The organism is Flavobacterium rarum (SeqCode) (assembly GCF_965234445.1).
Lineage (GTDB): Bacteria > Bacteroidota > Bacteroidia > Flavobacteriales > Flavobacteriaceae > Flavobacterium > Flavobacterium rarum.
Genome location: NZ_OZ248490.1, coordinates 288358 through 346028, shown reverse-complemented (window position 1 = coordinate 346028; position 57671 = coordinate 288358). Strand labels below are relative to the sequence as shown.

Annotated in this window: 44 protein-coding genes and 1 other RNA gene (1 of these 45 running past the window's edge); 17 read left to right on the top strand and 28 right to left on the bottom strand. The window is 33.0% G+C overall.

Annotation, left to right across the window (positions count from 1 at the left end):
* A protein-coding gene (locus AC8GF4_RS09670; RefSeq protein ID WP_506594263.1) for a chemotaxis protein CheB crosses the window boundary here: on the top strand, positions 1-885 show its 3' portion. 507 nt of this gene lie to the left of the window's left edge; only the last 885 of its 1392 coding nucleotides appear in the window; its start codon lies off the left edge, out of view; it ends in the stop codon at positions 883-885.
* Here AC8GF4_RS09670 and AC8GF4_RS09665 read toward each other — a convergent pair.
* Together AC8GF4_RS09665 and AC8GF4_RS09660 are read right to left on the bottom strand one after the other, a co-directional pair.
* Entirely contained in the window at positions 882-1799 is a 918-nt protein-coding gene (locus AC8GF4_RS09665) for an ISAon1 family transposase (RefSeq protein WP_506594262.1), read from the bottom strand. The genes AC8GF4_RS09670 and AC8GF4_RS09665 overlap by 4 nt on opposite strands.
* A 34-nt stretch (positions 1800-1833) precedes the next feature.
* Positions 1834-2220, bottom strand: coding sequence for an ISAon1 family transposase N-terminal region protein (locus AC8GF4_RS09660; RefSeq protein WP_506594260.1), 387 nt, complete (start codon positions 2218-2220; stop codon positions 1834-1836).
* A gap of 55 nt (positions 2221-2275) precedes the next feature.
* Between AC8GF4_RS09660 and AC8GF4_RS09655 the strand changes: the two genes are divergently transcribed.
* Both AC8GF4_RS09655 and AC8GF4_RS09650 read left to right on the top strand, forming a co-directional pair.
* Positions 2276-4222: a PAS domain-containing protein gene (locus tag AC8GF4_RS09655; protein WP_506594259.1), complete on the top strand. Its 1947-nt coding sequence runs from the start codon at positions 2276-2278 to the stop codon at positions 4220-4222.
* Positions 4223-4317: 95 nt separating this feature from the next.
* Positions 4318-6447 carry a response regulator gene (locus tag AC8GF4_RS09650; RefSeq protein ID WP_506594257.1) on the top strand — a complete coding sequence of 710 codons (2130 nt, stop codon included), beginning with the start codon at positions 4318-4320 and terminating at the stop codon, positions 6445-6447.
* A 108-nt stretch (positions 6448-6555) separates the two neighbouring features.
* Here the strand turns inward: AC8GF4_RS09650 and AC8GF4_RS09645 are convergent, their stop codons facing one another.
* The 18 genes from AC8GF4_RS09645 to AC8GF4_RS09560 form a co-directional block, all read right to left on the bottom strand.
* Entirely contained in the window at positions 6556-8799 is a 2244-nt protein-coding gene (locus AC8GF4_RS09645; protein ID WP_506594255.1) for an ammonia-forming cytochrome c nitrite reductase subunit c552, read from the bottom strand.
* A 152-nt stretch (positions 8800-8951) separates the two neighbouring features.
* Entirely contained in the window at positions 8952-9173 is a 222-nt protein-coding gene (locus AC8GF4_RS09640; protein WP_506594254.1) for a hypothetical protein, read from the bottom strand.
* Between the two features lie 108 nt (positions 9174-9281).
* Positions 9282-10436: an NAD(P)H:quinone oxidoreductase gene (gene wrbA / locus AC8GF4_RS09635; RefSeq protein WP_506594253.1), complete on the bottom strand. Its 1155-nt coding sequence runs from the start codon at positions 10434-10436 to the stop codon at positions 9282-9284.
* A gap of 40 nt (positions 10437-10476) precedes the next feature.
* Positions 10477-11601 (bottom strand): ABC transporter permease, encoded by a 1125-nt coding sequence (locus AC8GF4_RS09630; protein ID WP_506594251.1) that lies wholly within the window; start codon positions 11599-11601, stop codon positions 10477-10479.
* Between the two features lie 126 nt (positions 11602-11727).
* Positions 11728-12834 (bottom strand): ABC transporter permease, encoded by a 1107-nt coding sequence (locus AC8GF4_RS09625; protein WP_506594250.1) that lies wholly within the window; start codon positions 12832-12834, stop codon positions 11728-11730.
* Positions 12835-12939: 105 nt separating this feature from the next.
* Positions 12940-13674: an ABC transporter ATP-binding protein gene (locus AC8GF4_RS09620; RefSeq protein ID WP_506594249.1), complete on the bottom strand. Its 735-nt coding sequence runs from the start codon at positions 13672-13674 to the stop codon at positions 12940-12942.
* 154 nt (positions 13675-13828) lie between these two features.
* Entirely contained in the window at positions 13829-14725 is an 897-nt protein-coding gene (locus tag AC8GF4_RS09615) for an ABC transporter ATP-binding protein (protein WP_506594247.1), read from the bottom strand.
* A 143-nt stretch (positions 14726-14868) separates the two neighbouring features.
* Entirely contained in the window at positions 14869-15747 is an 879-nt protein-coding gene (locus tag AC8GF4_RS09610; protein WP_506594246.1) for an HlyD family secretion protein, read from the bottom strand.
* Between the two features lie 80 nt (positions 15748-15827).
* A complete protein-coding gene (locus tag AC8GF4_RS09605; RefSeq protein ID WP_506594245.1) occupies positions 15828-17084 on the bottom strand; it encodes a TolC family protein in 1257 nt (418 codons plus the stop codon).
* Entirely contained in the window at positions 17081-17674 is a 594-nt protein-coding gene (locus tag AC8GF4_RS09600; protein ID WP_506594243.1) for a TetR/AcrR family transcriptional regulator, read from the bottom strand. Before AC8GF4_RS09600 ends, AC8GF4_RS09605 begins: the two co-directional genes overlap by 4 nt.
* Positions 17675-18040: 366 nt before the next feature.
* Positions 18041-18235: a DUF6132 family protein gene (locus tag AC8GF4_RS09595; RefSeq protein WP_506594241.1), complete on the bottom strand. Its 195-nt coding sequence runs from the start codon at positions 18233-18235 to the stop codon at positions 18041-18043.
* Positions 18232-18534 (bottom strand): thioredoxin, encoded by a 303-nt coding sequence (gene trxA / locus AC8GF4_RS09590; protein WP_506594239.1) that lies wholly within the window; start codon positions 18532-18534, stop codon positions 18232-18234. Before trxA ends, AC8GF4_RS09595 begins: the two co-directional genes overlap by 4 nt.
* A 12-nt stretch (positions 18535-18546) precedes the next feature.
* On the bottom strand, positions 18547-18738 hold the full coding sequence (locus AC8GF4_RS09585) for a hypothetical protein (RefSeq protein ID WP_506594237.1): 192 nt from the start codon (positions 18736-18738) through the stop codon (positions 18547-18549).
* A 165-nt stretch (positions 18739-18903) separates the two neighbouring features.
* On the bottom strand, positions 18904-19737 hold the full coding sequence (locus AC8GF4_RS09580) for a methyltransferase domain-containing protein (RefSeq protein WP_506594235.1): 834 nt from the start codon (positions 19735-19737) through the stop codon (positions 18904-18906).
* Between the two features lie 2 nt (positions 19738-19739).
* The gene (locus tag AC8GF4_RS09575; protein ID WP_506594233.1) at positions 19740-19943 is read right to left on the bottom strand and encodes a YgaP family membrane protein; all 204 of its coding nucleotides are present in this window, start codon (positions 19941-19943) and stop codon (positions 19740-19742) included.
* A 283-nt stretch (positions 19944-20226) separates the two neighbouring features.
* Positions 20227-21639: an MBL fold metallo-hydrolase gene (locus AC8GF4_RS09570; RefSeq protein ID WP_506594231.1), complete on the bottom strand. Its 1413-nt coding sequence runs from the start codon at positions 21637-21639 to the stop codon at positions 20227-20229.
* A 247-nt stretch (positions 21640-21886) separates the two neighbouring features.
* Positions 21887-22675, bottom strand: a complete 789-nt coding sequence (locus tag AC8GF4_RS09565) for a sulfite exporter TauE/SafE family protein (protein ID WP_506594229.1) — start codon at positions 22673-22675, stop codon at positions 21887-21889.
* A 379-nt stretch (positions 22676-23054) separates the two neighbouring features.
* Positions 23055-23681, bottom strand: a complete 627-nt coding sequence (locus AC8GF4_RS09560; protein ID WP_506594227.1) for a Crp/Fnr family transcriptional regulator — start codon at positions 23679-23681, stop codon at positions 23055-23057.
* A 380-nt stretch (positions 23682-24061) separates the two neighbouring features.
* On the opposite strand from AC8GF4_RS09560, the gene AC8GF4_RS09555 reads away from it, so the two are divergent.
* From AC8GF4_RS09555 to AC8GF4_RS09535, 5 genes are all read left to right on the top strand, one after another.
* Positions 24062-24367 carry a rhodanese-like domain-containing protein gene (locus AC8GF4_RS09555; RefSeq protein ID WP_506594225.1) on the top strand — a complete coding sequence of 102 codons (306 nt, stop codon included), beginning with the start codon at positions 24062-24064 and terminating at the stop codon, positions 24365-24367.
* 153 nt (positions 24368-24520) lie between these two features.
* The gene (locus AC8GF4_RS09550) at positions 24521-26101 is read left to right on the top strand and encodes an NADP-dependent glyceraldehyde-3-phosphate dehydrogenase (protein WP_506594223.1); all 1581 of its coding nucleotides are present in this window, start codon (positions 24521-24523) and stop codon (positions 26099-26101) included.
* A gap of 779 nt (positions 26102-26880) precedes the next feature.
* Complete coding sequence (locus AC8GF4_RS09545; RefSeq protein WP_506594221.1) at positions 26881-28770, top strand: M1 family metallopeptidase; 1890 nt, start codon at positions 26881-26883, stop codon at positions 28768-28770.
* 137 nt (positions 28771-28907) lie between these two features.
* Complete coding sequence (locus AC8GF4_RS09540) at positions 28908-29309, top strand: c-type cytochrome (protein ID WP_506594219.1); 402 nt, start codon at positions 28908-28910, stop codon at positions 29307-29309.
* A gap of 615 nt (positions 29310-29924) precedes the next feature.
* Positions 29925-30803 carry a YjiK family protein gene (locus tag AC8GF4_RS09535; protein ID WP_506594217.1) on the top strand — a complete coding sequence of 293 codons (879 nt, stop codon included), beginning with the start codon at positions 29925-29927 and terminating at the stop codon, positions 30801-30803.
* Here the strand turns inward: AC8GF4_RS09535 and AC8GF4_RS09530 are convergent.
* On the bottom strand, positions 30786-34520 hold the full coding sequence (locus tag AC8GF4_RS09530; RefSeq protein ID WP_506594215.1) for a metallophosphoesterase: 3735 nt from the start codon (positions 34518-34520) through the stop codon (positions 30786-30788). The genes AC8GF4_RS09535 and AC8GF4_RS09530 overlap by 18 nt on opposite strands.
* Before the next feature lie 340 nt (positions 34521-34860).
* On the opposite strand from AC8GF4_RS09530, the gene AC8GF4_RS09525 reads away from it, so the two are divergent.
* On the top strand, positions 34861-36033 hold the full coding sequence (locus AC8GF4_RS09525; protein ID WP_506594213.1) for a Pycsar system effector family protein: 1173 nt from the start codon (positions 34861-34863) through the stop codon (positions 36031-36033).
* Here the strand turns inward: AC8GF4_RS09525 and AC8GF4_RS09520 are convergent.
* Complete coding sequence (locus tag AC8GF4_RS09520; protein WP_506594212.1) at positions 36030-38399, bottom strand: GAF domain-containing protein; 2370 nt, start codon at positions 38397-38399, stop codon at positions 36030-36032. The two genes, AC8GF4_RS09525 and AC8GF4_RS09520, sit on opposite strands and share 4 nt — an antisense overlap.
* Positions 38400-38712: 313 nt before the next feature.
* Positions 38713-39109, bottom strand: a transfer-messenger RNA (tmRNA) gene (gene ssrA / locus AC8GF4_RS09515).
* 475 nt (positions 39110-39584) lie between these two features.
* On the opposite strand from ssrA, the gene AC8GF4_RS09510 reads away from it, so the two are divergent.
* A complete protein-coding gene (locus tag AC8GF4_RS09510) occupies positions 39585-41663 on the top strand; it encodes a GEVED domain-containing protein (RefSeq protein ID WP_506594210.1) in 2079 nt (692 codons plus the stop codon).
* A gap of 325 nt (positions 41664-41988) precedes the next feature.
* Here AC8GF4_RS09510 and AC8GF4_RS09505 read toward each other — a convergent pair whose 3' ends face one another.
* On the bottom strand, positions 41989-43197 hold the full coding sequence (locus AC8GF4_RS09505) for a serine hydrolase domain-containing protein (RefSeq protein WP_506594208.1): 1209 nt from the start codon (positions 43195-43197) through the stop codon (positions 41989-41991).
* Between the two features lie 242 nt (positions 43198-43439).
* On the opposite strand from AC8GF4_RS09505, the gene AC8GF4_RS09500 reads away from it, so the two are divergent.
* Complete coding sequence (locus AC8GF4_RS09500; protein WP_506594206.1) at positions 43440-44642, top strand: NAD(P)-dependent oxidoreductase; 1203 nt, start codon at positions 43440-43442, stop codon at positions 44640-44642.
* Between the two features lie 238 nt (positions 44643-44880).
* Here AC8GF4_RS09500 and AC8GF4_RS09495 read toward each other — a convergent pair whose 3' ends face one another.
* From AC8GF4_RS09495 to AC8GF4_RS09480, 4 genes are all read right to left on the bottom strand, one after another.
* Positions 44881-45993 carry a pyridoxal phosphate-dependent aminotransferase gene (locus AC8GF4_RS09495; protein ID WP_506594204.1) on the bottom strand — a complete coding sequence of 371 codons (1113 nt, stop codon included), beginning with the start codon at positions 45991-45993 and terminating at the stop codon, positions 44881-44883.
* Positions 45994-46240: 247 nt separating this feature from the next.
* Positions 46241-46564, bottom strand: coding sequence for a nucleotidyltransferase family protein (locus tag AC8GF4_RS09490; protein ID WP_506594202.1), 324 nt, complete (start codon positions 46562-46564; stop codon positions 46241-46243).
* A 256-nt stretch (positions 46565-46820) separates the two neighbouring features.
* A complete protein-coding gene (gene fumC, locus AC8GF4_RS09485) occupies positions 46821-48206 on the bottom strand; it encodes a class II fumarate hydratase (RefSeq protein WP_506594200.1) in 1386 nt (461 codons plus the stop codon).
* Between the two features lie 267 nt (positions 48207-48473).
* Positions 48474-51185: a M16 family metallopeptidase gene (locus tag AC8GF4_RS09480; RefSeq protein ID WP_506594198.1), complete on the bottom strand. Its 2712-nt coding sequence runs from the start codon at positions 51183-51185 to the stop codon at positions 48474-48476.
* A 202-nt stretch (positions 51186-51387) separates the two neighbouring features.
* Between AC8GF4_RS09480 and AC8GF4_RS09475 the strand changes: the two genes are divergently transcribed.
* The 6 genes from AC8GF4_RS09475 to AC8GF4_RS09450 all read left to right on the top strand — a co-directional run bounded on the left by AC8GF4_RS09475 (position 51388) and on the right by AC8GF4_RS09450 (position 57569).
* Complete coding sequence (locus tag AC8GF4_RS09475) at positions 51388-54039, top strand: patatin-like phospholipase family protein (protein WP_506594196.1); 2652 nt, start codon at positions 51388-51390, stop codon at positions 54037-54039.
* 231 nt (positions 54040-54270) lie between these two features.
* Positions 54271-55164 carry a DnaJ C-terminal domain-containing protein gene (locus AC8GF4_RS09470; RefSeq protein WP_506594194.1) on the top strand — a complete coding sequence of 298 codons (894 nt, stop codon included), beginning with the start codon at positions 54271-54273 and terminating at the stop codon, positions 55162-55164.
* On the top strand, positions 55161-55454 hold the full coding sequence (locus AC8GF4_RS09465) for a chaperone modulator CbpM (RefSeq protein WP_506594192.1): 294 nt from the start codon (positions 55161-55163) through the stop codon (positions 55452-55454). The genes AC8GF4_RS09470 and AC8GF4_RS09465 overlap by 4 nt, the downstream gene beginning before the upstream one ends.
* Before the next feature lie 40 nt (positions 55455-55494).
* The gene (locus tag AC8GF4_RS09460) at positions 55495-55917 is read left to right on the top strand and encodes a hypothetical protein (RefSeq protein WP_506594190.1); all 423 of its coding nucleotides are present in this window, start codon (positions 55495-55497) and stop codon (positions 55915-55917) included.
* 222 nt (positions 55918-56139) lie between these two features.
* Entirely contained in the window at positions 56140-56934 is a 795-nt protein-coding gene (locus AC8GF4_RS09455; RefSeq protein ID WP_506594188.1) for a copper resistance protein NlpE N-terminal domain-containing protein, read from the top strand.
* A 125-nt stretch (positions 56935-57059) separates the two neighbouring features.
* Positions 57060-57569, top strand: a complete 510-nt coding sequence (locus AC8GF4_RS09450; RefSeq protein WP_506594186.1) for a lactoylglutathione lyase family protein — start codon at positions 57060-57062, stop codon at positions 57567-57569.
* Positions 57570-57671 lie beyond the last annotated feature (102 nt).

Here is a 57671-nt window from a genome sequence, read left to right as displayed (position 1 = left end):
GAAAAAAATGGATTGGTATTGATTCAAGAGCCTGCATCCGCAAAATTTGATGCAATGCCCAGAAATGCAATAGAAGCAGTTTTACCAGATATTATAGCTCCTGTAGAAGAGTTGGGAGAGAAATTAATTACACTTTATAAATATATTCCTCCCGTTGCAAAGTTTACGGATATAGATACTAAAAGTAAAAGTTATCTAGATAAAATTATCATATTGCTTCGTGAAGGAACGGGGCATGATTTTTCTTTGTATAAAAAGAATACTTTAATGCGTCGCATCGAAAGGAGGAAAGGAATTCATCAAATTCAACAAATGCAAAACTATGTTCGTTTTTTGCAAGAAAACCCAAAAGAGATTGAATTGCTTTTCAAAGAACTCTTAATTGGTGTGACAAGCTTTTTTCGAGACACCTCAGTCTGGGAAAAGCTAAAAGCGACAATTCTTCCCAATTTGATAAAAGAGTTGCCAGATCGATATGCGCTAAGGGCTTGGATTCCTGCATGCTCAACTGGCGAAGAGGCGTATTCATTAGCCATTGTGTTCAAAGAAGTTCTAGAAGAAATTGGGAATCCAAAGAATATCTCCTTACAAATATTCGCTACAGATTTAGACGTTGATGCAATAGAAAAAGCGCGAAGAGGTGTTTTTAGTTCTAGTATCGCCATTGACGTATCGTCCCAAAGACTAGGAAAATTTTTCTCGGTAGTAGGAGATGGATTTCGCGTAAATGCTTCGATACGGGAAATGCTAGTTTTTGCTCCCCATAATATTATTAAAGACCCTCCTTTTACCAAACTCAATATATTAATGTGCCGCAATATGTTGATATACATGGAACCTCCCTTACAAAGAAAGTTGGGGTCACATAAATTTTATGGGGATTAAGCAAAAAGTTTTTCCATTCTAAAGAGAAAGAATTTCACATCTACTACGCCTCTTTGATTTGCTCTAAAGAGTTTTATTTTGGAATTAAATGATTCTGCATTTGCATTAGTATGTCTGTTTTTAAAGAAGTTTAAAATGGTTTCTAAATGATAGTTCAAACTATTTGCAGCGGTATTAAAAACAGTTATTTTGAGTTGCTTAGTTTTCTGTACCCAATTAGTCATTTTTTCTCTTGCTTGTTCTTTACCTGTCTCTTCATAAATATTTCTAAATTCGAGCGTATGCTTATATGCTTGGTGTAAAAGCGGATAATTCCTAAACAATAATTCTGCTCTTACCTTTTGATTTTCTGTCCATTGATTTGGTTTTTTAGCGATAATATATCGGCTTCTTGCCAATAACTGTTTAGGAGAATCGTCATTATCAAAAGTAAATGGAATATATTTTAGATTCTGTTCTCTGGCTATTTTAATGGCTTGATTTTCTTTTTCTATTTCTTCCCATCGATATTTAATTCTTAAATGTTGCAAGGCTTCCATCACTAATTTTACAACGTGAAAACGGTCTGTAACCAGAGAACTCTCAGGAAAACACATTCTTGCAGCTAATTGCATATTGTTTGCCATATCAAGCGTTATTTCCTTAACCAGTTTTCTTTTTTCTAGCGGAATTAGATTCAAAACATCAATTATATCCTGACTTTTAGTGCCTTTTATAGATGCTACAAGTGTCTTTTTCTTTCCTCTTCCTTGTTTGTTGGTAACAAAGGTATAGAGTTCTCCCTTTGACAAACTGACTTCGTCTATGCTCAAATTCTCCCCTATATTTTCAGGGTAAATCAAATAATCTTCGGCGTGATTTAACTGTTTCCAGTCTTTAAAACCACTAATCTTTTTCTTGTAATGGCGTTGCAATAAATTGGCTTTAATCCCATAATAACTTGCAATATTACTTATCGTATCTTCTCGGGTCTCTACCTGTATCTTTTAAAAAATCTGAAAGTTCAACTGTTAATTTTGAACCCTCAGCTATAAAGGAATAATCACTTTTTATTTCGAAGGTTTTATTGTTCTTATTACGCCACCTTCGCCTTCTTATACCTAAATAAACAGCTTTGCCTCGTATAGGGAAGTCTTGTATTATGGTTCGTTCATAAAATCCTTTTGATTCAAATTCATTAGAATTATATTCTTTTGGAAGAATATTTTTTTCGTCTAAATAAATATAAAAACAATCTTTTTTTGTTTGTAAATCCCCTAATTCTTTGAAATCAACAATGTCAAAATGAGATAATAATCCCTCAGGTAAAAAGGAAGAAAATATTGAAAAATCCATTTGTTTTTTATTCAAATTTAAGACTTCTCCCCATATTTTTTACGTGAGCCGAAAGTTGTTTGACCTGTTTAATTACAGTCTAATGCCAGGTGGAGTTTTGTTGTTGGGTTCCGCCGAAACCCTCGGGCGAAATAATCAAGGATTTGAAACACTTGATTCCAAATTGAAATTTTTTAAACGTACTCATTCTCCAATAATGGCTGAACTAACCGATTTTCCAAGTTCCTTTTCTTATAGTAAGAAAGAAATTAAAGAAGCAAATATTGCCCCAAAAGAAGTGGAGAATATCCAGACTCTTACGGATCAAATTTTATTAAAAAACTTTGCTCCAGCAAGTGTTATTGTCAATGACAAAGGGGACATTTTGTATATTACCGGTAGAACAGGAAAGTATCTTGAACCAGTTGCTGGCAAAGCCAATTGGAATATTCATGTTATGGCTCGTGAAGGTTTACGAAATGAATTGCTAGGAGCTTTTCGTAAGGCGATGCTAAATTATGACCCAGTTATTCTTCGAAATATAAAGATTGGAACAAATGGGGATTCCGATTTCATAAATGTTACAATTCAACGTATTGATGGCCCCAATTTGATAAAAAATCTGGTAATGGTCGTTTTTACGGATGTTTCGGTAATGATGGAACAAGGAGGTGAAGTCTTAAAAAAAGGAAGACAAAACATTCAAGGAAGACAAAAAGAATTAGAAGCAGAACTCAAACAAAGTAACGAAGATTTGCAAAATTCTCGAGAAGAGATGCAGACCTCTCAGGAAGAATTAAAATCAATCAACGAAGAACTGCAATCAACCAATGAGGAATTACAATCTACTAATGAAGAACTAACTACTTCAAAAGAAGAAATGCAAAGCCTTAATGAGGAATTGCAAACTGTGAATGCCGAACTTCAAAGTAAACTAAGCGATTTTGAGCAAGCAAATAACGACATGAAAAATTTGCTGAACAGTACCGAAATTGCCACACTATTTTTGGATAAGGAATTAAACATACGCCGTTTCACAGATTCAGTTACCGAAATATTTAAACTTCGCCAAACAGATACAGGAAGGCCTTTTACCGATTTAGTAACCAATTTGCAATACCCAGATATGGGAGATCATGCAAGAGAAGTAATTAAAAAATTATCTCCTATTCAAAATACAATTTCAGCAAATAACGGAAAATGGTATTCTGTTCGAATTATGCCTTATCGTACCTTAGATGATCGAATTGATGGACTTGTAATCACATTTACCGATATTACTTCTGCTAAGCAAGCAGAAGAGACATTGCTTTTTGAAAATAGATACAGACGCCTTTTTGAATCTGCTAAAGACGGAATCCTTATTGTTGATGTTGAAAGTGGTAAAATTATTGACGTAAATCCATTTTTAATAAAGATGCTAGGATATTCCTATGAGCAATTTGTAGAAAAGGCAATCTGGGAAATAGGATCATTAAAAGATATAGTTGCCAATAAAGAAAAGTTTTTGGAGCTGCAACTTAAAGAGTTTGTTCGTTACGAAGACCTGCCGCTTGAAACAGCAGACGGAAGAAATATTAATGTTGAGTTTGTGAGTACTTTGTATTTGGTAAATGAAAGTAAATTAATTCAGTGTATCATTCGGGATATTTCGGACCGTAAGGCGGTGGAAGAAGCATTGGCTCTTTATGAAATTCGATATCACAACCTTTTTGAATCTGCCAAAGATGGCATCTTTTTCTTAGATCAAGAAACGGGTATAATTACTGATTTGAATCTGTCATTAATTAATTTACTTGGATGTCCGAAAGAAGCGTGTACTGAGAAGCCCATTTGGGAAATTAATTTCTTTAAAAATATAATAAATACTAAAGATCAATTTATTGCATTGCAACAGAAAGAATTGGTCACTTATAAAGATATACAGGTTGAAATTGACAATGGACAAAAATTAAATGTCGAGTTTACAGCAAATTGCTATTCAATAAATGGGAAGAAAATTATTCAATGTATCATAAGGTAGGTTGTTGATTTTATGAATTTAATGCAATAAATGTAAAAAGAAAAGAAATATTAATTTATATCGAGAATAAATGTAGCATAAAAAAGGCATTGGTCATGAAAGAAGCAGAAAACAGTTCAGGAAAAATGGTTACTATTCGGCAAAAAGCAGAAGAATTGCAAAAGCAAAAGCAATTGAAACCTAGCTGTACGTTTTCTGAAGCGGAGACTTTAAAACTTATTCATGAACTTGAAGTGCATCAAATTGAGCTTGAAATGCAAAATGATGAGCTTTTGTTAGCAAAAGAACTGGCTGATACTGCTATAGAAAAATATACGGAGTTATATGATTTTGCACCAACGGGATATATCAGTATTTCCAAAGAGGGGAAACTTACGAATATTAATCTCACTGCCTGCAGAATGCTGGCAAAAGAGCGGTCAAGATTAATTAATAGTCAGTTTGGTTTTTTTATTTCTGATGACACAAAATCAATTTTTAATCATTTTCTGGATGAAATATTTAAAAGCGAAATTAGTCAATGCTGCGAAGTTAATCTTTCTGTTAATGATCAAATTTTCCATGTATATCTTACCGGAATAATTGCAGAAGATGGAAATAAATGCAACACAACCATTGTTGATATTACTCAACTTAAGGAAGTAGAGGAGGCCTTAAAACAAAGTAAAGAAAGATATCAAAAATTATTAAGTATTCTTGATTCTGGTGTTGTAGTTCATGCTCCGGATGCTTCTATTATTATTACTAATCCAAAGGCTTGTGAGTTATTGGGTTTGAGAGAAGATCAAATTAAAGGAAAAATGGTAGTGGATTCTGATTGGAGATTTTTGGATGAAAATAAAACTGTTTTATCCTTTGAACAGTATCCTGTAAATCAAATTTTATTCACAAAACACTGCATTAAAAATTTTGTTATGGGTGTTCAAAGACCAAAATTTGATGATGTAGTATGGCTTTTGATCAATGGTTTTCCAGTTATGGATACCAATGGTGAAATCGAGGAAATTGTTATTAGTTTTAATGATATTACCGAAATGATCCTTTTGAAAAATGAATTGACAAAAGCAAAGGAGCAAGCAGAAGCTGCAAATAAAGCAAAATCAGCATTCTTGGCTAATATGAGTCATGAAATCAGGACACCTTTGAATGGTATTATCGGGTTTACGGATTTAATAATGAAAACCAATTATGATGAAGATCAATTAAAATATATCGAAATAATTAATCAATCAGGGATTAATTTGATGGAGATAATTAATGATATTTTAGATTTTTCAAAAATTGAAGCAGGAAAATTAGAATTGAATATTGAGGAAATAGATCTATTTGGATTAGTAAATCAAATAGTGGCTCTTTTTAAGCATCAAGCCAATTTAAAAAAAATAGATTTGATTCTAAATGTAGATTCGAATGTACCTCAATATATTTTTGCAGATTCATTACGTTTAAAACAAATAATAATGAATCTGATAGGGAATGCTTTAAAATTTACTAGCAAAGGACAAATAAAATTAGATATTAGAGAAATAGCTTCAAGTGATTCTTTTTCAATTCTAAATTTTTCAATAAAAGATACAGGAATTGGAATTAAAAAGAGCAATCAGGAAAAAATATTTAATTCATTTGTTCAAGAGGATACCAGCACAACCCGACGATTTGGAGGAACTGGTTTGGGATTGGCGATTTCAAATCAATTGTTAGCATTGATGAATAGTAAATTACAGTTGATAAGTGATTATGGGCATGGCAGTGATTTTTATTTTTCAATTGAATTTAAAAAATCAAATTCTGAAATAAAAAAATCAGTATTGAGCCCAGTAAATGATGATGAAGATATAATCAAAGAGAATGCAATTACTTTAAAAATATTGGTAGTTGAAGACAATAAAATCAGTATGCTTTTGGTTGTTAAGTTGCTGAAAAAATTATTTCCAAACAGCACGATTATTGAAGCTTCTGACGGTAAAGAAGCAATAAAAAAATTCAAGAAAGAAAAAGTAGATGTAGTTTTAATGGATATTCAAATGCCTAAAAAAAATGGTTTTGAAACTACAGCTGAATTAAGAAAATTGGATATTTTCGAGAATACTCCCATAATTGCATTAACCGCTGGAACCTTAATTGAAGAAAAAGAAAAATGTTTAGAGTACGGTATGAATGGTTATATTTCAAAACCCATTGTACTCTCAGATTTGCATCAAGCATTAAAAAAATGGATGAAATAAAACCATTAAAGGAGATAAAATCAATAGATTTTTATTGTTTGCATAATCTTTTGATTTTATCTGCTTTATATGTTTTTGGGTACTAAATTGTATCAGAATATAAAGCTATTATTGAATTCCCAAATTTTTAAACAATTCCTGATAATTAGGATTAGTTGGGTCCAATTGGTTTAATTTAAGGGCAGTTTGTCGTGCTTTTACCTTATTGCCAGTTTGTATATAAACAAAAGTAAGGCCATAGTACAAATCGGGTGTGTTGGGACTAATTTGAATTCCTTTTAAGAAAATGGCTTCTGCTTCTTTGTATTTTTGATTGGCATTAAGCATTAATCCATAATTATAATATACTCTTGGATTTTGAGAATTCAATTCTATTGCTTTTGCAAAAGATTTTTCGGCATTGGGTTTGTCATTCATTTCGTTATACAATAAGGCCAAATTGTAATAAATGCGTTCATTGTTTTTGTCATTTGCCAAAGCTCTTTTTAGCATTTGCAATGAGGCATCATTTTTTCCAACTGCATTGTATAATGATGATAAATTGAGCAATGCATAATTCATCTGACTGTCTTTTCGAAGTCCTTTTAAATAAAAAGATTCAGCATTTGTATAGTCTTGTAATTTTAGATAATAGTCGGCAAGCATTATGTTTCCAACAGAGAAATCAGTTTGATAACGAAGGTAGCTCAGTAATTCAGCATTAGCTGCTTCAAAAGCAGTTGCATTTTGACTAGGAATCTTGTCTTTTGGTACAGTTATAAAAAGATCTGCAGCTGCGATGCGGACTGCTCGTACTTTATCAGACAATAAAGGAGCTACTTTATCAATCCAATTCGTTGGAGGAAAATTTGCCAATGAACGTAATGCTCTGTATCTTACTTGTGCATCTTTTTGGTTCAAACAAGTCAATAAAGTGTTTAAACTTGTTTGGGTTGTGATACTTCCCAAATAAAATGCTGAAGTCGCTTTTATAATATTGGGTGTGTTTTTGTCAACTATTAATTTGGTAAGGTGTAATTCACTTTTGGAATCCTGTTTACTTCCGGGAATCAAATCATCTGCAAAATGGTATTTTCTATTGGGACCGTACCATTTGACAACCGCATCGGCCAAAACTTTTTCCGATTGGTCTTTATGACAATTGCTACACGCATTTGGAGTACCATATTTTACGGAGAGATCTGGACGTGGCACTCTAAAACTATGGTCGTGACGCAAATCATTTCCCATATATAATTTCCCGGGCATGTGACAGTTTACACAGGAAGCACCATTTGTTCCTATGGGATGGAAAGTGTGTTTTGGAGTGTCATATTTGTTTGGAATATGGCATTGAGTGCAAGTTTGATTGCCAATGAATTTTAGTTTTGTGGTGTGCGGATTATGACAATTACTGCATTTAACTCCTTTGCTAAACATTTTACTTTGTAAAAAAGAGGTGTAAATGTAATCTTCATGATCAACTTGTCCATCTGCGTGGAAATTTTCAGTATCTGGAATTTGTGGAATGTAATTGTCCATGATTTCTGGACTGTCAATATGTTTTGGGCTGATTTCAGTGGCACGCATGTGACAAGGCGCACAAGTATTAATTTGTTCTAATTGCCCTGATTTTTTGCCTAACTTCATAAAACTACCCAATACTTTATCCCCAGATTTGTAATCGTCACCATTAACATACCCAAGGTGTTTTTGTCCAGCACCATGACAACTTTCGCAACTTACATTGATAACGCTATAATTGGTTTTGTAAGTATCTGTTTTGCTGTCGTAGTTTTTATGTAAATTGGTTGAGTGACAAGAGGCGCACATCGTATTCCAGTTTTGTGCATTTCCAGTCCAATGCAACCAATCATGCGATGGTATTTTTTGACCCGCATATTGATTGAACCATTTTTTTTGGTTGACATCCCAACTCAAACGAGGAACCTGCATACGGCCACCTGGAAAATGAACTAAATATTGTTGCAATGGTTTGTATCCAAAGATATAGGCAACTTCAAAATCATGAATTTTGCCATCATCTCCTTCTGTATTTATAAAAAATTTAGAACCTTTTTTGTAAAAACGGCTAGTAATTCCGTCTGCTGTAAAAGTTACATTATTGAAATCCCCTTTTACAGTAGAATCATTGGGCAGTAACATCGACATATAATGGTCTGATTGTTTCCACTGGTGATGCTCATTGGTGTGGCATTTTATACAAGATTGATCTCCCACATAAGCATTATTAGAAGAGAGGACTTCGGTATATTCAGCTTCTTTAGAACTACAACTGTCTACGATAAAAACTCTGAAAACAGCAAACAATAAGAGAAAGATAGCAACAACAATCGAAGATTTTTTGAACATTGAAAAAGATTTGTTCAAAAATAAATAATTAATAAATAGGAGCAAAGATATTATGCTTATAAATTAACTCCAATGGTAGTTTTTTTGGTAAAAAAAAGAGAGTGTTTGCAGGTACAAACACTCTCTTTAGGGGTATTATAAATTAAATTACATTACGCTTTCTTTTCTGTTTTTGCAGCACAACAAGCTTTTTTTGTTTTATCACAAGTTTTCTTTTCTTCAGCAGTACAATCCTTATGGTCTTTTGTACAGGCTTTTTTAGCAGTACTTTCTGTTTTTGCTTTTGAAGTCGTTTTTGGTTTGGCTTCTTGAGCACTAACATTCATTCCTATTGAAAATAATGCTACAGCTAAAATTGTTACTATGTTTTTCATATTTTAATTTTTTGATTTTTCAAATTTATAGTTTTTTCTGAATTGCCGCTATTAATTAACTTTTTTATAACTCATTAATACTTATTTTTTTCAACAAATACAAAAGTGTTATTCTATTTCGAAAATAGCTTGAATTTCTACAGCCGAATTAAGTGGTAATGAAACTGCTCCAACTGTAGCTCTGGCATGTTTTCCTTTTTCTCCAAAAACTTGGGCGGTTAAATTTGAAGCGGAATTCATTATTGAGGCATGCTGGGTAAAATCGGGAGTGGTATTAAAAAAGCCCGTAAGTTGTATGCATTTTTTAACTTTATTGAGATCACCTCCACAAGCTTCTTTTAAAACTGCGATAACATTTAGCATGGTTTGATAGGTTGCTTCTTTTGCTTGTTCATCTGTAATTGTAGCCCCAATTTTACCAGGGTTTACTATTTTACCATCTTTAAGTGCTACTTGGTTGATGTATATTTTGTGGTCTGCGATTACAAATGGCACATAATTTCCAACTGGTTTTGGTGCTTCTGGAATGATGATATTATTCTCTTTTAAAACGGTATTAACATCCCAAACAGGATCGTTTATTTTTGTTAAAGGAATGTTTTTTGAAGCTACAGATTTTAATCCCATAGCTGCTTTTGCGATTGCTTTTCCTTGCTCTTTAGCTAAGTAGATTTCACTTTCTGAAGGTTGGTTTTCAGAAGTTCTGGCTATCGAAGATGCTCCCCAAGGGGTGTTTCCTTGCGGTATTGTTTTGTCTAGTTTATCTGTTCCCATTAAGCCTGTTGGGACTATAATCATTCCGTGTAATGCTAATGTATTCCAAAAAGAAAGAATAGCGGCTTCTCTACCTGCTCCAGATCCAGAAGCCATAAAAACAGTTGCGGGTTTACCTTCTAATTCTCTTGCTGTCCAAATTGGGATACTTTTGCTGAAAAAATAGCTCATGTCAGCACTAATATTCGCAAAATGTACTGGGCTTCCAAATGCTATACCATCGTAGTTGGCTAGCTCTTCAATTGTAGCAATTGGTAATTTCGCTACTTCTTCATTTAGTTTTTCATTTGGATTTATAGAAGGAATTCTTTTGATGATAGCTTTTGCATTTGGTACTGACTTAATTCCTTCAACAATTCCTTTGGCTAATTTGTAGGTGTTGCCTCCTTGGGAATGTATTAATACCAAGACATTAGTTTCTTTTGTTTGGGAATGTAGCATTGAGGTTGTAAGTATAAGAATCGTAAAATAAGATAGTAATTTAATCATGTTTTTTTGTAAAAATAGCTTCTTTTTATTTAAAACTATTCTAATTAACTTTTTTATAACTCAATACCGCCAAAGCATTTAAGATAATTGCATAAGCTGTAATGATACTAAATTGTGCTGTAATATCCGAAAACGTGGCGCCTTTGAGCATGACCATTCTGATGATTTCAACAAAATAACGAATCGGGTTAAACAAGGTGATGTTTTGAGCCCATTGCGGCATACTTTCAATAGGGGTAAATAATCCACTCATCAAAATAAAAATCACCATAAAGAACCAAGCAATAAACATAGCTTGCTGTTGGGTATCGGTATGATTGGATATAAATAATCCGATTCCCAAAATGAGTAATAAATAAACAGAAGTAAAGGCATAAATTAATACTAAACTGCCCAACATCGGAACATTGAAAACGAGTTTTGCAATTAGTAATCCAATGGTTAAAATGACCAAACCAAGTATCCAAAAAGGGAATAATTTGCCTATAATGAATTGGTATTTTCGTATGGGAGTGACATTGATTTGCTCCAAAGTGCCGATTTCTTTCTCCCGAACGATATTCATAGCCGAAAGGAAAAGTGTAATCATTGTGACCAATAAAACAAGAATTCCCGGTACCATATACGTTTTGTAATTCAGTGTGTTGTTGTACCAAAACGAAGGGATAGTAACTATGTTTTGTGGAACTACAATTGTGCCGTTGTTGTATTGCAAAAATTCACTTTGTATTTTTTGGTTGTACGTTCCTATGATTTGCGAAACATAAACGTTCTCAACTCCTGCCGAAGCGCCGTCAATGGCATTGATGCTTACAGAAAGTGTTGTGGTTTTATCTGTGATGAGGTTGCGTTCGAAATGGGTGGGAATTTCGAGAATGATATCGACGTTTCCTTTTTGCATTTCGATATTGGCTGCTTCTTTTGTATTGAATTGGTTTACTATTTTGAAAGATTTTGAAGCCTGAAATTTACTGATAAGTTCTCTGGAAGCAGCAGAATGATCGTGGTCAATAAAGGAGAACTTGATATTTTGGATTTCAAAACTGGCGGCATTGGATAAAATCAAAAGTTGAATAAGGGGTAATACAAATATAACAGGCAACATTCCTTTGTTTCTAAAGATTTGTCTGAATTCTTTCTGAATGATGAATAGGATTGTTTTCATTTTGATGCTTTTTTTCAGCTGTGTTTTTTTACCGCAAAGGTTTTTACCACTAAGACGCTAAGGCGCAAAGTTTTTATACTGCTTATAGGTCTATTTTCTCTATTCTATATTCTTTTTTCTTTTTCTCTACTCCAGTCGTATTTTATATTTTTTGATGCTTAATGCTATAAAAAACACTGTCATTCCAACCAGAATTAATGTCTCTTTCCAGATGGTATGAATTGTGGCTCCTTTGAGCATGATGGCTTTGATGATGATAATAAACCACTTGGCTGGGATAATGTTGCTCATGATTTGTAGTGGCAACGGCATACTCGAAATAGGGAAAATGAATCCCGACAATATGATTACGGGAAGCATTAATCCCGCCAAAGAAAACATCATGGCGGTTTGCTGCGATTGGGCAATGGTAGAGATTAAAATCCCCAGTGACAATGCGGTGATGATGAATAAAATGCTTTCTAATGCCAATAAGAGCAAACTTCCTTCGATGGGCATTTTGAAGACAAAAACGCCTAGAAGTAAAATGATTGTCGCATTTATTATCGATAGAAAAATATATGGAAAAACTTTTCCAATGACCACTTGAAAGGGTTTTATAGGCGAAACCAAAAGCACTTCCATAGTGCCCATTTCTTTTTCTCGTGTGATCGAAATGGAGGTCATCATGGCCGAAACCAGCATCAAAATTACCGTCATCACGCCAGGCACAAAAGTGAAAACACTCTTGAGTTCGGGGTTGTAATAAAGTTGGGTTTGTGTTTGGATTTGATAGACAGGTTTGTCATTTTTATTGATTTCTTGCGAGTAATTCTGTAAAATGGCGTTGATATAATTGGTAATCGTATTGGCCATATTCGGGTCGGTGGCATCGGTGATAACTTGGACTTTGGCTATTTTTTTATTTTGTAGGTTTTGAATAAAGTTTTTTTCAAAAACCAAAACTGCTTTGACTTTTCCAGTTCGGAAAACGCTTTCGATTTGGGTTTCGTGGGTGATCTGGTCCTGAATCTTGAAATACTTGGATGCACTTATTTTATTGATGATTTGTTGGGTTTCGCTGTCTTTGGATTGGTCGAAAATAGCAATATTGACATTATTGATTTCATTGGTAATGGCAAATCCAAACAGCATAATCTGAACCATAGGCATTCCGAAAAGAATAAACATAGTACGTTTGTCCCGAAAAATGTGGTAGAATTCTTTTGTTACAAAACCGATGAATCTTTTCATTTTTTTTAAAATTGTTTAAAAGTTTAAAAGTTTTTAACCATAAGGTATTAAGAAAATTAAGATAGGGGGTAACTTAATGAACTTAATTTCTTAATGGTTTAAAATTTATTCCACGTTTCGAGCGAGTTTCAAGAATACATCATTCATGGAATCGACATTATATTTTTGTTTTAATTTTTTTGGACTGTCAAGGGCTTCTATTTTTCCTTCGACCATGATCGAAACTCGGTCACAATATTCGGCTTCGTCCATATAATGCGTGGTGACAAATAGTGTGGTGCCTTTGTGTGCTTCGGCGTAAATCATTTCCCAGAATTGTCTTCTTGTTATGGGGTCAACACCTCCTGTGGGTTCGTCTAGGAATACTATTTTGGGTTCGTGCAACAATGCAACCGAAAAGGAAAGTTTCTGCTTCCAGCCTTGAGGCAGGGATTTTACCAACTTGTCAGCAACATCATGTAAGCCAAGTTCTTGAATTAATTGTGCTGTTTTTTCTTTGATTTTAGCACGGGTCAAGCCATAGATTCCGCCAAAGAAAGTGATGTTTTCCTTGATGGTCAAATCGTCATACATCGAGAACTTTTGGCTCATATACCCAATACTTTTTTTGACCATTTCGGCTTGGGTTTTTACATCAAAACCCGCTACGATTGCTTCGCCAGATGTGGGTTTTGAAATCCCGATAAGCATTTTCATAGCTGTCGTTTTTCCGGCTCCATTTGCACCCAGAAACCCAAAAATCTCTCCTTTATACACATCAAAAGAAATACTGTCGACTGCGGTGAAACTGCCAAATTCTTTGGTGAGGTTTTTTACGGTTATGATTTTTTCTTGGTTCATTTTTTAGATACAGATTTTTTTTAGACACAGATTTCACAGATTTCACAGATTTTTTACAGCTTATTTTTTTGTCAAATTCACACCAAACCAATCTGTGCAAATCTGTGACCCGAGCGATAGCGAATTGGCGAAGCAAATCTGTGTTTAACCTTTTTTACAAATCCATAAAAACATCTTCTATGGTTGGTTTTGTTATTCGGATTGCTATTTCGGTATGTTTTTTTTCTTCTAAATATTTCTTTAATGCATCAGGATTAAATTCAGTTTCTTTATCAGTATAATGAATCGATTCTCCAAAGGCATAAACACTGTATTGACTTGGATAACTCTTTAAATCGAGTAGGAGTTGGTACGTGTTTTTGGCTCGGACATCATAAATGGTTTTTTCGTAGTTTTCTATAATGTTTTGCGGAGAATCAATTTTTAAAATTTCGCCTTTTTGGATTAAGGCAATTCGGTCGCACAAAGCCGCTTCGTCCATATAAGGAGTTGAAACCAAAATCGTAATTCCTTTTTGTTGCAGTCGCTTGAGCATTTGCCAAAATTCTTTTCGGGACACCGGATCCACTCCTGTTGTGGGTTCATCCAGAAACAGGACTTTTGGTTTGTGAATTAAAGCACAACACAAAGCCAGTTTTTGTTTCATTCCGCCCGAAAGTGCACCTGCTCTTCGGTTTTTAAAAGGTTCTATCTGAATGTAAATATCTTTGATTAAATCGTAATTTTCCTCAATAGTTGTTCCAAAAAGGGTTGCAAAAAAAGTTAAATTTTCTTCAACTGATAAATCAGGATATAAAGAAAATTTCCCAGGCATATAACCCACACAATTCCGTATGGATTTGTATTGGTTTACAACATCAAAACCTACTACGGAAGCGGTTCCTTCGTCAGCAAAAAGCAAAGTGGTCAATATCCTGAAAAGCGTTGTTTTTCCTGCGCCATCAGGGCCAATGAGGCCAAATATTTCACCTTCACTTACTTCAAAAGTAATGGCATCAACCGCTTTTATCTTGTTGTAGGATTTGGAAATGTTTTGGACTTTTATACTCATGGTCAATGGCAATTTCAATGGCAAAAATCAATTTCAATACTATTTTACAGGTTTGAAAAAGTTTAAAGTTTGTGAACCATTAAGGGATAAAGCTTAATATACTTAATTTCTTAATGGCTTAATTTTTGTTCCCCCTTTGGGGGCTAGGGGGATACCCACATTTCTGCAGGCATTCCTATTTTTAAACTGCCGTCATTTTTTGCATCTACTTTTACGGCATAGACTAAGTTTATGCGTTCTTCTTTCGTTTGAATGATTTTCGGGGTAAACTCCGCTACCGATGAAATCCAGGAAATGGTTCCCGGATACGATTTCATTTCGGTTCCATTATCAATTTTCACGGTTACTTTTTGATTTAATTTTACGTTTGGCAATTGTGTTTCGCTAATATAAACCCGCAGTGTCATTTGGCTAAGATTGGCTATTTTATAAAGCGGTTTTCCAAAGGAAGTGATCTCATTGGGTTCGGCATATTTGGCCAAAACGGTTGCTTTTATTGGATTGATGATTTTGCTGTTCTTGATTTGGTCATTTATCTTTTTGATTTGAACATCAATTGGGGCAATTTCGTTTATAATGGGTGCATTTTGGGTTTGAACTCCTTTTATTTGTTCTTTAATGACATCGACTTTACCTTCAATTTCATCGACTTGGCGTTTGGTGGCGGCGTTTTCGGCAAACATATTCTGAATTCTTTTTTGTTCTATAAAAGTGGTTTTGAGTTGAGCCTGCAATACACTAATTTGTGACAGCACATTTTCAGATTTAGAATATACCGTTGCTTTTGAAGCTACCAGTTGTTGTTTGTTGAAATACAATTGTGTAGTATCGACCAATCCTACTAAAGTATTTGGTTCGAGTAGATCACCTTCTTCTAGATTTAAAAACTCCAGTTTTCCATTGGCTTCCGCCGAAATTGTAACTTCGGTAGCTTCAAAATTGCCATAACCATCGGCTTTTTCATTGGTGTTGTTGCACGAAATCAGACTTGCTAAGAGTAAGAATATGATTATTTGTTTCATTTGTTTAAAAGTTTAATCGTTTAAAAGTTTAATCTTGTTTGCACTATTATCCCCCTTTAGGGGCTAGGGGCGGGGTGGGGCTAGGGACGGGCTCCTTTTATAACTTGATAATTGGCTTTGGCGAGTTCCAATTGTATTTCGTGAATTTTTTGACTGTTTTTGGCTTCGTACAAATTGGTAAATTCAGTCAAATATTCGGAGGCAGTAATGACTCCGTTTTTTAATTGAGAACTGGCCGATTTCTCTACATATTCTCGTAATGCAATGATATCGGTATCGGTGGCAATATTGGCTTCCGATTTTTGTATTTCGGCATTGATTTCTTGCAATTGAATGTAGTTGTTGAGTAAGAAAGTTTCTTTTTCGGTAGCAATGATATCAGCAGAAATAGAGAGTGCTTCCTTTTCCGTTTTGGATTTGTTCCAATCAAAGACTGTCCAGTTGGCTTTTAATCCCACCATAAAAATGGGTTGAAACGAGTTGTCAATCATATTCAATCCCGGATTTCCATAACCTGCGATTCCGAAGGCATTTACCTTAGGGAGGTTATTTTTGGTTATAATGCTTTTTGAAGCTTCAATTTGTTGGTCTTGTAATTCATAATATTTCAATTCAGGACGATTGATTGTGGTGTTTTTTTCTGTGGCAATCACTGGTTTTTCTAAGAGTGTTGTTTCAGAAATTGTGGAATAGGTTAAGGAAGATAGGTTTTCGAAAAGTCTTTTCTTGTCGTATTGAATTTCGGAAAGCTGTTGTTTGATTTTCAGGTTTTCGGCTTCTAAAACTTTTTCGGAAGCAGGCAAAATGGCTCCAAATTGCACACCTGCTTTTACTTCTTTGATTCTCGAAACTAACTGTTCTTGTTTCGAAAGTAAAAGTGCTTTGCGCTCTTGTAAAAGTAAAATAGAGAAAAATAGCTGATTGATTTTGGACTTTAGTTGGTATAAATTTACCTCGACTTGTTGCTGTTGGGTTTTGGTTTGTGCTTCTTTGAGTTTACTGTTCGCATCAATCAAACCGCCATTATACAACAACTGATTGACATCTAAGGTGGCTTTGTATTGGTCTTTATTCAAGGGTTCCAAAAAAGGATTTGGTATTGTTGTCACCTGATTTTGATAGGTTCCTTGTGCATTCAAATCGATTTTTGGCAGTTTTCCCGTTTGTAAAGCATTCACTTCATAATCCGATTTTTGTTGTAATAAAGTTATTTGTTTGGCCGTTGGATAATTTTTATGAACCAAAGAATAACAATTTTCCAGTGTCATCTTTTGCTGAGCTTGTGCAAAAAAGGGTACTAAAAATAAGAGGCTAAGGGTGTATTTTGAAGTTCTCATTTTTTAATCGAATTAATAATAGTTTCGGCTATGCTCGTTTTTCGTTCTTCCATCATTTCGTTAAATTCAGTTTCCGAAATTTGAATAATTCCTCTTACCATCATAGTCGCCGCAAATGGAAAAACAGTCATTGAAAAAATATCTAACAACAGTTGTTTCGGATTAATTGGTTTGATGATGCCACTTGCTATTTCTTTTTCAATTTGAATGATTAAAGAAGCCGGATTGGGTCTGTTTTTATGATGTAGTAATGATTTTGCAAATTCAGGATTGTTGTTCATTTCCTGAATTAGAAAAGCGGGTAAATAAGGGTTATGAATAACGAAGGAAATGTAACTATGAGTGAATTTCCGAATCTTATTAAAAACGGTTTCCTCTGAATTGAAAATTTCATTAATCTGTGGTGCTAGTTGCGAAAAAGCATTCATAAACACCGCTTCAAAAAGCATTTGTTTGCTCTTGAAGCAATAATGAAGCATTGCTTTGTTGATGCCAGCTTCGTCTGCAATTTCTTGCATGCGCGCACCAGCGAATCCCTTTTTTTGGAATACAATTCTAGCGGCGTTGAATATTTTTTCTTCTGTGGTCATTGGTATTAACTGTTCGGTTTAACCGTTTGGTTAACAAAGATAGATAAAAAAAGTATTTCGAGTTGAAATACTTAACGAAATTTTTTTGACACAGATTACACAGATTATCACAGACAGGGCAAACGCATTAAAAATATTTTAAGATTTTATACACGAAATAGCACGAATTTGGATATCATAATATTTCACGAATCCGCCAAAGGCATAAAAAATTAGTGAAAATTTATTTTTTAGGCGCACAAAAATTAGTGAAAATTCGTGTAATTCGTGTAATTCGTGTCAACTTTTTTTTAATGCGTTTGCCCTGTTATCACAGATTTTTTTAGGTAGTTTGTAATCGGTGTTTGATTTATTTAAAATAGATTTCTATTTCCGCTCTTCTTTTACAAACATATTGAACAATAGTCCACCTAGTAAACCACCATAAAGTGTCGAGTTTACTGGTTTTGAGGTTATGGCGCAACTGCCCGAAGCACAACCTATAAAGTGATAATACAAATAGCCGCCAAGCGCTCCAACTACAATGCCTATGCCAGTGATAATGATCGCTTTTTTGGTCATGAGTTGCTTTTTTCTACAATTACTTTAATTAAATCGGAGGAGCTTAAAACCCCAGATTGTCTCCATAATTGCTTTCCGTTTTGAAAAAGAATCATTGTAGGAACGCCACGAACTTGGTATTGTGACGCTATTTGTTGGTTCTTGTCCACATCAATTTTGATGATAGAAATGCGTTCTCCCAAATTGTCTTTGACTTGTTTTAAAATAGGCGCCAATGTTTGACAAGGACCGCACCAAGTAGCAAAAAAGTCAACCAAAACGGGTTTCTCGGATTGAATAATGTTGTTGAAAGTACTCATTTTTTTAGGTATTTATTTTTTTCTAGGAATTGCACAGCCATTTGCTCCGCAGCCGGTATTGAAAACGGCTTGAACAAAGAAAAATAAACCAAAGGCTATGAAAAACCATTCGTGTGTGTAGTAAACCTGTGCGAATAAGAAAATAGCAAATGCCAAACGAAAAACTCGCATGACATGCCAGTTGGTGAATAGTAGATCTTTCATTTTTTTGGTTTATGAAAAGTTTAAATTGTTTGAAATCCTACAAGGTTTCAAAAACCTTGTAGGTATGTTTCTTGTTTTTAAAAACCTACAAGGTCAAAAAAAAAGACCTTGCAGGAAATCTGGTGCTGAATTGGTTCCTGCTTTAGCTGGAGTTTTTTTTAATTTCTAAAGTTTTTGCCCAATTTTGTATTTGTCGTCGTATGCGATTTCTTTTTGTAAATTTTCTATTGCAATTGCGGTTTTGCTTACTATTAATACTTCGGCAAAATTGTTGCTCATACTCACATTTAAAACCCCTTCAATTGCTGCAAATTTTTCGGAAACGGTGTTTTTACAGCCATTACAGGTGATTCCTTCAAATGGGTATAAATTTACGATAACTTCATCGTTTTTTTGAAATTCTATGAATAATTCAGATCCAGCTCTTGGCGCAACAGAATTTTGGCAAGCCTCCATTTTTTGAAAATTAAAAGCTTCTTGAAAAAGCAATTCATATTCTTCTTGGCTTCCGCCAAAAGGAGGGCTACTTTCGAATGTTCGGTTGAATAATAAACCAGCAATTTTTCCTTCTTTGGCTAGCAATTGATGCATTTTCCAAACGTATTTTTGTCGCATTGTTGGGGGCAAGGCACAAAAGAAAGTTTGTTCGATTATTAAATCATACTCGCCTTTATGTTCGAAGAAGTCTCCTAAAACAATTTTGATATTGGAATTGTCTTTGAATTTTGTTTTAAGTTTCTCGACCAATGTTGGTGCAATATCAATAACGGTAATGTTTGTAAACCCTTGCTCCAAAAGACATTCTGCTTCATAGGTATTGCCACATCCAGGAATTAAAATCCGAATGGTTTTATCTTGTAAAGTATCGATATAGTTTTTTAAGGGTGGGGAAACTTCGCCTAAATCCCAACCAATCGTATTGGATTGATATTGATTGTCCCAATATTTTTGGTCCAAAGGGGTGTCGCAAACCACTACGCAGCATTTTAATTCTTCCATTCTTATGTTCTTTTACAGGTATTAATACCTAAAATGGTGTACAAAGGGCAAAAACTAATAAAACTAGTGAGTAAAAAAACAATGGCAAAAGCCAATAATACAATGGCAAGCGTACCATTGATCACTCCTGAATAATATAATATTGCAATGATTATTCCAATTGCAGAACGAATCATTTTGTCTATCGGACCCATATTTTTTTTCATAATAAAAAGTGTTTGTAGTTGATGATTTTAGTTATTGGTTTTTAACTGTCTAATGAATTTTCTTGATTTAAACTAAATGATGTTGATATAAGGTAAGCGTGAGGGATAAAGCAAGGCGCCAAAGCGCTCGTGATAGCCCGACCTAGTTGAGCAAAGGGGCAAATAGGCGGTACTATAAGTAAGCCCCTTTGCTCAACTAGGTCACGCCCTAATTATTTTTTAATTTATCATTGTCATTGTCATTGTCATTGAAATTGTCATTGCCATTGAAATTGATTCATTATTATTGCATCTTACTTTGGCATACAAAATCGGTTCTTTGAACATCTGTTTTGGCAATGGCATTGAAACCGCCTTCAATCTCGGTAAAGTTTCTAAATCCTCGAGCTTGCAGAATCGAAGCGGCTATCATAGAGCGATACCCACCAGCGCAATGCATAAAGAAATGCTCATTTGGATTGATATCTTTTACCCAATCGTTGATGTTCGCTAAGGGTTTACTGTAAGCGTCTTCAATATGCTCGGCGCTGTATTCTGTTGCTTTACGGATGTCGATTATTTTGCTTTCGCCAATTTTTACTTGTGTTTTGAATTGTTCGGCATTGATTCGGTTTACAGTGTCAATTTCCTTAGCTTCTTTTTTCCAAGCTTCAAAACCGCCTTCTAAATGTCCCAATAAATTATCAAAACCCACGCGGCTTAATCGGGTAACGGTTTCTTTTTCCCGGCCCACTTCGGTAATCAATAAAATAGGCTGTTTTACATCGGCAATCAAAGCGCCAACCCAAGGGGCAAAATCACCATCGACCCCAATGTTTATGGATTGCGGAATAAAACCTTTGGCAAAATCGCCATTGTTTCGGGTGTCCAAGATTAAAGCGCCCGTTTCTTCAGCGGTGGCTTCAAACTCGCTTGCTGTTAATGCTTTCATTCCAAGATCCAATACGTTTTCGAAACTATTGTATCCTTTTTTGTTCATGGCTACATTCATTCCAAAATAGGCTGGAGGAGGGAGCAGACCATCAGTAACTTCTTTGATGAATTCGTCTTCGGTCATATTGGCTCTCAAAGCATAATTATTCGCTTTTTGGTTTCCAATGGTCGAAACGGTTTCTTTACTCATATTTTTTCCGCAGGCACTTCCTGCACCGTGAGCAGGATATACAATGACATCATCTGCAAGTGTCATGACTTTGTCTCTTAAAGAATGGAATAACAATCCTGCCAGTTGCTCTTGGGTCATTGAAGCTGCTTTTTGAGCAAGGTCGGGTCTTCCTACATCGCCAATAAACAAAGTGTCACCAGAGAAAATGGCATGATCTTTTCCGTTTTCGTCAATTAATAGATAAGTAGAACTTTCCATGGTATGACCCGGAGTGTGCAGTACTTTTATTTTGATATTTCCAATTTCAAAAATTTGATTATCTGTTGCTACCGTGGCTTCAAATTCAGGTTTTGCGGTTGGTCCGTAAACAATTTTTGCTCCTGTTTCTTTACTTAAATCTACATGGCCTGAAACAAAATCGGCGTGAAAGTGGGTTTCAAAAATATATTTTAATTTTACGCCATCACGTTCTATTCTATCCAAATAGGGTTGTGTTTCTCTAAGCGGGTCAATTATAGCCGCTTCTCCATTGGATGTGATATAATAAGCACCTTGTGCCAGACAGCCTGTATATATTTGTTCTATTTGCATGGTATTTTTAATTTTAATGTGATACAAAGTTAATTCTGTTTTGTGACACTATCTGTGACAATTGTTACTTATGATTAATTGAAGTTGATAAGTTACTGAGTTTCTACTTTTCTAAGATTCTAAGTTACTGAGATTCTATGTTTCTAAGTTTCTAAGTTTCTGATATTCTGAGTTACTAAGTTTTGTATGAAAGGCCAATAGGTTGTTTTTTCGTCTTAGTAACTCAGAAACTTAGCAACTAAGTTTCCTATATTGAGCCAAATTCCTTAATAATGATATAGATTCCCATAACTAATACAAACCAGCCAAAAATAGGTTTTAGTTTGTCGCTATCGAGTTTTTTGGACAATTGTGTGCCAATAAGCATTCCTATAAAAGCCATTCCTGAAATAGTGAATAAGAAAGGGTAATTTATAGGTGTGCCAATGAATAAATCACCGACAAAGCCAATTGAAGAATTAATAAAGATGATTAATAATGAAGTTCCAACGGCTTGTTTCATGGGCAAATTGGCAAAAAACAAAAGAGCTGGAATAATTAAAAAACCACCACCAGCACCCAGAAACCCAGTTACAATTCCAACAATTGAACCTATTAAAGCCAATTGTAAGTAATTAATGCCGCCTGAATGAATTTGTGAATTGGTTTTTCGAATCATCGAAAAAGAGGCTGCCATCATCAAAATTGCAAAAATGATCATGATTAAAAAGCTTTTGGTGACTTCAAAACCATCGATTGTAAAAAGAACATTAGGAATCTTTAAGATGATTACTTCACGTATAACTAATATCGAAAATACAGATGGTACAGCAAAATACAATGCCGATTTGATTTTGAGATTCCCCATTCGGTAATGGCTGAAGCAACCTGATAATGCTGTGATCCCGACAATAAATAAGGAATAACTAGTCGCTAATTTAGGGTCGATTTTGAATAAATACACCAAAATGGGAATGGTCAGTATAGAACCACCACCACCAATTAGCCCTAAAGAAAGACCTATTATAATTGAAGCCAAATAACCGAAATATTCCATTTTTTTGTTTTTATTTACTGCAAAGATGCGAAGATGTTTTTTGAGGTACAGTAACTTTTGTCACTTTGTTAAGAGTTAAGAGTTATGGGTTAAGAGTTATTGGTTAAGAGTTATGAGTTGTTGGTTATGAGTTATGAGTTATGTATTAGGGGTTATGAGTTATGAGTTATGAGTTTTTGGTTATGAGTTATGAGTTTTGGGTTATGAGTTTTGGGTTATGAGTTATGGGTTATGAGTTATGGGTTATGAGTTATGGGTTATGAGTTATGGGTTATGAGTTTTGGGTTGTTGGTTATGAGTTATCCGATATGAGTTAAGGGTTAATCAAGTGAAACTAATAACTCCTGACTTCTAACCTCTAACTTCTAACCTCTTTTCTCTAACCTCTAACTTCAATCTGGTTGCGGTGCAGTATGACCAAACCCCGTTGTTCCATTTTTTTGAGCAATCGTGAAATGACTTCTCTAGAAGTATTCAAATCCGATCCAATTTCTTGGTGCGAAAGTTTTAGTTCTTTGCAACCACAGGCTTCGACTTGGCGTTTTAGGTAAAATTCTAATCTTTCATCCATAGCTCTAAAGGCAATGCTATCGATCACTTCCAATACTTCTTCAAAACGATTTCGATAAGTGCCAATCACAAATTCATACCATGTTCGATGTTGCATCATCCATTTGTCCATCAACGATAACGGAACCATAATTACTTCGGCATCCTCAACTACTTTGGCCATAATTTGGCTTTTTTCATTTTTTGCCGCACAAACCATGGAAAGGGCACAAGCTTGACCTGGCTGTAAATAATACATAAAAAATTCACCTCCATCATCGTCTTCGCGATAGACTTTAATGCTTCCTTTGGTTACCAAAATCGTGTTTTTGATGTATTGACCAGTTCGCATTATAATTTCACCAGCACTAAAGTTTTTAATGACTTCATTTGTTTTTATATCTTGGATCAATTCGTTTGAAAAAGAAGGAAATGTGTTTTTAAGTGGATCAAGCATTTTATAGTTTATTTAAAAAATCGGTTATTTTCCAATAGGGTAAAAGTAATAAAAAAGGAGAAGAATTCAATAAATTGAGGATGATGTAAATTTAACAAATTGTGAAAAAAATAAAAGTTGAGGAGTATTAAGTCTTTATTTTAAACTATAAATAACAGATATTGTGATTCTTTGAATATTGGTTTTTACGAAAACGTTTTCTTTGTTTTATTGATTAATTCACAAAAAAGAGGTGGTTTGTTTGATGAAAAACTCGTATTTTTACATAAATATATATATTATGAAATCGCTTTAGCATTCTTATAAAAGAAAGCGACACGATTAATAGCATTCAAGCAAAGAATAGTATAAATGACTAATAAAAAATAAATTTTACAGATATGAATTTAACACAAGAAGATTGGATTTCACAATTTGAAGCCGACGAGAAAGCAGTAATGCTAGATGTGAGATCAGAAGAGGAATGTGATCAAGGTATTATAGAAGGTTCTGTTAATATTGATTTCCATAAAGGACAAGAGTTTATAGATGCGGTTGCAGCATTGGATAAAAATAAAAATTATTATGTGTATTGTCGTTCTGGAGCCAGAAGCGGAAAAACATGTGAAATAATGAATGAGTTAGGATTTGAAAATGCCTATAATTTGCTTGGAGGCATTATAGAATGGAATGGCGACATAGTTTAATAAGAATACTTAAAGAGGCAAAGGCCTCTTTTTTAAATTTAATTTGAAATCTCCATAAATTCACACACAAACACTTATTTAGAGTTTATGGTGATACTGTATTTCAAAAATTTAAATAACATTTATATCTAAAATAACCAAAATAACCAAAGAATGAATACAATACCTCAAGAATTTCAAATTACCGCACCGCTTGTTCAAGATACTTATTTGGTCAATGGTAAATTGAAAAAATGGACTGGAAAAACCACTGAAGTTTATTCTACAATTTCTTCTACAGAAAATTATGCTCCAACTTTATTAGGATCTATTCCGTTTATGGGAGAAACCGAAGCGCTTGAAGTAGCTGAATCGGCAAAGGCTGCTTTTAACAACGGACAAGGGTTATGGCCAACAATGAAAGTAGTTGATCGTATTAAGTGTATGGAAAAGTTTGTAGCCCAAATGAAAGAAACCCGCACCGAAGTAGTCAAACTTTTGATGTGGGAAATTGGAAAAACATTGGGTGATTCCGAAAAAGAATTTGACAGAACAGTAGAGTATATTATTGATACTATCGAAAGCTATAAAGAATTGAATAGCCGTTCGGCGCATTTTTCTAAAGTGCAAGGGATAAATGCAATGGTGCGCAGAGGACCAATTGGTGTAGTTTTGTGTCTTGGACCTTACAATTATCCGTTGAATGAAACGTTTACTTTACTTATTCCAGCCTTGATTATGGGGAATCCTGTAATTTTCAAACCTGCAAAACACGGTGTGCTGTTAATTTCTCCATTGTTGGAAGCTTTTAGAAGCAGTTTCCCAAAAGGAGTAATCAGCATTGTGTATGGAAGAGGACGTGAAATCGCTTCGCCAATAATGAAGTCAGGAAAAGTCGATATTTTGGCGTTGATTGGAAACAGTAAATCGGCTATTGCATTGCAAGATCAACACCCAAACAAAAACAGATTGCGTTTGGTGCTTGGATTGGAAGCTAAAAATCCAGCAATTATTTTACCAGATGCCGATTTGGATTTGACAATCCAAGAATGTATTGCAGGAACATTATCGTTTAATGGTCAAAGATGTACGGCGCTTAAAATTATATATGTTCACGAAAATATAGCCGCTGAATTCAACAAACGTTTTGCTGAAAAAGTAGATGCTCTTGCTTTCGGAAATCCATGGGAAAAAGGTGTTTCTTTGACACCGCTTCCAGAAACCGAAAAACCGGCTTATATTCAGGAATTGATTGATGATGCTACCAGCAAAGGAGCCAAAGTAATTAATGCAAAAGGAGGGGAGCATTCGGATAATTTTATATTTCCAGCGATTTTATTTCCTATTAACAAAGAAATGAGAGTATACCATGAAGAGCAATTTGGACCAGTAGTTCCTGTTTTGACATTCAAAGATATCCAAGAACCACTGAACGATATGGCCGAATCAAATTACGGACAGCAAGTGAGTTTGTTTGGAAAAAACATCAAAACTATTGCACCACTTATTGATACTTTGGTGAATTTGGTTTGTAGAGTAAACTTGAATAGTTCTTGCCAAAGAGGACCTGATGTTTTTCCTTTTACAGGAAGAAAAGATTCTGCTTTTGGAACTTTAAGTATTCATGATGCCTTGCGTTCGTTCTCTATCAGGACTTTTGTAGCATCCAAAGACAATGCTTATAACAATGAAATATTACAAGAATTGTTAAACAGCAAGGAGTCAAATTTCATCAATACTGATTATATTTTATAGGGGTTTAATTCACAATTCAGAACCGTCTCATCTCTTGGAATGAGGCGGTTTTTTTTTGGAGGAATGTGACTAGCTCTTATAAACATACGAACTTTTGATTCTGAATGTTTTGATTCTAAAAAGTGTTAAAGTTATTCCAGTTACAAAAATATATTAGTCCAACAAGCTTTTCTTATGCAAAAGCTTATACATTAATAAGCGTCAGAAATTCTCGCATATATTTTAAATTAAAACTCTCGCAAAGACGCAAAGGCGCAAAGTGATTCGTCCGACCTTAGCGCCTTAGCGAGAAAAAAGCTTAACCCTATTGCCCTTGGGAGAAAAACTTCAAACCAGAAAAGTATTTGGGTTAATTTATTTTTGGGTTTGGTATTACCCAGAGGATTAGTGATTTTTTGCTAAAAAAATCTTATTTTTTTTAAAGTGTAGCTTTTATGGTTTAAATTAGAGTTTTATTTTAAAACTATAACATTATAAAAAAGAAAATAAAAATTGCCGCCAAAAAAATACACGAGCATTTGCATCGTGAACCTTTTTATGTGCATTCCAGGCTGAAATTTATTCCCAATATAGTCATTAATTTAATAAGCTTAGGCATTGCTTTGGCTTTAATAGGTACGATTTTGTATTTTATAATTCGTTTTCTTATACATGCCTTTTATAATTTTTAATTTTTTCCTAGTTAGGAACTATTCTTTTTATTTGAATTAATACTTAATTTTTGTTACAAATTTAAGTAGGGTGAGACTTATAATAATTATTCACCAATCAAACCAAAAATGAAAAAATCAATTCTTTTAAAAACCTTTGTTTTATCTATAGTACTATTTGTACAAAATACTATTGCGCAAGAGCTTTATATGCCCAGAAATATTAAAGAAGCTTATGCAAAAGGAACTCGGTCCATGGATGGAAGACCAGGAATAAAATACTGGCAAAATCACGGAAAATACACAATGGATATTACTGTTGATCCAGCTACAAAAATAGTAAGTGGGATAGAAACTATAGTATATGAAAACAATAGTAATGATACTTTAAGAAATATGGTAATTCGTTTTGTAAATAATTTGCATAAACCATCTTCTCCTAGAGGAGGAAGTGTAAGTGAAGATTTCTTATCGAATGGATTAACGATTACTTCTCTAAAAATAAATGGAGAAGTGTACAAAGAGGATGCACGAAAATGGGGAACAGTAGGTAATGTAAAGATGAAAAATCCTTTGGTACCAAAATCGAAAGCGACTCTAGAAATAGAATGGAACTATCCATTGTCGAAAGAAAGTGGAAGAGAAGGGCAAATAGACGAAACTACTTTTTATGTAGCTTATAGCTATCCTAGAGTATCTGTTTTTGACGATTATAATTGGTGGGATAGATTGCCTCATACCGATCGTCAAGAGTTTTACAATGATTTTAATGATTATAATTATACGGTAAAAGCACCAAAAAATTATGTGGTTTATGGAACAGGAGATTTATTAAATCCTGATGAAGTTTTGCAACCTGAATTTGCCTCTAGATTAAAAAAATCATACACAACAGATGAGGTACTGCATATTGCAAATGAACAGGAATTGAAAGACGGAAAAGTAACGCAACAAAAAGAATGGAACAGCTGGAAGTTTCAAGCCAAAAACATAACAGATGTATGTTTTGCACTTAGCAATCATTATTTATGGGATGCAGGAAGTGTGATTGTTGATACAAAAAACAATCGACGTGCCAGTACACAAGCAGCTTATGATGTAAAAGGAACCGATTTTATTAATTCGGTTAAAAATAACAACTACGCCTTGGCTTGGTTCTCCAATAATTGGCCTGGAATCCCTTATCCATATTCTAAAATGACTGCTTTTCAAGGATTTGCCGATATGGAATACCCAATGATGGTCAACGATTCTCAAATGGGAGATGCAACTTTTGCTCAATTGGTACAAGATCATGAAATAGCACATACCTATTTCCCTTTTTATATGGGTATAAATGAAACTCGATATGCATTTATGGATGAGGGATGGGCTACAACTTTGGAATATCTAATTGGAATAGCCGAACATGGCAAAGAAGCAGCTGATGATTTTTATAAAAAATTTAGAGTTAACAATTATATAAACGACAAATCAACCGAAGAGGATCAGCCTATTATTTCAATGTCAACCCAAGTTTCGGATGCAGGTTATGGAAATAATTCTTACGGTAAAGCCTCACTTTCTTATTTGGCTTTAAAAGATATGCTGGGTGATGAACAATTCAAAAAATCATTGCACTTTTATATGGAAAATTGGAATGGAAAACATCCAATTCCTTGGGATTACTTCAATTCAGTAAATACGAGTACTGGGAAAAACTTAAATTGGTTTTTCAACAATTGGTTTTTTACTAATAATCATATCGATTTGGCGATTGATAAAGTAGAAGAACTCCATTCAAAAACAAATGTTTCAATTACAAATGTAGGAGGTTTTGCCATACCTTTTGATGTCGTTGTAGTGTACAAAGACGGTTCGAAAGAGACATTACATCAAAATCCTTCAATTTGGGAAGTCAACCCAAAAAACACCGTAATTACTTTGAAACAGAATAAAAATATAAAATCGATATTGCTTGAAAATGGTATCTTTTTGGATGCAAATTCGTTGGATAATATATGGAATAATCAGTATTAAGTGATATTATTTAACAATTAGTATAATAATTAAAATATTTTGACTTTTGTGTAAAAAAGATTTAATTTATGATAAATATCAGTTTTAATACTATAACGTTTTCTTAAATTTGATGTATAATTTAATTTATCACTGCCATGAAAGTAAAATTTGAATTTTTAATAGTACTAGCATTATTAATAGTAACAGGAACAAAGAGTATTGCACAAGAGATTAGTTGGGTTGCACCAGAATATTCTAATTCGTTAAAGAACCCTTTTGTAGGAAATTCGAAGGCAACAAATGACGGGAAGGAGATGTATAATCAAATGTGTGTGTTATGTCATGGATTGAAGGGGCAAGGAAATGGTGAAGCGGGTTTAACTTTGCAACCTCACCCTGCAAATTTCTTGGCATTAAATGTAAAATCCCAATCGGATGGAGCAATTTTTTGGAAAATTACAAATGGTAAAGCGCCTATGGCTACTTACTTTGAGCTCTTGACCGATGATCAACGTTGGAAGTTGGTTAACTACATTAGAGAATTAGAAAAAAAATAAGTCTTCAAATAAAGATTTTTGATAAAAAAACCGTTATAACTTCATATTGGAGTAATAACGGTTTTTTTGATATTTATTATAAGTTAATGTATGTATTTTGAGCTTAAAAGTCATTTAACCCAGATTCCGCATTAGAAATCTATTGCATCTGAATTCTTCTTCAAAACCAAGAACTTACTCCTATTTTTAAATTCAAAATACAAAAGTATTACATTTTCAAAAATAGTCCGTGAGCTCATGCTTTTATTGAATAATTCAGTTTCGTGACGAAGTCTAATGCGGATTCTGGGTTTAAGTCAAGGAAAATTAGTTTGTTGAATTATTGATTAAAAGGAGTATAAGTTAAAAACGTTGTTTATGAGGCTATGTGACTTTGTTCAATGAACTATTGGTTTTACTTGATTTTAGTCAAACTTAAAATTATATAACTTATATTTTTAAAAAAGGGATTCGACAAAATCCTATTTTTTATAGCACTAATCGAATAAAAAATAAAGGATAATAAATTAGTGTCTAATTTTAAAGTGCATCGTACAACAGTATCCTTTATCTTTGTAGTGAATGAGCGAATTTGTTCGATAAGAATATTCTATTTTTTAACTATATGGTGAATTTATGAGAAATTTTATTTCTATTGCGATTGCTTTTGTTTTGTTAGCGTGTCAGAATGGTTCTGAAACAATTACTCAACTGTATAGTTTGCCCAAAAAATTAAATGAGGTTTCTGGAATTGTATATTCAGAAAAGGATAATTTATTTTGGACTTTGGAAGATAGTGGTAATTTTAATAAAATTTATGGATTAAATACCCAAGATGGTTCTATTAGTAAAACGATAACCATAGAAAACACCTCTAATATTGATTGGGAGGATATCACAAAAGATTTAGAAGGAAATTTATATATTGGTGATTTTGGCAATAATAACAATGTTCGAAAAGATTTATGCATTTATAAAATCAATCAAAGTTCATTGAACCAGACCAATGTTTTGCCAGCTTATAAAATTTCGTTTTCATATCCCGATCAAAAAGAATTCCCCCCCAAAAAGACTAAATTGTTCTTCGATGTTGAAGGTTTTTTTGAATATAAAAGTAATTTTTATCTCTTTACCAAAAATCGAAGTAAAGGATTTGACGGTACTGTTTTGGTATATAAAATTCCAAATAAAGCAGGTTTCCATCAAGCTGTTTTAATGGGGAAATTTAAAACCTGTGACAACTATAATCATTGTGCAGTTACGAGTGCAACTATTAGTCCAGACGCCTCCAAAATAGCTCTTTTAACTCATGATAAGATTGTATTTCTAACCAATTTCAAAAATGATGATTTTTTAAAAGGATCTCAAACTACCTGCGAATTAAATCATTTTTCCCAAAAAGAAGCAATTTGTTTTAAGAACAATGAAACATTGATTATAGCAGACGAAAAGTCAAAAAAAATAGGTGGAAATGTATATGAGGTGAGTCTTTCAACACTAAAAACCATACCCTAAACCAAAAGTGACTCTAGCACGATCATCAGTGCTTTTAAAGTAGGTAATTCTTCCTGTTATTACATTGAGTCCATTAATCCATATTCCGCCTCCAACAGATTGATGCCATTTATTAGACTCTTCGCCATCGAGCCAAACTCTTCCGTAATCAAAACCGCCAAGAATTCCGTACGACATTGGTAGGATACTTTTTTTTATTTTACCGATATTCCAGCGTAAATCTGTGCTTTGGTAGAAAGAGGCTTTTCCTAAGAATCGTTCGTTTCTAAATCCTCTTAAATCATAATCACCTCCTAATGTTGCACCTTGATAAAACTCGAAATTATTATTGAATAGCACTTTTGATTTTAGAATAGTGGCCAAAACAAACAAACCATTAGCATCAATTTTATGATTGAAATTAATCTTTGCATCTAATGTTGGAAAATTTGTTTTTGTGTCTTGAACATTCATTTTCCAACTTCCAATTACTGAAAATCCAAATCCCATAGTAGGAAGAGAAGGAAGGTCGTAATTTTCAAAACTATATCTAATTGCTGCTCCAATAAATTGTTGATTATTAAATACATTTGAGTTCACAACACCCGGGATATTGATGTATCGATCGGTAGTTTCTTCGACTTTTATTTTTTCAAAATGTGCCGCAATATTTATTTCACTTCCATAGCGTCCTACTTTTTTGATCGATGGAGATGCTTTTAGCGTTCTTAGGCGGACACGATTGTAATCCATACCATTTAGGTCGTCATTATTTATGGTTTCATTTCCATATCCAAAATAATTAATGGTAAAGTTAGGACTCGTAAATTTTGATTCTAAATCGAAATCCCATTTGCCTATCGTCTTTGGAAAATAACCATTGTATATAAACTCATAACCACTGGTTGCAAATAAATAATTAGCTTTTAAAATGTGTTTTTGCGTATATGGATATTGATTGAATTTGTTAACAGTGAAATTTACAATAATTCCTAATTTTACGCCATCATCTGGATTATATCCTCCGAATGGTAATCCTGATAAAGCATTGTATTTTACCTTTTCATAATTGTATAAATTGGATTCGTAATCATCTGTCAAAAATGTTTTGGTTTTAGAATCCAAAGTAAAGTTGTTCGGTTTTGTTTTAAAATCATATATTTTTATTCTTTTACCATTTTCAACAAAATACGTGTCTTTATTTTGCCCACCAATCAATCGAATCTTTATAACAGAATTATTATCACCTTTTACTTCAAATACATCATCATCATCTAAGCCATAAACCCATATGTTTTTGGTTTTATCTGAAGTGAATTTTTTGGTATAAAGCAATTCATCACCTTCTTTTTTGAGTCTATAAATTGCTATTTCAGTACTGTTTTTTGAAGCACGTGTGATTACAAATTTATCTTTTTTGTCTGTACCGACAATCAAAACCGTTTTTTGTAAAACTCGATAATATTCTTTGGCATAAATTTGAAGTTTGGTTTTTCGTATTTTTAATTTACGTTTAATATCTTCAATTGTTTCATCCTGAACTTCTTTAGGTAAAGTGATAAAGGCGGCATCAATATCAGCATCCGAAAGATGTTCTTGAATGTATTTGGCCTGTGTAATCCATTCTTTTTCGTCAGCAGTTTTTAAAAAAGCAATATCCTGTGGGTAAGGTTCACGGTTCAACCATTTTACATTTCGAATATCCTCTTTAAAGCTTTGCATATGACGCAATGCTGGCATGTTCATTAACAATGATAATAGCGCTCCATCATATTTGGTAAAGGCTTGATCTCTATCTCTAGGAATAGGTTTGTAGACTATTTTTGCATCCTCTTTGTATTCACCCCAACGCCATTGATCACTATGTCGATCCCAATCGCCAATAAGCATATCAAATAAACGGGCTTTAATATACTCGGGTTCATCAATGGAGTATTTTTCATCTTTATGCAAATTTTTCATTACATCATCCGTACTGATAATATCTAATGGTTTTCCAAAGCTTTTGATGTCCTTTTGATTCCCTGTCAACTGTTCTTCTACTAGATAAAGTTCATTGCCAAAATTATAATTGAAGCCTTTTAAAATAGATTCTTTTGGAATGTAATACAAAAGGGGATTGGTGTGTGATATACCAATTTTGTCGGCCAGATTTCCAACAGCCAGTGGGGTATAAGGATGGGAGGTTGTATAAAAATCAAACAAAAATCCTTCTGCAAAAGTGTCATCAAATTGTTTTGAAACATTCTGATCTTTGAATACTACAGATTGTAGAAAACGAGAAGTGCTTTTTTTGAGCGCACGCATCACGTATTCTTTTCCATTTGAATCTACAAGACGTAATGATTTGGATTGGTGACCACCACCTTCTCTTTTGGGGCTAACTCCTCCAAAAAGAGTATCTAAAGTAGCTGTTTTTGCTTCAATTGGTAGGCTATAATATTTTCGATAATGCTGACCAAAAAGGAATTTATGAAAAATACTTTTTCGGGTCATTTCATTAGAGTAAATGGATGTTGTTGTGGTTGCATCAAACTTTGTCTGCAAATTGGTTGGAGCTACAGTATCTCGAATTTTTATAATGGTTTGTTCCAAAAGCATTTTTTCTTTTTGGTCTTCAATGCCATAAAAACATACTTTAGTCTCACCATTTTTATAAAGCGTTAATGTAACATATCCATTTCCTCCATATGAAAAATCACTTGGGTTTATTGCTTTAGCGGCTTGAGATTTTGAACCAGCTCCACTTATGATTTGTCTAATATTGTTTTTGTACAGATATTGTAAATTATGATCGTGGCCCGAAACCACAATGACATTTCTTTGATTTTGCAAAAGTGTTTTTACCCGTTTTGCAAAATTGTTATAAACTTTATTTTGTATATCCTGCGGATTGATACCAGACGTTTTTCGGATTAAATTGATAGCAGAACCAATAAAGGGAAGCGGAATTTTTTGTTCCAATGGGAAAAGCTCTTTTTCAAATGCATATTGACCACCATGGGAACCATTGGTCATTAAAGGGTGGTGCAATGCAAGGATTACTGTTTTGTCTTGATTTTTATTTAAGACACTTGCTAGTTCATCAAAAAAATGCTCTCGTGTTTTAATGTTGCAATTGTCATTTATAGTGGGATACTTGTTCCAATCTTCCAAAAACCATTGGCTATCAATCGTGATTAATGTAATGTTTTTGTCTATTTTTAATTCTTCTAAGCCACAATTGTTTTGAGGTAAAAATGCTTTTTTATCATCGAGATACTTGGTTACAAATTTAGCCTGTCTTTCTAAGCCTGCAATTCCACTATACCAATCATGATTGCCTGGGATAAAAATGGTTCTTCCTTTGAAATTTTCGGCTAATTCTAGTTGATTTGTAAGTTTGGTTTCTGCTAAAGCCTGTTCAATTGGTAATTCATTTTGAGGAAATCCTTTGGGATAAATATTATCACCTAGAAATAAAAGGGTGCTTTTTTTATTAGAATTCTCTAGTCTTTTTTGGATTAAAGAAAATGATTGCATTACTTTTTCTTTGTCAGCATTTCCAGCATCGCCAATCAAGAAAAAGGTATGGGCTATTTTGGAGGAATCTGTCTCGTTTGGGATGTCATGATTTTCTATTTTTTTTCCATACTGTACATGATGTGTAGCACAAGATTGTAGTAGTAGTACCAAAAAAATATAGTGAATATTTTTTGCACGTCTTTTTAGAGAATATTTTTTTAAAAACAATATCATGATTCTTTATTAAATATTTTTATGATTTACTTTTTATCAAATATAACGTAGTACTTAACGTATATGATTTTATAATTTCAATATTCTTTTCTTTTTGAGAAACTTTCCTGAATGTTAATTAAGTTTTTGGTGTTTAAACTTAAAATAAACGGCTGTTTTTTTTATTATTTTTAAATAATGTTTAGTAAATGTACTTAAAGAGAATTGATTATGATATTATACTATTAAATAAAAAAAGCTATTGCTTTAAAAATAATTATAAGGATTAGATTTTTTATTATTGGATATAAAATGTATTTCAAAAAACAATTTCTTAATTTAGTCGGATAAAAATTAATGTATGACACTTGTAAATCAGGTTCAGGATTTTGTTACCGATTTAATCAATGGTAAATTATCCAATGTGTATACCTATCATAATTTGGATCACACAATTGGTGTTGTGAATGCCGTTACTGTTTTGTGTGATGAAGAAAAAGTATCTCCTTCTGAAAAAGAAATTCTACTCAACGCTGCTTGGTTTCACGATACAGGATATACAAAGAGTTGTGAAAATCATGAAGAATTTAGTGCCAAAATTGCAACCGATTTTTTAAAGCTAAAGGATAAATCAGAAGCGTATATCTCAAATGTTTCCAGCTTAATTAAAGCTACTAGTAAGGAATATACACCCCAAACACTTTTAGAAAAAATAATAAAGGATGCAGACTTTTATCATATCTTGAAAGCTGATTATATTTTTGAATGTGAAGGCTTGAGAAAAGAATGGGAAGAAATTGATTGTAAAGTATTTAGTGATATGGAATGGGCCGTAGAAAACGAATTTTTTTTGTCAAAGGTTCATCAATTTTATACACCTTATGCAATAGAACATTGGCAACCATTAAAAGAAAAAAATATAAAACGACTTCGAAAAAAAATTAAAAAAATGAATGAAGAACTAGGTAAGAGCAATAAAAGAAAAGAGAAGGAAGAAAAACCAGATCGCGGTATTGACACATTGTTTCGGGTTACTTTAGGGAATCATACCCGATTGAGTGGCATTGCTGATAGTAAGGCAAATATTTTACTCTCCGTAAATGCTATTATTATTTCGATAGCGCTTTCTACCTTGATTCCTAAATTAGACAGTCCCAAAAATGTACATTTGGTTGTTCCTACTTTTATTATGTTGATGTCCAGTGTAATAACTATTATTTTTGCCATTCTTTCGACAAGACCAAAAGTAACCAAGGGAGTTTTTACAAAAAAAGATATTGAAGATAAAAAAGTGAATCTTCTTTTCTTTGGAAATTTTTACAAAATGCCTTTGATAGAGTATCAATGGGCCATGAACGAGATGATGAAAGACAGGGAATATTTGTATAATTCTATGATAAAGGATTTGTATTATTTGGGAATTGTTTTGGAGAAAAAATACCGATTATTACGAATTGCCTATACTATTTTTATGATTGGAATTGTATTATCTGTAATTGCTTTTGTATTCGCTTTTAAAACAGTAGGCGCTTAATTTTGTTCGTTTAATAAATCTTGATAGGTATTGTTTGGAGCACTACTTTTCAGATTGTTATTAATTACTTTTACTCTTAAGGCTCTTAAACCAGATACACCTTGTAAATCTTCAATTTCAAATTGCTCAATGTTTGGTTCTAATAAATTTTTGTATTGCAGGTATTTGATATACTTCAAATATTCATTTTCTTCAGCATTGTGAGAGTAAACAATCGTAATTTTTTCTTTTTGAGTAATTCGCTCTTTGGTCCCTTTGATATTAGCTTTGTCAATGCGTTTTTTAACTACTTCATAACGGGCATTATAGGCTCCGTCAACATCAAATCTTTTTTCATCCATTCGAAATCGGATAGAAATCGAGGAACTAAACACCAAGATTAAAGAAGTCACATCCAATTGATATGGCAAAGTAGCTTTGAGTTGGTGATGTTCTATCTCCATTTCGCATAAAGTTTGTAGTTGCCACAATCTTAAATTATGCAAATAAAGGTTGTCAAATGGTTTTGTTGGTGCAATTGACGCTCCAATATATAAGTTGTGTTCTACGCCATCAGTTTTAAAGCGTTCGTAATAATGCGGATAGATAAGTTGAGCTTCAATTTGTTTTTTATCCAATATTGCAGCAAGTTTTTTGTTAATTATCGACATTGTATTGTCAAATTTCTTCCTTGAATGATAGAACATTCCCGATTTTTCGTCCAAACTTTCAAAATAGTTTTGTCTCACTATTTCACTCTCGATATCCATTTTAGTATTTCTTAAGATAGGATGAATTTCAGATTCAATATAATTCTGAATTTGTTGTTCTGTATCTGCTTTCAATGGTAATTCTAGTTCTTTGTCAAAAGTTTGTAATTCGAATATACATTGTTCAAGCAAAACGAAACTATCATTTGTTTTTTGCCCTTCAAAAAGTTTTATTAATGAGGTTAATTGATTTTTTAAATCTTCTTTTACAGTCTGATTTCTGTGTTCAGAAGAACCTTTAATATCAATTTGTCCATAAAGAGGATAGACATCTTTGAATATAATTTCTTTAAAAATATAATCTTTATTTGGGTTACTGGTTTGATAATATTTGAGTGCTTCTCTTCTAAATTTCCAGTATACACTTGAATGAATGGCTGTGTATTCTTTTTGAATAATGGCTTCGATATGGTGCTGCATATCAGTTTTATAGCGTTCCAGGGTGTCAATTAAGTAAGGTAAAATCAAATCAAGTTTTGTGGCATTTATAGTATTGAGCTCCTTTGGTTTTGCAGAAACCAATTCAATAATTCCGAGAATTGTATTGTGTTTTATTACTGGTGCAAAAATACAACTCTGAATATCCTGTAGTGCTAATTGCTGAGAAAGTCTTTCATTTCCGGGTATTTCAGAGAATTGTTTAACATCGGAGATTATTATTGGTTTTTTCTCTTCTAAAATAGTGTCTAATGAACAGCCATAAATAGTATTTTTACAATCCATCTCTTCGAGATTATTCAAGATAAAACTTTTCATCTCTTTCTCTTCATGTGGTGGATTTGTAAATTTTTCTTCTTCTTCGTTGTAAATGATAAATCCAATTCTTAAATCAGGAATTTTAAAAATGGATCTAAATATAGATTCAAAACTGATACTCAATTTTTTTTCTGATTTTTCAGATTTTAAAAGATTACTTTTTAAATTGGATATAGCATTTTCTCTAGTTACATCTATTAGACTGATTATGCCAAAACCTTTTAAAATCCAACTTTCATTCGGGAATAGCTCTTTCCATAAAGCGATATTATCATAATTATTCATTAATAGAACGATATCGTCTTGGGAAAGTTCAGGTGCATTTTGGGTAGGTATAACTTCAATAAAATCAGCATTATACAGAATTTTATAATGCTCTATAACACCATTTGCGTTTGGGATATCATAAAATAAAGGGGTATGGAAGTCGAAATGCTGTTCATAATAAGCATTCAGTATTAATATGCAATTAAAGATATAAAATTGATCCTTGTTAAAATCACGTATCTCCATTTTGAATGCAGTTCCTGCATTCTGAATAATTTTTTTAAATCTTTCGGTATAATTAAATGTTACATTCTGAAATGGAATACTAATTGCTTTAATCTCATTGTGTGTTAGTGCAGTCGGAAATAAGTCAGCAAGTAGATTGTGAATTAACTTTTCATGTTGCTTAATCAAGCTTAAATCTTCAATTCCGTCTCTAAATTCAGAGATAGGTTCAATTTCTTTTAATAATGCTTTGGCATAATTAGAGCGGTAATCTACATCGGTTTGAGCAATTTTCTCTAAATTATCAATCAATTTATGAAAAGAAATTAGAATTTTAAACGGACTCTCTGTAAATGTTTTATTACTCATAATCAATCATTAAATAGGATAGTAAAATTACAAATAAAGGATTGTACTTTTCTTTTTTTTATTCTAATGATATAGACTTTTTTTTATTTCGAAATAATGAGATAGAAAAATATACTCATTTTGAAATAGTTGTTTAAAAATAAAATTACAAAGGAGACTTTTGACAGGTAAACTTTACTTGTTGTTATAACGTTCAAAATTTTGAAACGATTAATTGAACATTTATTAATAGTAAATGGGTTCGGATTACAACTTATTGTAAATGATTTTGTTGTATGTGAAAAAAAAGGGATGATTTTACAATCATCCCTTAAAGTGGAATCGCCGGGAATCGAACCCGGGTCCAAACAAGCAACTAAAGAGCTTTCTACACGCTTATTTCCTGAATAGATTTTCGACTTGGAGTTAGGTCAGAAACAACCACTCTTTGCTTATCTTCTTTAGTTTCGAAATCCACCCGAAGCTCATGGAAATCTAGGTTTAAATTTACGATTCATCTTTATCGACCGCTATAAACCAAAGCTTTCGAGATGAATCCTGCTTTCCTACCTGGTAGGACGAGGCTAATCTTACTATAATTCAGATTATGCAGCAAGAGCGTAGTTTCCTTCGCCGTGTAAAATGTTTGAGACCTTTTATTTACGAGAATTGTCCCAGTTCTCGACGTGCTTACTTTCCAATTCGACTTGCTGTCAAAACCAGTCGACCCCAATTATTAATGTTTATTTTAAGCAAAAAATATGATATTCTTTGTCAAAATCAACTTCGCACAAAGGTACTCCTTATATTACTTAAATAAAAACAAAATGTAAAATCCTTTTAAAAATTAATAGGTATTGTTAAGATTACAAAAGTGTCCTATTTTTCTATAAATTAATTTTGATTGTTTTATGTTTTGATTTTTTTAGGTTGTTTTTAGTTTTAAATTATTTTTAAATACCTTAAAAATAATTAATTATTTGTGTATAAAGGGTTTTTGTAAAAAATAGAGTCAAAATTCAATTGTTATTTTATTATTAAAAAAATGTTAATTTTGTTTATAATACAATTTTCTGTGTATTTCGTCGGTATTTTTTATATTTATAATAAAAATAATAATTTTGACTGTAAATTTATGATAAAAAAATCATATTCATTTTTTAATCCTTAATATTGTAAAAATAATTTAACCAAAACCTCAATACTATGAAGAAAAAATATTTTACTAAAAATGATTTGTTTCGGGCTTTTTTTGTTTTTTGTTTCGGAATAAGTCTTCAAGCACAAACGTATACAAGTTGGAAAGTAGGGAGTGCAACTGATGTTTCTACGACAACAACTCAAGGTATGTGTTTGATGGGAGGCGGAACGGATAATGATGATGCCATTAAATGGATGTTTCAAAAAGCAGGTGGAGGTGATGTAGTTGTCTTGAGATCAGCCGGTACTGATGGATACAATTCTTATATGTACACAGAACTAGGTGTTCCAGTTAACTCTGTCGAAACAATAATCATTGATACAAGAGCCAAAGCAAGTATTGCAGCAATTGCAACAAAAATTAGAAATGCAGAGGCTCTATTCATTTCAGGTGGAGATCAAGCAACCTATGTATCCTATTGGAAAGATACTCCTGTAGAAGATGCTATCAATTATTTGATTAATACAAAAAAAGTTCCTGTTGGTGGTACAAGCGCAGGTTGTGCTATTTTAGGGAAATTCTATTACAGTGCAGCCAATTCTAGCGTCACCTCTGCTCTAGCTTTAGCGAACCCTTATAATACAGGAGTTACTATTGGTGTCAATGATTTTGTGAATTCTCCTATTTTAGCAAATACGATTACAGATACCCATTATGACAATCCAGATCGAAGAGGACGCCAAACTACTTTTATTTCTAGAATGTGGAAAGATTTAGGGGCTGGATTAAATGCAAAAGGAATTGGAGTATTTGAAAAAACGGCAGTTTGTATCGATCAAAATGGAATTGCACGTGTTTTTGCTCCTACTACGGCGAGTTTTGCTTATTTCTACCAAATGGAATCGAATTCTACGCCGGAGACTGTATTATCAGGTACTCCTTTGACTTGGAATAATGCTGGAATAGGGGTTAAAATTGTTAAAATACCTGGAAATACAGCAGGTTCAAATACTTTTGATTTGAATAACTGGATAACAACCTCGGGAACGGGAATTTCATGGGGAAATATTAAAGTAGTTAACGGGACTTTGACCGAAACTCTTGGAGGGACTCCGCCTAGTGCAACTTCTTGTGCAACTCCTTCTGGAATAACTACAAGTGCAATTACAAATACGGGGGCAACTGTTTCTTGGGCAGCAACAACTGCCACAAGTTATACCGTTCGTTACAAAACGGTTGCTGCAACAACTTGGACAACATTATCCAATACAACTGCTACTTCGGTAGCGCTTTCAGGACTTACTTTAGGAACTGCTTACAATGTTGAAATTGTTGGAAATTGTACTTCTGGCGCTTCTGCTGCTGGGACAACCACATTTACTACAACTGGAGGGAATGTTGTAAGCTATTGTGCCTCCAAAGGGAATAGTTCGTCAAGTGAATGGATTTCGAAAGTAGTCTTTGGTACCATAAATAATTTCAGTAGTGCCAATGGTGGTTATGCCGATTTTAGTGCACAATCTACTGCAGTTACCAAAGGGATTGCCAAAACATTAACTTTAACACCAGGTTTTAGCGCATCGAGAAAATTATATTGGAAAGTATATATTGATTACAACAACAATGGATTATTTACCGATGCTGGAGAAGAAGTGTATTCTAATTTTAGTAGCGCAACATTATCCCCAAGTATTACAGTGCCTTCCTCAGCAGTTGTTGGTTCAGTTAGAATGCGGGTTATCGTAAGTTATAACTCTATTACTTCTCCTTGTGGAACCTATAATTATGGAGAAACTGAAGATTATACTTTGAATATTGCAGCTACTGCAAAAATGGCTCCTCAATCGAGTAAAATTCTTGTCGATACAAATGATGAAGTTAAAACACTCCCAGCTAAAATCGGAATATATCCGAATCCTGCTAGAGAAGATTTTAATATCTCGTTTAGTAGTGATATAAATGAAAAAGTAACCGTAAAAGTGTTTAACATTCAAGGTAGAGAAGAGAAATCTTTTGTAATTGATGCTACTGCTGGCGAAAACAGAATCAGAAACAATACTGCTGGATTAAGAAATGGTCAATATATTATAAAAGTGATAAAATCCAATGAGGTTTCTACAACTAAACTAATTATTGCCAATTAATTGATTTTTTCTTACACAAGATTCTAATAAAAAGAAACCCTCCAAAATATACTTTTTGGAGGGTTTTGATATTTTGTAATTTCAGCTTTCAGGAAATTAGTAAAGGATTTTAAATAAAAGCAGACACAAATTGCACAAATTTACACGAAAAAACATCTGTTTTAATTTCACAAATTAGTGATGTTGATAAAATTAGTGTAATTCTATTTTAGAATTGAATATAATTTGTGCCAATTTGTGAAATTCGTGTCAAAATTTTCACCCACTCAATTCGTGTTAGAACCAAAAAAATAAGCCTCAAAAATCTTCAATCTGAAATTTTAGTTTACTCATCTGCTACTTTAAACGGATAATTTCCAAATAAAACCGATAGTTTTCGAACCGCATAAGTACTTCTTGTAAATTTATTGGACAAAGCAATTATAGTAACATTCTCATCTTTCAATTGAATGTAGGAAGAAGTAAAACCATGCCACCAACCATTGTGGAAATAGAAATTTTTTCCAGTATCCCAATTGATCATGCGAATACCGAGGCCATAATTTTTAGTTCCTTTTCGTTCGTTACTATATCCAATATAAACTTGAGCCAATAATTCGGGTTCTAAAAAGGAAGGCGAATTTCTTGCTCTATCAAATTTTAATAAATCTCTTGGTGTGGAGTAAATATTTTTGTCGCCATACACTTTATCCAAGTAATCGATGCCAATTTCAACTTTGTTAGCTTTATAAGATGGCGCTACATTATGTTTGTCTTTATCAAAATCCAATACAAAAGTATTTGACATCCCCAATGGTTTGAAAATGATTTGACTCATGGCTTCACGGTAGGATAGCTTAGTTACTTTTTCGATAATCAAAGCCAACATGGCATAATTGGTATTGCAATAAGCAAATCGAGTGCCTGTTTTTTGTTCCAAACCAATATTTTTTGTCCCCATTATGGTCAAAATATCTTGATTGGTTAATGTATTGTGCCTGTCCCATACATTTTTGTCACGATCAGTAAAATAAGCATAACTGCGCATCCCACTTCTATGACTCAATAGCATTCTGATTGTTACTTCAGGATACGGAAATTCGGGTAAAAAATCAGTAACTTTTTGATCCAAATCTATTCTTTTGGCATTCACCAATTTTAAAACTGCGGTTGCAGTAAGAACTTTACTAACAGAGGCAATATGTATAGGGGTAGAACTTGTAATAGGAGTTTTATCTCTTAAGTTGGAATATCCTTCATATTTTTCATAAATAATTTGACCGTTTTTTGCAACCAAAAATCCTCCATTCATGCTGTTATTAGGCCAGTTCTTATTATAAAAAGAATCTATTTCCTTTTTCTTTTCTGAAATATAAGGGGCAGTAAGTTTTGGATTTTCGTTTACCAAAGGCTTCATTTTGGGTAAAATGCTCTTTGGAAGATCAGCATCTTTTATTTCTGGTTTTGTAGTTTCTTTTGTTTCATTTTTGCATGAACCAACCATTACTAATAGTAGGAGTAAATGTAGTATATTTGCCTTTTTTATAAAAATCATTTTTCGAGGTACTTAAAAAGCAAATATATAGATTCCCACGGTTTTGTTTTTGTTTTTTTTTAATATTAACACCTGTTTTGTAATGTATTTAAAAAGTTATTTTTTATAGTTCTTTAATCATCACTATTTTATGAAATTCGATTTGCAATTTTTTTTATAAAAAGAAAGTAATTTGTTTTGTTTTGTTATATTTGTAACAAATAAAACAGATATAGTTATAATAATACATATAAAACCATAATATGAAGTTCGGAATCATAAAAGAAAGAAAGAACCCACCAGATAGAAGAGTTGTTTTCTCTCCAGATGAGTTGGCCAAAGTAAAGCAGTTGTATCATGGTGCTACTGTAAAAGTAGAAAGCTCTGATATTCGTATTTTTACAGATAGTCAATATCAAAATATGGGTATTGAAGTGGTCAATGATATAAGTGATTGCGATGTTCTTTTTGGGGTAAAAGAAGTTCCTACTGACAGTTTAATTCCAAACAAAGCCTATTTCTTTTTTTCGCATACTATAAAGAAACAACCTTATAATAGAAAACTGTTACAAGCCATTCTAGAAAAAAATATTGAATTGTATGATCACGAAACTATTGTTGACTCTCATTATAGAAGATTAATTGGTTTTGGTCGTTATGCTGGAATTGTAGGTGCTTACAATGCTTTTCGTGCGTTTGGAATAAAATTCGAGTTGTTTAAAATCCCTAAAGCCGAAACCCTTTCTGGAAAAGATGCCTTGATTACACATTTGAAAAGACAGGTTTTACCTCCATTAAAAATTGTAGTTACTGGAACTGGAAAAGTTGGGAATGGAGCCAAAGAAATTTTGGATGCCATGAAGATCAAAGAAGTTTCAGTAGAAAATTATTTGACCAAAAACTATACACAGCCTGTTTATACACAGATTGATGTATTAGATTATAATAAAAGAAAGGACGGTCAAGTTATAGATTTTACAGATTTTCATCAGAATCCAACCGAATATATTTCCGATTTTGAACGTTTTACAAAAGTGTCTGATGTCTATATTGCAGGACATTTTTATGGAAATGATGCACCTGCAATTTTGACACGCGAAATGCTTCAAGCCAATGACTGTACTATAAAAGTAGTCGCCGATGTTTCTTGCGATGTAAATGGCCCAATAGCATGTACTTTAAGAGCTTCTGCAATTGCAGAGCCTTTGTACGGCTATTTGCCAAGCGAAAATAAAGAGGTAGATGTTTTTCATCCCGCCGCAATTGTGGTTATGGCAGTAGACAATTTACCGTGCGAATTACCAAAAGATGCGAGTGAAGGTTTTGGAGAAATGTTTTCAGAATATGTGCTTCCCGCTTTTTTCAATGGTGACAAAGACGGAATCCTTCAGAGAGCCAAAATGACCGAAAACGGAAAACTTACCGAGCGTTTTAGCTATTTACAAGATTATGTTGACGGGAAATAAAGTAGGATAAACTCCAAAAATTGAATTATAAAACAGAAACCTGTAAACGTATAAATTTACAGGTTTCTTAGTATATAGCTATTTTCAAAACCATTTACTTAGTCGGTTCGCTAAAGGTCGTTTGGGCTAGCCACCAGTAAGGAAAAGAGACCATTTATGGGAACACTTATTCAGCTCTTTCCCTTAATGCTGTTGTATTTTTCACGCTATTTCTGTAGATTTTGTTGGTGGCAGTTTTTTATTGTATTGCTTTAATAAATTTTTTCATTTCGTCCATTTTACCCACTGTAATCCTTGTCCATTTACCTTGCTCTTCATATATTCTTCCCCCTTCAATATTATTATCTTCTAATTGCTTGAAAAAATCCTTGTTGTAATTTGCAAGTGAAAAATAGATAAAGTTTGTATTAGATGAAATGCACTCACAATTTAATTTTTTGAGTTCGCTGATAGTATATTGTCTTATATTTTCATTTAACGAGTAACAATTTGAAACAAATTTCTCATCTTTCAACGAAGCTATTGCAGCAAGTTTTGATAATACACTTACGCTATTATTTGTATTGGATTGCAAATTTGCTAAATTATCAATTATAGTTTTATCCGCAATCGCATACCCAATCCTTGCTCCAGCTAATCCATACATTTTGGAAAATGTTTTGGCTATAATAATATTCTTGTGGTCATTTACAATATTGCTTAGCGATTGCTGTTTAGTGAAGTCCAAATATGCCTCATCAATTAATACAATTGTATTTTGTGAAATTTTGGCTATAAATTCTACTAATGCTTCTCTCTCACAAACTGTTCCGGTTGGGTTGTTTGGATTACAGATATAAACAAGTTTAGTATCTTGGTTTACAGCTTGCAACATAGCTTTCAAATTAATTTTCTTGTCTGTTGTAAGAGGTACTTTATTTTTCGTTAAACCTAAATTATCTAATGAAACTGTCCAATAATCATAGCTTGGGTCTGCAATTACATAATTTCCTTTCTTTAATGACACAAATTTTGCAACCAAATCTAAAATTTCAGTTGAACCAGCTCCTAACAAAATGTTTTCGTCTTTAACACTATTTTTTTTTGCAAGGTCAGAAATAAGTTGTGTTGCAATATCCCAATTATATCGGTTACTAATATTCGCGTTGTCCACAAATGCTTTCCTTGCTAATAGAGATGGACCATAAGGGTTTTCATTTGATCGTAAAAAAATTAAGTTAGCATTATCTTCAAAACTATCAATTAAATTTTCTGATACAAGAGGAGAAGCAAATGAATTGAAGTTTGTAAGTCCAATACCAGCAACTCCAATTCCAATTTTTTTCAGCCAAAGTCTTCTGTTCGGTTCCATATTTTCTATTTCTTTAAGTAGTCTTTAAATAAAATAGTTTGTTACAACCGTTGAGTGTTAAAATTGCTTGTAGTGTGTATTAATATTATATGACTGTCCGCTACTAATACCAATAAGATTATTACACGAATTGTTAAATAAATGTAAAAACTTAAATGCGCTTATTTGACACAGATTTCACAAATTTCCACAGATTAATTTGTGCAAATTTGTGAAATCTGTGTCAAAAAAATCAATCATGGTCTGCTTAACGGATAGTCATACAATAGTATTGTGCATAAATCAATTGTTTTTTTTGATTTATAGTTTTTCTAAAAAAAGGATTTTTTATTGCTTTTTCTTCAAGTAAATCAACACTTCGGTTAAAAATATTTTCTAATGAAAATTTCAAATCATAATAATTATCTCCATAATCGAGAACATCCAATTGTTGGAAATCGACGATTAAATCAATGTCGCTTTCTGAATTAAATTTATCAGTTAAAACGGAACCAAAAGCATATAATGATTTTACTTTATGTGATTTACATAAATTTAAAATATCTTTTGTATGACTTTCAATTAAATTCATTTTATCTATTTTTTTATAAAAGTAATAAAAACAAATTTAGAGGTATACTATATTCTGAATTTCCGCAATTTTGGGCGTATTTCTGCTAACTAGATCCTGCCACTAACGTGTAAGCTTGAGCTTCAAGGAAAACGAGCGAGCTGTGATTACACAATAGCTTTGCGATCTTCCAAAATGTCTATTTTCACTTCTCTCTCTATTCTCATTCTTTATTCTCTATTCTAAAATCTATATTCTAAAATCTAAAATCTGCCCTCTAAACCATCTCCTCCGGTTTTACCCATGCGTCAAATTCTTCAGGAGTTACATAACCCAATCGAACGGCTTCTTCTTTGAGAGTTGTTCCGTTTTTATGTGCAGTTTGAGCTATTTTGGCCGACTTATAATATCCAATTTTGGTATTCAATGCGGTAACAAGCATCAAGGAATTATTGACCAATTCCTTAATTCGATTGTAGTTGGGTTGAATCCCTTGAGCGCAATGTATATCGAATGAATGACAAGCGTCTCCCAACAACTCAGCCGATTGCAGGAAGTTGGCCGCCATCATGGGTTTAAAGACATTTAATTCATAATGTCCTTGCATTCCTCCAATGGTAATGGCAACATCATTTCCCATTACTTGAGCACAAACCATAGTAAGCGCTTCGCATTGAGTTGGATTAACTTTTCCTGGCATAATAGAGGAGCCAGGTTCGTTTTCTGGAATTAAAAGTTCTCCGATTCCAGACCGTGGTCCTGAGGCAAGCATTCGGATGTCGTTGGCAATTTTATTTAATGAAACAGCCAATTGTTTCAATGCACCATGTGTTTCTACTATAGCATCATGAGCTGCCAAAGCTTCAAATTTATTGGGTGCTGTTACAAAAGGGTGCCCAGTAAATTGTGCAATATATTCGGCAACTTTTGTGTCATATCCTTTTGGCGCATTCAATCCGGTACCTACTGCCGTTCCACCCAAGGCGATTTGGGATAAATGTTCCAATGTGTTTTTTATTGCTTTCAGGCCATAATTTAATTGTGCAACATAACCCGAAATCTCCTGACTCAAAGTAAGCGGAGTGGCATCCATCAAATGAGTGCGACCTATTTTGACTACAGATTGAAATGCTATTGCTTTTTCTTGAAGTGTGTCTCTTAATTTTTCAACATTTGGTATCGTATTTTCAACTACAATTTTAAAAGCCGCAATATGCATAGCTGTTGGAAAAGTATCATTGGACGATTGCGATTTGTTGACATCATCGTTGGCTTTGATAAAAGGCTCATCTTCTGTAATGCTTAATCTTTTCAGTACTTGAGCACGATTAGCAATGACTTCATTGACATTCATGTTACTTTGTGTACCTGAACCAGTTTGCCAAATTACAAGTGGAAATTCGTCAGCAAGTTGTCCCGAAAGAATTTCATCGCACACCAAGGCAATGTAATCTCGTTTTTCAACAGACAAAAAACCCAGTTCGCAATTGGTGTAAGCAGCCGCTTTTTTGAGATAGGCAAAACCTTCAATAATTGCTTTTGGCATGGATGCAGGTATCCCAATCTTGAAATTGTTTCTGGAGCGTTCTGTTTGTGCACCCCAATATTTATCAAGAGGAACTTGGACTTCCCCCATAGTGTCTTTTTCGATTCTATAGTTCATTTGTTGATTTTTAGGTTTCTTAAAGAGAAATATCTTTTAAAGTATTATGAGGATAATCTAGTTTACTTTAATTTTTATTTTGAATTACTTTAAATCAAATAAATAGGTTAAAATTACTTCTTTTTTACTTGAAAAATTTATTTATGGAAACAAAAAAAGGTATTGATTTCTCAATACCTTTTAAAAATTTGAACTCTATTTAATTATTCAAAACTGAGTTTTATCTTAGTAGCTTAGAATCCTAGATTCTTAGCAACTCAAAAAAAACTACTTTTTTACAAAATCACCTGCATTTACAATCACTAATTTTTTTGGATCAAAATATTTAACCAATGCGGCGTTTACTTTTTGAACATCTAAGCTTTTTACTTTGTTTTCAAAATCTTCGTAGTCTTTGAAAGTTTTCCCCAAATCCATATTTTCTCTTAATTCACGAACCAAAAATTCATCTGTTCCAAGCATAGTTTGTCTGCCTTGTAGCCAAGATTTCAATGAATTGTCAAATTCTTCTTTTGTAAATCCTTTGGCAATTGCTTTTTGTATTTCTTCATTCAATGCAGCAAGTAATTTCTCTTTCATTGTAGGGTTGTAAAAAGCATACAATCCCCATTCTGTAGTTGGGTCAATAGCATTTGCTTGAATATAAGATCCAGCACCATAGCTTAAACCTTCCGTTTCACGCAAACGTTGTGGAATTCTAGACGACAAGAATGCGCCTCCACCTAGTAATTCGTTTGCCATTTCAATAGCTGGATAGTCTGGGCTTTTTTCACCAACATTCAAGTTAATTTTACCAAACAAAGCAGCATTGGTTTTGTCATTAATCTGAATAGTTTTGTCTCCCGATTTAACATCAAAATATTGAGTTGGAATTCTTTTGTAGTCTGTTTTTGATTTCCAATTATCAAAAGTACTGTTTAAGAATTTTAAAATAATCGGTTTGTCTATACCACCTACGAATGAAGAGATGCTATTTGATCCTCCGTAAAAAGTAGCGTAATAATTTTTTACATCTTCAAGCGTAATTTTGTTTAAAGTAATCAAACTCTCTGCAGTTGTTTCCGAGTAATACGGGTGTGTTTTTGAATACAATGAAGTGATTTTTGTTATTTCTTCATTGGCTACAAATTGTGGATCATTTTGATTGGCCTCTAGTCCGCTTTTGGTTTCCAGTTTTAATTTTTCAAATTCAGCTGCGTCAAACGAAGGATTTCTCAAAATATCTTGCACCAAGTTTAAGGCATTGCTTAAGTTGGCTTTGTCTGTACTAACTCTCACAAATAAACCATCTACTGATCCACCTAAACTTAGATTAATTTTGTATTGGTCTAGTTGATCATTGATGTCTTTTTTGCTTCTGGTTTTGGTTCCTAATTTCAGCATGCTAGCTGTTAAATTGGAAATCATTGATTTTTGGCTTAATGACTTCTCATCTCCCATTCTCAAAATCATTCTTGCTTCAATCTTATCGCCTTTAGAAGGTTTTTCCAATAAAGCATATTTACCACCAGAGGCTAATTTTCCTTCTTCAGTAGATTTTACAATATTGGCAACCGAGGTTTCAAAAGTTGCAGTGTTGGCTTCCATTGCTTTTCCTTTGTAACCCGAAACAAGTGCTGCAATATCCTTAGTGTCGCTTACTTTTGTTCTTTCGCTAGTTGTTTCTGGAATAAAACGTCCCCAAGTTCTATTGCTTTGTAAATAGTATTTTTTGGCTGCGTTTTGAATGTCAGCAACCGTTAATTTTTCAATATTGTCTCTGTCCAAAAAGAACAAACGCCAGTCTCCTGCTCCAATACATTCTGTTATAGCTATCGATAAATTGATAGTTTTGTTGTACGTATTTTCGAATTGTTTTAATAATTCATTTTTGGCACGTTTCAAATCGTCTTCTGTAAAAGTCATTTGAGGAACTGCATTCATAGCATCCAAAAATGGTTTTTGAACGGTATTGATGTCTTTGTCTTTGGCAATTTCACAAGCAAAATAACTAATTCCTGGATCTTTTAATGTACCAGTATAACCATAAACACTAGTTGCTAGTTTGGTTTCAACTAATGTTTTGTATAATACTCCAGATGGATTATTGGTCAAAATTGAAATTAAAGCATTATTGGCAGCATATTCCTTATCTGAATAACTTGGAGAGTGATACGCCATCGCTATATATTGAATATCCCCGTTTCTTTTTAATTCTACAAAACGTTCTCCATCTTGAGGAGGCTCAACAGTGTAGGTTTGTTCAATTGGAGTTTTTGATTTTGGAATAGCCGCAAAGTAATCTTTGATCCAAGAAAGTGTTTTTTTCTCATCAAATTTACCTCCAATTACAAGTGTTGAATTGTTGGGTTGGTAATATTTCTGATAAAATAATTTTAAACGACTTGCAGGAACTCTTTCAATATCTTCTTTGCTTCCGATAGTTGATTTTCCATAATTATGCCACAAATAAGCAGTAGAAAGTATACGTTCGTTTAAAACTCCAGAAGGGTAATTTTCTCCAATTTCAAACTCATTTCGAACCACACTGAATTCCGTATCCAAATCGGATTGAAGTATAGCGGAGGTCATCATTCTATCAGCTTCCATTTCCAATGCCCATTTTAGGTTTTCATCAGTTGCAGGTAAAATTTCATAATAATTGGTACGGTCATAATAAGTAGTACCGTTGGCTTGAGCTCCTTTATCAGCTATTGTTTTTTTGATATCGGTAAATTTAGATGAACGTTTGAATAACATGTGTTCCAGTAAATGTGCCATTCCTGATTCTCCATATCCTTCGTGGCGAGAACCTACTCCATATACAATATTCACTACAACATTCGATTGTGATGCATCAGGAATTAATAAAATTTTCATCCCATTGGCCAAGCTATACTCTTTTATCCCTTCGACCGAAGTGACAAATGTAGCTTCTTGGGCATAAGTATTAGCTGCCAAGGCGGTAACTAAAGAAAAAGCTAGAAGAATTTTTTTCATTTTTTTGTTTATGTTTTTATTTATTGTAAGTTAATATTGTAAAAATATATTATTTTATGAAACGATATTCTTTTGTTTTGAAAATTTTAAGAAATTTTTCGTACTTTTTTATGCTATTGTTTTAATTTTATAAAATGTTTCTTATTTATAGATTCTAAATATATTTTAATAGTATGAAATTCAATACGTTTTAGTGAAAGTAATGATTGAAGATAAAAAAAAGGCAATTGCATTTGCCAAAAATTATTTGAGAGGTGAAGACATATCAAATACCATTAATTTTGATGATTTGTATCAAAATTTAACTCAGTATGAACAATATGGTTATGCTACCGAAATTTTATTAAAAAAAATTGGCGACAATGAAGATCAGGGTGTCGAAATAAAACTATCAAAGTATCAGGATTTAGCCGAGAATATATACAAAGACAGTACTTTGTCTTCTTATTTTAAATTTGATAAGGCCATCAACGTACTCAAATCTTTTTGTGATCTGGAACATACCAAAAATTCAAGAACCCTCGGGATTGCAGGTGAAATTTATAAAAGTAAATGGAAGTTTGACCATCAGTTTCATAATTTATTACAATCAAGAGCTTATTTTAAAAAGGGGTATTTGATATGGAAAAACAAAACCCACAAATCCATTCAAACCGAGACTGACTGCATTAATACTGCTGTACACTATGCGCATTTGAATGAATTAATTGTAATAGAAAATTTGGAGCGACTCTCTGAATCTTCAGAAATAACCAGTGAAACTCTCGATCGTTTTGAAACAGCTCAAGCAACTCGTAGAGAGATTATTCAAGGATACTTAATAGATTCCGAAGAAATAACTTTTAAGGATGAAATCGATGCCAAAGAAAAACTTTATGTGGCTTTGGCTGAAGCTTTTTTTGGATTGCGAATGTATAAAAAAGCATTTCATTTTATTAAACTTTATACTCAAGACAAAGCTGAAAATTGGCAAATAAAATCCTTTAGCAAACAGCTTTATAATTTAGCCCACTATCAAAATTTAGAAAAAAATCAAAAATCAACCAACAAAGATCCTTTTTATAAGCATGAAATTGATGAAAATCTGCAAAAGGAATGCTTGGTAGCCTTAAATCTTCAATTAGAAGAAAATAAAACGGATAAGAATCCAAAGCCAAAGCAACACAATAAGTTGGGAATAGGACTTTCTGGTGGTGGTTTTAGAGCCGCTTTGTTTCATATTGGTGTATTGGCAGCTTTGGCCGAAAAAAATAAATTAAAGGATATTGAAGTTATTTCCTGTGTGTCAGGCGGTTCTATTATTGGGGCTTTTTATTATTTAAAAATAAAACAATTGTATGAAAGTAAAGCCGATGAAACTATTGTTCCAGAAGATTATATCCAAATTGTAAAAGAAATTGAATCTGAATTTTTGACAGCCGTACAAGAAAACTTGAGAATGCGATTGTTAACGAGCTTCTCCGACAATATCAAAATGTGGAAGGGAGAATCGTATTCGCGTTCCCATCGATTGGGAGAATTGTACGAAGAGTATTTTTATAAACCACTTTTTTATAAAAATTCAAATTCAAAGGAGGAAAAACCAATATATATGAGTGATTTGTTTATTACTCCTTTTGGTGATCAAAAATTTAAATTAAACGAAGACAATTGGAAAAGATCCAACAAAGTACCTCAACTAATTTTGAATTCAACATCAGTAAATACGGGGCATAACTGGCAGTTTACCGCTTCTTGGATGGGGGAACCGCCTACATATATTTCGGATGATTTTGATGTGAAACCCAGATTAAGAAGGATGTATTATGAAAATGCACCCGAAGGCTATCAAAAATTTCGATTGGGGTATGCTGTAGCAGCATCTTCCTGTGTACCTGTTTTATTTCAGCCATTAGTTTTAAAAGGGTTGTACAAGAATTTTGATTTAGAATTAATAGACGGAGGAGTTCATGACAATCAGGGTATTGCTTCGATATTGGAACAAGAATGCAACGAAATTATTGTAAGCGATGCCAGTGCCCAAATGCCTGACAATGCCGTGCATACCGCAAATGCAATGTCTTTGTTTTTTAGAGTCGATACTATATTACAAGAACGGTTACGTGAAATTCAATTGTTGGATTTAAAATCCCGTAAATACACTTCAATAGTAAATAAACTTTCTATTGTTCATTTAAAAAATGGATTGGCGCAATTGCCAGTGAGTTGGATAAATTGTACCGATGTAAACCGAAGTATTATTTATGATAAAGAAATTGAGGACGAAAATGCATTGCTGAAATTTGGATTGATGAAGAAAATTCAGAAAGGGTTAAGCGAAGTTCGAACTGATTTGGATTCTTTTAATGATCTCGAAGGATATGCTTTAATGTATAGTGGCTACCAACAAATGATGCATGAAAGTTCGTCAATAAATATAAAAAAAGAGAATTGGAATTTCTTGAAAGTGGCCGAAAGTTGTACGATTCCTTCCAAAGAAAAACAATTAGTGGATCAATTGAAGGTGAGTAGTTTTGTGCCGTTTAAGATTGTTCGAATGTCAAAAGGTTTGAGTTATTCCGTTTTAGGGATTGGTAGTTTACTATTGCTTTTTCTACTCGTATATTTAATAATGAATTGGAATAATCCAACTCCTTGGCAACAAATCGATATTACCTACAATTTTATAGGCATAACTCTTATTGTATTTTTGGTTGGATTTCTATCTAAATTTTTAGCCAAAGTCATCAATATAGAAAGTGTTGTGAAGAAAAAAGCGGTATTACTTGTATTGATAACCTTTGGTTGGGTATTTTCTAGAATTTATATTGGAGTTTTTAACCCTTGGTACAACAAAATGGGTAACATAAAATAATGAAGATTAGTTGGTGTAAAAAATGTTTGCACAAATTTGTGATAGAACCTTTCATAAAAAAAATAATTTTTCATAAAAAGCCTTTATTCAGGGCTTTTTTTTATTTGTATAATTTACTGTTTTAATTTGATATTCATAGTTTTAGTCCATAAAAATGCTTAAATTTGAGTATATAATAGTAAAGAGATTGTGTTTTATTTTTTAATCAAAAAACATCTAAATTAGAGTAATATGGCATTTATAGACTATTACAAAACATTAGAGATTGATAAAAGCGCCTCGGAAGCCGATATAAAAAAAGCATACCGAAAATTGGCACGCAAATACCATCCTGATTTAAATCCAAACGACAAAGAAGCCGAAAGAAAATTTCAAGAACTCAATGAAGCCAATGAAGTTTTGAGTCATCCTGAGGATCGTAAAAAATACGATCAATATGGTGAAAATTGGCAGCATGGTGAGGAATATGAAAAAGCCAGACAGCAACAACAACAATATCAAAGTGATGGAGGTCAACAAGGTGGTTTTGGTGGTGCAGGAGACTATTCTGATTTTTTTGAATCGATGTTTGGAGGAGGTGCTTCAAGAGGCAGAGGTCGAACAGCCGCTTTTAAAGGACAGGATTTTAATGCCGAATTGCATTTGGATCTAAAAGATGTTTATACTACGCACAAGCGCACCTTGACAATCAATGGAAAAAATATACGGTTAACTATTCCTGCGGGTGTTGAAAATGGTCAGGTTATAAAGATTCCTGGTCAAGGTGCTGAAGGTGCTAATGGAGGACCAAAAGGGGATTTGTACCTAACTTTCAATATCGAAAATCATACCAATTTCAAATTGGATCAACATAATTTATATTCAACAGTAGATTTGGATTTGTACACAGCGCTACTTGGAGGCGAAATTACGGCCAACACTTTCGATGGAAAAGTAAAATTGACGGTGAAACCCGGAACTCAAAACGGTACCAAAGTAAAACTAAAAGGTAAAGGCTTCCCTGTTTATAAAAAAGAAGGCGAATTTGGCGACTTATACATTTCCTATCAAGTTACAATACCTACAAATCTTACCGAAAAAGAAAAAGAACTATTTACAGAACTTGCTAAGTTTAAAACGATATGAGAACTGATAACTTGATACTCTTAAAAACCGTTAGCTCACATTATCAAGTAGAGCTTTCCTTCTTTACTCATCTTCATGATTTAGGATTAATTGAAATTGAAATTAGGGAGCAATCTCCTTATGTTCAAGAAAATCAAATGCAAAACTTGGAAAAAATGATTCGAATGCACCACGAATTGGAAGTGAATCCAGAAGGAATTGATGTTGTTTTTAATCTTTTGCAGAAAATTGAAAATCTGAAAAAAGATTTGATTGCAACTCAAAACAGACTTCGGTTATATGAAAGTTAGCGGGAATTAAAAAAAAACAGCAACTATTAATACATAAGCAATGACAAAACTATTTATCTCCCTCGTTCTATTTATTTTATTGACCTCTTTTATTCCGATTGCAAAGGGATTGCCAAACACAATTCAACGAACAACTAGTATAATGGATGGTATTACTATCGAAAAAACTGTAATTGAGTTTGATAAAACTACCTCTCGTGATGATGTTATTAGTACGTGCACATTTCTTTCAAAAGAAAATGTCCAGCTTACTTTTGATAAATTGATCATTGGTAAGAGCTTTTTTGGTGTAATTGGAAAATCAAGAATAAGGATAGCAGAAGGAAAAATTCGACTTTCAGATGGCACAACTCAATCATTTAAAGTTGGAGTTTTAACCAATTTCAGATCTCTTAAAATACAATATTCAACAAATCTCCAGTCAAAAAAAAATAGAATTGATATGATTGAAAGGATAGATTAATAGAAATGGTTTTAGTTAAAAATTAATAATTACGGCTACAATTTTTTGACAAGATTGGGGATTTAGACTTAATTTAAATGGTCGTGTACTTTTAAAGTTTAATATTTAATCAAAATAATAAAGCTTCCTTGATTTCAAATTCTACAAACGCTTGGAAGTTTGATGTGATTTTATAGAACCTAAAATACAAAAAAAATAGTAACAATTTAAACTATGGTAAAAATGAAAAAAAGAAATGGAACAACAACAATTTTATTGGCTTTGGCTTTAATAGTAAGTACAATAAGTTTTGCGCAAACAAGCAAGAAAAAAGTTATTAAGACCCAAAACCAATCTTCGGCAATGGCAAATCTTGATTGGCAAGGAAAATACAATGGTATCACTCCCTGTGCTTCTTGCGATGGCATTGAAACAACTTTAGCATTAAAAAAAGGCAACAATTTTAGTTTAACTACTTTGTATTTAGGAACCAACGATAAACCCGAAGTAATAAACGGAAAATACAAATGGAATGGCAACAAAATTGTACTTCAAAACATTAAAACTGGCACAAGACCTACAATGTATAAAGTAGAAGAAAATCAAATTAAACAATTAGATCTTACAGGTAACGAAATTAAAAGCGAAAATTGGGGTGCTTATGTTTTGAAAAAAATGGGAAATACGGCTATAGAAAACAAACGTTGGAAATTAATTGAAATCAATGGAAAACCAGTTGTAGGAGATACTGAAACACATTATGTGATATTTCATTCTGAAAACGGAACTGTTGAAGCAAAAGCAGGGTGCAACCAAATAAATAGCAATTACACTATAAAAAACAGTTTACAAGTTAGCATAAAACCAGGAATTTCTACAATGATGGCTTGTCCAGATGGTAATATAGAACAAGAATTTTTAGAAGTGTTAAGCAATATTGATAATCTTTCTGTAAATGACAAAAACCTGACGTTCAACAAAGGAAGAATGATGCCATTGGCGAGATTTGAATCGGTGAAAACCGCAAAACATAAATGATTTTTTAACAAAATAGTAGTCAAGTTGGAATTGTAAAAAACCATCCAGACAAAGGATGATCTGAGTTCTTTAAATTTTTATCAAAAAAAAATGTACTGTTTTATACCTCATTAAAAAAAAATATTATGAAAGAAATTAAGTATCCAAGGGCGTTTTCTCATATAGGAATATCAGTGCCAAATATAGAAAAGGCCGTTAAATTTTACAATGAAGTAATGGGATGGTATGTCATTATGATGCCATCTATTGTTAAAAAAGAAAGAGAAACAGCAATTGGGCAAATGTGTATTGACGTATTTGGTGAAAATTGGGATGAATATGAAATTGCTCATATGTCTACATCAGACGGGATAGGAATTGAGCTATTCTGTTTTCCAAATGGGGAAAAAAGTGCTCCAGAGTTTAAACCTTTTAATACGGGTTTATTCCATTTTTGCGTTCAAGATCCAGATATCGAAGGTTTAACTAATAAAATAGTTGAAAATGGTGGCAAACAGCGAATGCCAATAAGAGAATATTACCCAAACGAAAAACCTTATAAAATGGTTTATGTAGAAGATCCATTCGGAATTATTTTTGAAATTTACACACATAGTTACGAATTAACCTATTCTTCAGGAGCTTATCAGAAATAGATAAACTGCATACAACGGTTTGATAGAATTAGCATTTTAGACTTTAATAAAAGTTGTGTTTTTTTGGAAGCTCAGTATTAAATTGGTAATTCTGAAGTACAA

Bases quoted from the DNA above. Each gene is read 5' to 3' on its own strand.
- AC8GF4_RS09465 (WP_506594192.1), top strand. From the start codon at position 55,161: ATGAGAACTGATAACTTGATACTCTTAAAAACCGTTAGCTCACATTAT.
- AC8GF4_RS09575 (WP_506594233.1), bottom strand. From the start codon at position 19,943: ATGAAAAAAAATATGGGTCCGATAGACAAAATGATTCGTTCTGCAATT.
- AC8GF4_RS09595 (WP_506594241.1), bottom strand. From the start codon at position 18,235: ATGACCAAAAAAGCGATCATTATCACTGGCATAGGCATTGTAGTTGGA.
- AC8GF4_RS09560 (WP_506594227.1), bottom strand. From the start codon at position 23,681: ATGCTTGATCCACTTAAAAACACATTTCCTTCTTTTTCAAACGAATTG.
- AC8GF4_RS09550 (WP_506594223.1), top strand. From the start codon at position 24,521: ATGAATACAATACCTCAAGAATTTCAAATTACCGCACCGCTTGTTCAA.
- AC8GF4_RS09540 (WP_506594219.1), top strand. From the start codon at position 28,908: ATGAAAGTAAAATTTGAATTTTTAATAGTACTAGCATTATTAATAGTA.
- AC8GF4_RS09525 (WP_506594213.1), top strand. From the start codon at position 34,861: ATGACACTTGTAAATCAGGTTCAGGATTTTGTTACCGATTTAATCAAT.
- AC8GF4_RS09610 (WP_506594246.1), bottom strand. From the start codon at position 15,747: ATGAAACAAATAATCATATTCTTACTCTTAGCAAGTCTGATTTCGTGC.
- wrbA (WP_506594253.1), bottom strand. From the start codon at position 10,436: ATGATTAAATTACTATCTTATTTTACGATTCTTATACTTACAACCTCA.
- AC8GF4_RS09605 (WP_506594245.1), bottom strand. From the start codon at position 17,084: ATGAGAACTTCAAAATACACCCTTAGCCTCTTATTTTTAGTACCCTTT.
- AC8GF4_RS09570 (WP_506594231.1), bottom strand. From the start codon at position 21,639: ATGCAAATAGAACAAATATATACAGGCTGTCTGGCACAAGGTGCTTAT.
- AC8GF4_RS09530 (WP_506594215.1), bottom strand. From the start codon at position 34,520: ATGATATTGTTTTTAAAAAAATATTCTCTAAAAAGACGTGCAAAAAAT.
- AC8GF4_RS09645 (WP_506594255.1), bottom strand. From the start codon at position 8,799: ATGTTCAAAAAATCTTCGATTGTTGTTGCTATCTTTCTCTTATTGTTT.
- AC8GF4_RS09510 (WP_506594210.1), top strand. From the start codon at position 39,585: ATGAAGAAAAAATATTTTACTAAAAATGATTTGTTTCGGGCTTTTTTT.
- trxA (WP_506594239.1), bottom strand. From the start codon at position 18,534: ATGAGTACTTTCAACAACATTATTCAATCCGAGAAACCCGTTTTGGTT.
- AC8GF4_RS09535 (WP_506594217.1), top strand. From the start codon at position 29,925: ATGAGAAATTTTATTTCTATTGCGATTGCTTTTGTTTTGTTAGCGTGT.
- AC8GF4_RS09520 (WP_506594212.1), bottom strand. From the start codon at position 38,399: ATGAGTAATAAAACATTTACAGAGAGTCCGTTTAAAATTCTAATTTCT.
- AC8GF4_RS09660 (WP_506594260.1), bottom strand. From the start codon at position 2,220: ATGGATTTTTCAATATTTTCTTCCTTTTTACCTGAGGGATTATTATCT.
- AC8GF4_RS09580 (WP_506594235.1), bottom strand. From the start codon at position 19,737: ATGGAAGAATTAAAATGCTGCGTAGTGGTTTGCGACACCCCTTTGGAC.
- AC8GF4_RS09490 (WP_506594202.1), bottom strand. From the start codon at position 46,564: ATGAATTTAATTGAAAGTCATACAAAAGATATTTTAAATTTATGTAAA.
- AC8GF4_RS09640 (WP_506594254.1), bottom strand. From the start codon at position 9,173: ATGAAAAACATAGTAACAATTTTAGCTGTAGCATTATTTTCAATAGGA.
- AC8GF4_RS09585 (WP_506594237.1), bottom strand. From the start codon at position 18,738: ATGAAAGATCTACTATTCACCAACTGGCATGTCATGCGAGTTTTTCGT.
- AC8GF4_RS09460 (WP_506594190.1), top strand. From the start codon at position 55,495: ATGACAAAACTATTTATCTCCCTCGTTCTATTTATTTTATTGACCTCT.
- AC8GF4_RS09630 (WP_506594251.1), bottom strand. From the start codon at position 11,601: ATGAAAACAATCCTATTCATCATTCAGAAAGAATTCAGACAAATCTTT.
- AC8GF4_RS09650 (WP_506594257.1), top strand. From the start codon at position 4,318: ATGAAAGAAGCAGAAAACAGTTCAGGAAAAATGGTTACTATTCGGCAA.
- AC8GF4_RS09620 (WP_506594249.1), bottom strand. From the start codon at position 13,674: ATGAACCAAGAAAAAATCATAACCGTAAAAAACCTCACCAAAGAATTT.
- AC8GF4_RS09495 (WP_506594204.1), bottom strand. From the start codon at position 45,993: ATGGAACCGAACAGAAGACTTTGGCTGAAAAAAATTGGAATTGGAGTT.
- AC8GF4_RS09505 (WP_506594208.1), bottom strand. From the start codon at position 43,197: ATGATTTTTATAAAAAAGGCAAATATACTACATTTACTCCTACTATTA.
- AC8GF4_RS09555 (WP_506594225.1), top strand. From the start codon at position 24,062: ATGAATTTAACACAAGAAGATTGGATTTCACAATTTGAAGCCGACGAG.
- AC8GF4_RS09475 (WP_506594196.1), top strand. From the start codon at position 51,388: ATGATTGAAGATAAAAAAAAGGCAATTGCATTTGCCAAAAATTATTTG.
- AC8GF4_RS09615 (WP_506594247.1), bottom strand. From the start codon at position 14,725: ATGAGTATAAAAGTCCAAAACATTTCCAAATCCTACAACAAGATAAAA.
- AC8GF4_RS09480 (WP_506594198.1), bottom strand. From the start codon at position 51,185: ATGAAAAAAATTCTTCTAGCTTTTTCTTTAGTTACCGCCTTGGCAGCT.
- AC8GF4_RS09545 (WP_506594221.1), top strand. From the start codon at position 26,881: ATGAAAAAATCAATTCTTTTAAAAACCTTTGTTTTATCTATAGTACTA.
- AC8GF4_RS09470 (WP_506594194.1), top strand. From the start codon at position 54,271: ATGGCATTTATAGACTATTACAAAACATTAGAGATTGATAAAAGCGCC.
- AC8GF4_RS09455 (WP_506594188.1), top strand. From the start codon at position 56,140: ATGAAAAAAAGAAATGGAACAACAACAATTTTATTGGCTTTGGCTTTA.
- AC8GF4_RS09500 (WP_506594206.1), top strand. From the start codon at position 43,440: ATGAAGTTCGGAATCATAAAAGAAAGAAAGAACCCACCAGATAGAAGA.
- AC8GF4_RS09625 (WP_506594250.1), bottom strand. From the start codon at position 12,834: ATGAAAAGATTCATCGGTTTTGTAACAAAAGAATTCTACCACATTTTT.
- AC8GF4_RS09565 (WP_506594229.1), bottom strand. From the start codon at position 22,675: ATGGAATATTTCGGTTATTTGGCTTCAATTATAATAGGTCTTTCTTTA.
- fumC (WP_506594200.1), bottom strand. From the start codon at position 48,206: ATGAACTATAGAATCGAAAAAGACACTATGGGGGAAGTCCAAGTTCCT.
- AC8GF4_RS09450 (WP_506594186.1), top strand. From the start codon at position 57,060: ATGAAAGAAATTAAGTATCCAAGGGCGTTTTCTCATATAGGAATATCA.
- AC8GF4_RS09600 (WP_506594243.1), bottom strand. From the start codon at position 17,674: ATGACCACAGAAGAAAAAATATTCAACGCCGCTAGAATTGTATTCCAA.